Below are 46,217 nucleotides of genomic sequence, written 5' to 3'. Positions count from 1 at the left end.
CCCACCAGAGGTACGTCGCCTCGAGATACGCCCGCTGGATCGCGTCGTCGCGCCAGCCCCGCGAGAAATGCGGCGTGAAGCTCTCGGACGACTTCGGGTCGAAGAAGACGTTCGGCTGGTTCGTGCCCCGGTCGATGGCCGGGCAGCCCAACTCGGTGAACCAGATCGGCTTCGACTGCGGCGCCCACGCCGTCGGCGTGCCGCTCTCCATCCCACCGGGGCGGTCGTAATGCGGGTTCGACCACCAGGCGCGCAGATCCTTGTAGCGGAAGACCCATGGCTTAGCCGCCGCACCGTCCGTGATCGGCGTGCGGACCTGCGCGGTTCGGTCGGCGGCGCTGGCGTAGAACCAGTCGTAGCCCTCACCGCCCGCGATGTTCCCCTGCAGGTAGGCGCGGTCGTAGATCGCGGGCCAGCCCTCGGCCGTGTCCGCATGCTCGAACCCGTCGCGCCAATCCGACAGCGGCATGTAGTTGTCGATCCCGACGAAATCGATCTCCGGATCGGCCCAGAGCGGATCGAGGTGGAAGAACACGTCGCCCGAGCCATCGCCCGGCTGGTGCCCGAAATACTCCGACCAGTCGGCCGCATAGCCGATCCTGGTGCCGGACCCGAGGATAGAGCGCACATCCGCGAGCAGTTCCCGATAGGCCTGCACCGCCGGATAGATGCTGGTGCCGGAGCGGATGGTCGTCAGCCCCGGCATCTCGGTGCCGATCAGGAACGCATCGACCCCGCCCGCCGCCGCGCAGAGATGGGCGTAGTGCAGCACCATGCGGCGCAGGCCCCAGTCGCCGGGCGCGCCGGTCCAGCTGACGCTCTGACCCGAGACGCTGAAGTTGGCCGGCATGGCCGTGCCAAACAGTGCCGCGACCTGGCTTGCGGCCGTGGCGGTCTTGTCCACCGTCCCCGCGAACCCTGCCGCAGGAGAACAGGTGATCCTCCCCCGCCAGGGAAAGGCGGGCTGGCCCGTCTCGGCGGCGTTGTCGGAATACGGGTTCGGTAGGGTGTTGCCGGGCGGCACGTCCATCAGAATGAACGGGTAGAAGGTGACGCGCAGCCCGCGGGCCTTCATCTCCTGGATCGCCTGCACGACGGCGAAATCAGACGGCGTGCCGCCATAGACGGGCCGATCCTGATCGTCGCGGCTGACGAGGAAGGCATTGGCGCGGCTCACGCCATTCACCGACCAGCTGGCGGGTGTGGTGGATTTGGCCGACACCTCGACGCCCGGCCGCACCTTGCACGATCCCGCGCGCAGGTCGTCGCCGAACCAGGCGACCACCAGCGATACGCTCTCGACCGCCGGCGCCATCGCCTGCAGACGGTCAAGTGCGACCACCATGTCCGCCTCGTCGGGCAGCGCGTTCAGGTTTTCCGCCTGCGTCGCGCCGCCTGCGGATTTGCGGATCGCCTGCGTGGCATAGGTGAACTCACCCGAGGCCGGGATCATGGTGACGGCCTTCACCAGCCCCTCGGCCGTGTCAGGGTCGGCAAGCGGGCGGAATACCTCGAAGGAAAGCTGCGGCAAGCGGTTGCCATAGCTGAAAAGCGGCAAGTCCTCGAACACGACATAGGCGGTGACGCGATACGCAGGCGTGTTGGCCGCACCCATCTTCGCCGCGATGAACGGATCGGGGCCTTGAGCCTCGTCGCCCGGATACCAGCGCCAGGTCACGCCGGAGAGGTCCATCGGCTTGCCGTCGGCCCAGATGCGGCCGATGCCGGTGATCTCACCCTCGCACAAGGCTACGGCAAACGATGCGTAATAGAGGTACTCCGTGGTCTTGATCTTGCCGCCCCCGCCACCCTTGCCGCCACCCTGCGTGGTGGTCTTCGTCTCCTCGCGGAAATCCGTCGCCCAGATGATGTTGCCGCCCATGCGCATGCGCCCGTAGAGCCGCGGGATCACCGCGCCCTCGGTGGCCGAGGTGATGCGCAGCGTGTCAAGCCGCGCGCCCTCGATGCGCTGGGTCGGCGCCAGCGACGAGACGATCCAGCTGTCGACCACCGAACCCACGGTCGAGCCGATGAAGCCGCCGATGGTGGCGGCGCTGACACCGAGGATCGCGCCGCCGATGGAACCGCCGATGGCGGCGCCGGCAACGCCGAGAACGAGGGTAGCCATTGCGAAATCTCAGCGGTTGGGGAACAGGAAGGCAAAGGCGACGCGCCGCCGCCAGGCTTGGGTCAGCGGCTCCTCGATCACGCCGAGTCGCTCGTAGGCATGGAGGAAGGTGTCGGGGCCAATCAGGATCCCGACATGCTTTGCGATGGCGCGCGACCTCATCCGAAAGAGAACCAGCGAACCGGGACCGGCATCGGCCGGGGCGATCTCCGGCATCATGCGCCGCGCGCCTTCGGCCAGCACCTCGCGCGGACCGGTCTCGCCCCAGTCCCGACTGTAGGGCGGGATCGGGAATGGCTCGGGGCCCACGACTTCGCGCCAGACACCCCGGGCGAGACCAAGGCAGTCGCAGCCGACGCCCTTGAGGCTCGCCTGGTCGTGATACGGCGTGCCGAGCCACGACCGTGCCGCCGCGATGACCTTGTCGGGATCGGCGGCTTTCACAGCACACCTCCGTCGTGACCACCGTCCTTGGTGGCATAGCGCAGCACGGCATCCTGGCCGGGGATGTGCGGGAAGCCGCGGAAGTTGGCGCTGTTCGCGAACTTCGCGCCGCAGGTCTCGATCCGCTTGTCGCAGCCCGCGCGGATGGTGAAACCGTCGTCCTCGCTGATGGCCCGCACCGGGGCCTCCAGCAGGGTCAGCACGGCGATGCCATCCGTAAGGTCATGGCCCAACACCTCGGTGCGCCGCCCGGCGTTTGCGCCGGAGGTCCAGTCCAGCGTCCCGAATGTGAACCAGCCCGCCTCGAAGCCGCCGAGACCGGAGGCGGTGAACGCGCGATCCCGCAGCAGATCGACCGCAGCACCCGCTCCCTTGAAGGCCGGGTCCTCCAGATCGACGCCACAGCGCGCATCGCCGAGCGCCGCGTCGCAACTCGCCTGGAATGTCCGCCCGACCGTCTGGCCCAGCACGTGCGCAAGCGAGCGCACCTCCGCCACGAAGGCGAGCCGCCCCCGCCGGATCTGGCCGATGGCCCCGCGCCGCATCAGCACGCGCTGCGCGGTGTCGGCCCAGTTCACCCGCCAGACCTCGACCGCCGCGTTGTCCCAACGGCCATCGAGGATGTCGGTCTCGGTGATGCGGTCCGAAGTCAGCACGCCTTCGGCGTCCTGCGCATCGACCGACAGGTCGGAACCCGAGCGCACCTCGGAGGCCGTCAGCCCGCTCTCGGGTTCGAAATCGGTGCCGTCGAAGCTGAGCGTCTGGTCGTGATCGGTGAAGCCGAAGGTGACACCATCTGCCCGCGTGATCCGCCAGCACCAGGCGAGCGTGGTCGTGCCCTCGTCGAGATGGGCCTGCAGAGCGGGCGAGAGGGATTTCACTTCCGTCCCCAGCCGCGAAGCAACGCCAGAGAGGCCAGTGCGGACGAGACGACACCGCCGCCAGCGCCGGTCAGGGCGTAAAGGTTGAAGGGCCTCAGGTCGAAGGTGCCGGTTGCCAGATCGAAATCAGCCAGCCCGGCCATCGCCAGACCAGAGGCTGCCAGACAGGCAAGGTAGATCAGCCCACGCGCGAGGTTCCAGTTCATGATGTTGCCTTTCCTTTGAAATGGTCCAACAGCCTCCGCCACCAAGACGGAGCGAAAATGGTTTGCGTCGGCACTGGCGCGCTTGCGGGGCGCAGCAGCGCCAGCGCTTCGTCCTCGGTCAGGCGCCGGATCGGTTGCGAGAAGTCGACCCGGCCGTTGCGGTCGACCGACCAGACGGGGATCGTTCCGGCGGGATAGCGGCCCGTGGCGAAGAGATCGCGCTCGGCCTCACGGCGCGGGCGGATCGCGGCGGGCTTGAGCCAGCCCATGAAGGCTGCTGCGGCGGCCGCCCGGTCGTCCGCGTTCAGGTGCCGGGTGAGCGCCGCCTTGGCGATTCCGCCTGTGTTGTAGTGAAACGAGACCAGCGCATCGAATTCGTGCGGCTCGAGGGGCACCTTCACGGCGCGCAGGACGGCGGCCTCATAGCGCGCGAGGTCGAACCGGAAGACTCGGAAGGCTTCGCGGAGCCCGGCATCGAGATCGGCGGGCATGCCGCGCGACATCGTGGCGGGATCGGGTGCCCCGGCTGCGGCCGTGTGGCCGATGCCGAAGGTCCAGACCTGTTGCACATCACGGTAGGGTCCGGGCACGATGCCTTCGTGCCGGACAAGGGCCAGAAGGCCCCGGTCAGTCAAGTGCATGGAAGTCACCCCAGAAGCGAGAGGATCAGGATCAGCGCGGCGATGGCGATGCCGACGCCCAGGCGGTGGCGGAAGGCCTGGCCGGGATCGGATGGGTCGCAGCGCAGGGAGCGCGCGAGGCGGAGAAGGTCATGCATAGCCATCGCCTTTCCCGGCATGGCGCAGTCGGGCGAGCAGCACCTCGATGAAGGCGGGGCCGAAAACGCCGACCAGATAGGCGGCCGATCCGGCCGCGCCCCCGGCCGGGATTGCCTCGGGCGGCAGGCCGAGCCAGCGGGTGATGATCGCCATCGACAGGCTACCCATCCCGGCCGCGATCAGACCGCCAAGCAGGATGTGGCGCAGCGCGTCGCGCAGCCGCATCTTCGTGGTCAGCGCGTTGGTCGCGCCCCCGAGCGCGCCCCAGGCGGCAAGGATCACCGCCGTGGAGGCGAGTAGTTCCTTCAGCGCCGCCGCCAGAAATCCGGTTTCGTCGTTCATCGTCGGATCTCCAGAAGCGGGATGGAGGTGATCGAGCCCAGCCGCTCGAGGTCGAGCGTCACGTCGAGTGCGTCGGTGTCGAAGCGGACCGGGACATCGAACTCGAAGCCCGCAGTAATCGTGACGCCAGCGCCCGGCGCGGTGGCGAAGGTGATGACGCCGGTGGTGGTATCGACGGACCAGCCGGAGGCCTGGGGTGTGCCATTCAGGGCGACGGCGACCGAGCCCGCGACCGGCTTGGTGATGGTCCGCACCCATGTCTGGCTGCCTGAGGCGTAGCGCTTCACCAGCTGGAATGCGGTTGTCGTGCCGTCGCCGGTGCCGGTTGCCTGGTTGGTGGGCGACGGCGTGCCCGACGGCAGACAGGACTTGTAATCGCCCCAATCCTTGAACCGGAAGCCATGGAGGCGGCCGTTGCGCGCCTCGAAGAAGGCGACGACTGCCGCGAGATCGTCGGCACGGCGGATGCCATAGGCCACGTCGTAGCGGCGGCGACTGTTCGCCCAGCTGGCATTGCGCTCCTCATCGCCTGAGGCCAGCTCGACGATCTGGGTGCGCCGCTCGGGTCCGCCGCGCGCACCACGGCTGATGTCGTCCGGAAACCGGACCTCGTGAAAAGCCATCGCTGTTCTCTGTCTGGTTCAGGGTTGTGCCGGCCGGGGCTCACATGCCGCGCCGCCCGAGCGAGACAGCGCGGGCGATATCGGCCGCGATCTGCGTTCGGGATTGGCGGAAGCTTTCGGCGTCCCGAGCGTTGATGTTCACCGTGACATTGCCGCCCGCGCCGTAACCTGCGGCTTCCCTGCGCGAGAGCACCCGCTCACCGCGCTGCAGGATCGCGGGCACCTCGTCGGGCCTGAGCCCCGCCCAGCCGCCGGAATGCATGCGCGGCGCCCCGGCGAAGGCCAGTGCCGGCACCATGCGGCCCGGACCCGGAGACCCGACCATGCCGCCGGCATGCAGGATGTTGGCGAAGATCCCGCCACCGAGATTGCCCAACACGCCGGAAAGCACGCCTGCCAGCGGGCCAAGGACGAAACGCCGCGCGGCGAGTTTCGCCAGATCGGCGATCAGCGAGGTGACCAGATCGCCGAACTTCAACTTGCCGGTCTTCACGAATTCGCCGATGGCATTCTCGGCCGAGGTGAAGGCGCCCACCAGCGCATTGCCGATATCGCCGCCGATCTCGCGCGCCTTGGCGGCGTAATCGGCCAACGTGGCGCTGACGGCGGCCCAGCCGGTGACGGCCGTTTCCGCCCCCGTAGCCGCATCCGCCCCGGCCTGGCGGGCGGCGGAGCCGGCGCGGCCTGCCGCACCAGTGGCGCCGTCCAGCGCATCGCCGAGGCCCAATGCGCCGCCTGTCGAATCGTCAAGCGCACCTCCGGCCTCATCGCCGGTGCCGGTCACCGCATCCTTCAATGCCTGCCAGCTGGCCATCGGCCGCGATGCGGCGTCAGAGAGCATGCCGGCCGCTTCCGCGAAGCCTTCGGCGCGTCGGCGCGCGACCTCGGCCATGGCGCCGAGGCCGGTATCGGGGGCGGTGACATAGGTCTTGCCCATGGCGGCGGCGAAGGCATCGGCTGCGGCGGTGCCGGCCGCCGTCGCCGCGCCCTCGAACGGATTGCCGATCCGCCCCAATGCCACCGGATCGAGCGTGCCGATGCGCACACCGCCTTCGCCCGTCGCCCATTCCGGCAGCAGCGCCAGTGCCGCGTTCAGAGCCTCGATGAAGCCGTTGATGCGGGTGACGACGCCGTTCAGCATCGCCTCGACCCCCGAGATCAGCCCGTTCGCCGCCTGGAAGGCGAAATCGCCGATGGCGCCCGGCAGGCTGCCCCAGATCGCCACTGCGCCGTCATAAGCGCCCTGAAACACCGCGACGGTTCGGTCGCCGAAACTGACGATCCCGGTCACGGTGTCGCCGAGCAGGGTGAAGATCGTCGCCTTCAGCCCCTCCCAGGCGGCGCCGATGCGGGCCATCACCGCATCGAGCCGCAACCCCATGCGATCCCACGCTTCCGCCGCGAAATCGGCGACGAGGCGGAAAGCTTCACCCAGCCCGCCCACCTTCTGCACGACATTCATCAGCTGATAGATCAGCTCGCCCGCCAGCACGATCAGGGCGCCGATGCCGGTGCGCACGATGGCGCCGCGCAGCACCGTCAGCGCGCCGGAAAGCGTCAGCGTGGCGACACGGGCGGCGAGGAAGGCGGCGACCCAGCGCCCGGCCATGAAGCCGGCGAAGGCAATGCCGATGGCCGCAAGCCGCTCCATGTTGTCGGCCACCGCGATCAGCGCGGTGGCTACCATGGAGGATGCCCCGAACACCTGATCCCAGCTCCCGACCAGCTGCAGCGCGGCATTGCCGATCAGCGTGAAGGCATCAGTGATGGTCGCGGGCATGCCGTCGGCTTCCTCGCGCAGGCGTTCCAGATTGCCGATCAGCGCGGTCTGGATCACCGCGCCGGTGATGCGGCCCTCGGCGCCGGCCTGACGCAACCCGGTGACGGTGGTGCCAAGCTCGGCCGCCAGAAGTTGCGCGACACGCCCGCCCTGCGCGATCACGGTATTGAGGTTGTCGCCGGAGAGTTTCCCCAGCGCCATGGCGCGGGCCAGCGCCGTCTGCACCGAGACGGCGCGCTCGCCCTTGGCGCCGGAAACCACCATGGCGTTGTTCAGGGCTTCGGTGAAATCGAGGCTTTCGCGGGTCGAAAGGCCAAGTTCCCTGAGCGCGGTCGCGTTGGCGAGCCAGGATTCGGTGGTCTGCTCGATCCCCGAATAGGTTCGCCGCGCCATGGCGGCGAGGCGCTCCATCACCGCCGCGCCGCGCGCCTGGCTGCCGGTCGCCAGATCGACGCGCGAGCGCAGGTCGGTCCAGGCATCGGCATATTGAACGACCTGCCGGACGCTTAGCGCCCCGGCGACGATCCCGGCAAGGCGGCGCAGCACCGCGCCGGTGACATCGGCCTGCCGTTCGATGCGCTTGAAGCTCGCTTCGCCGGCATCGCCCACGCCCTGAAACTCGGCCCGCACCTGCCGCCCGCCCTCGGCGACGAGCCGGACAGAGACTTTCTTCTGTGCCATGGATCATTGTTCCTGACGCGCGGGATGACGCTTGCGGAGCGGATTCAGCGCTCCGGCCCCAGTGACGACCGGTCACCGGACGCCATCTGTTCGTTGAGCTTGCGCACCATCACCGCCTCGATCTCGGGCAGGCATTCGGCGGCGATCAGTGGATCGACCCCGAGCGCACTCGCCATGGCCATCGCCGCCGTCATGTCCCAGCCGATGACGGCACCGCCGCCCATTCCGGTCGCGAGGCGCAGCTGCCCGGTCAGGCGCTGCACCAGATCCCAGACCTGCCAACCTTCCGGAGTTTCCGGACGTCTCACGCGCGCCGGGCAGTCCGGGCACGGGCCTTCGCAGGCTTTGCAGTAGGCGTCGCCCCCGCCGAAGTGCCAGTCGGCGAGGGCGATGAGACGTTTTTTTCCTGCTCCAGCATCAGATGCGGCGCGAGGATGCGGGTCTGGAAGGCCTCGAAGATGGGCCAGATGTCCAGAAGCGCGTCGATGCCTTCCGGGGTGACGGGAACAGGATTGCCGCTCGCATCGCCGACGCCCTCCCAGCCGGTGAGCACGCGGCGGGCGACCGCCTTGGCCATCACCAGCGCCTGCTCCTCCTTGCTGGCCGTATCAGACAGTGCTTCCACTGCCGGGTCGTTGCGGGCGGCAACCATGATCGCGGTGGTGACGGGCAGGACCTGCAGACGCAGGCCAGAGCCGAGATCGAGCCATTTCGGCGCGGCGGACAGATCGAGACGGATCATGGTCAGTAATTCTCCACATTATTGACGAGAACGGCGGTGCACATCCGCCCCAGCGTTGCGTCGCGGGCCGCTTGCCAGTCGAAGCTGGCCTGGATGCCCTGCGGTCCGCCGATCTCGATGCGCGGGCGCGGCAGATAGACAGCATGGACGGTGACGGTCAGGCTTTCGCCCGAGATGAGCATGTAGGAAAACTCCAGCTCGCAAGGTGTGCCGTTGATCGCCTGACTCACCAGCGTGCTGTCGGCAAAGCGCACCTCGGTGCGGCCGGTCAGCGCGGCAATCGAGGGATCGGCGCCGTCGATCATGCCGTCGGCACGGATGGTCTCGATCCGGTCGAGATTGTTGGCGTAGGTGATCTCGGTCGAGACCACGTTGCCGAGCGCGGTGCCGTTCCGTTTGATCGCGCCGTTGAAATGGCCGAAGCGGATCAGGTCGAGTTCCGCCGGCGTCCCCGCGCCGCTGGTCGTGGCCACCGTCTCGCCCTGCGCCACCAGCCGTGCGGTGGCGGTCAGGAGGCCCGAGCGCTGCATCTGCCAGCTGAGCTGGTCCAGCACCACGCCGGAATACATGGCATAGCGCGGCACCTCGGGCATCGCGGTCTCGATCGCCATGCTGGGCAGCGTCCAGGACCCGGACTGGAAGGTATGGGTCCAGGGGCCGGGCGAGCTTCCGGTGGTGGTCGGCGCTCCGAAACCCGCCTTCAGCCAGAATCCGAAGGCCTCGGCATCGATCGGCACCACCACCTCGCCATCCGCGGTCACCGCATCCTTGACCGGCGCCAGAGGGTCGCGGCCATAGCCCAGCAGCTCGGAGTTCAGCAGCGGCTGCTCCGCCCCCAGCGAGGTGCTGGCGAAGGGCATCCGAGTATAACCGCTGCCGGGCGGCGTGCCATAGGTCGTCTCGAACGCGAGCGCCATCCGCGCCCGCGCCCCTTGCGCGCGTGCCATGTCGGTCTCCTTGTCGAAGAGGTTCAGCCGAGCGGGTCGGCCGTGGAGTGAGGCGGATCAGGTGACAGTCCGGTGGACTGTCACCTCACCGAACGCAGCACCCGCATCAGCCAAGCGGGTCCGAAGCGGAGTAGTGTAGAATGACAGGAATGACAGCCGCCTTCAGGCTGGCCGCGCCGTCCACCGGCAGATCGACCGGCTGCGGCGCTTCCGCCTCGACCCAGTCGCAGAGACCGCCGAGCGTGCGGTCGGCGACGAGCGCCGTGCCGATGCTGGCGCAGAGCGTGTCGAAGGCGGCGTCACGGGCCGCGCCCTGCACGACCGCCTCGATCTCGGCCCGATGCTGGTAGTGATAGGTGAGCGGCGACAGCGTGACCTCGGGCTCCCCCGGCTCGCCGTCGCGCAGGATCAGCAACCCGGCTGCCGGAACACGTTCCGGCAGCACCTCGCCGCGCAAGGCGGTGGCGGTCAGCGCCGAGAGCCGCATGTGCAGCGCGGTCAGGATGGTTTCGCGAAGGGTGGGCATGGTGATGCTGGGCCCCAGGTAGGTGGATGCGTCGAAGCGTGACACGAACGACGAAAGGGAAGCTGCCGCGGGACCGCGGGCCTCCCTTTTAGACAGATGGTCGGGTGACGCTGATCAGAGTCGGATTGTTTCGCCGTCGCCAGGCACTGTGCCGGCGCGCTGAAGCCGTCGGCGAAAGTGGCCTCTTCCGTCAGCCCGCGATCCAGCGGTCGGTATCGGTGATGGTGGCATAGGCAAAGCCGAGCGCCGACATCATCGCGGCATGGACGGAGGCAGCCGGCACCGTCACACCGCCGAATTCCAGATCGCGCGTCGCGCAGGCGTCCTGCACCACCGTGGTCTTGTAGCCGAAATCGCTCGCGGCGCGGGTGGTCGCGTCGATGCACATGTGGCTCATCGCGCCGACCACCACGACCTCCTCGATCCCGTCCGCGTCGAGGATCGCTTTCAGATCGGTCTTGAGGAACGAGTTGGGGTAGTTCTTGACGACAACGGTTTCATTCGCGCGCGGCGCAACCACCGGGCTGATCTCGCTGCCTTCGGAATCGGGCGTGAAGAACGGCGCGTCCTGGCTGGGGAAGATATGCTGGATATGGATGACGCGATCGCCCTTGCCGCGGGCGGCCTCGATCACCCGGGCGGCATTGGCAGCGGCCTGTTCGACCCCGACAAGTTCAAACTTGCCGGACGGGAAGTAGTCCTTCTGGATATCGACGACGACGATGGCACGCTTGCTCATGGCTTGACCTTTCTGTTGCTGCCCACGGTTTCGATGACTGGAGAATAGCCACCGCCAGGGCTTGCGCCGATTGGCGGTATCGACATAATTGAAGGCGATACCGACAAAGGTGCGATATGGGCAGGACCGTGGACATCGGCCTGGTGCGCTATCCGGGCGCGCAGCTTTCGGCGGTGCTGGGATTGTCGGACCTGTTCGGCATCGCGGCCGGGGTGGCGGCGAAGGCGCCGCAGGAGTTGCCGAAGCTCCGCGTCACCGAATGCAGCGGCGATCCCGACGTCAAACCTGCCCGGCCGGACGTCGGGCATGACGCGCTGATCCTGCCGCCCGCCCTTGGCACGCCGATCACGCCCGAAGCTGCCCAACCCATCGCGCGATGGCTCCGCGATGCCCATGGCGCGGGCTCGGTGCTGGCCTCGGTCTGTGCGGGCGCGTTCCTGCTGGCCGAGACCGGGCTTCTGGACGGTCGCCGCGCCACGACCCATTGGCTTTATGCCGAGACCTTTGCCGCGCGTTTCCCCAAGGTGGCGCTCGATCCCGACCGGCTGATCATCGACGAGGGCGATCTCCTGACCGCCGGCGGGCTGATGTCCTGGACCGACCTGGGGCTGAAGTTGGTCGACCGCTTCCTCGGTCCATCGGTCATGCTGGAGACGTCGCAGGTTCTGCTGCTCGACCCGCCCGGCCGCGAGCAGCGGATCTACAGCACCTTCGCCCCGCGCCTGAACCATGGCGACGCCGCGATCCTGAAGGTGCAGCACTGGATGCAGGCCGCCGGCGGGAAAGAGGCGGCGCTGCCAGTGCTCGCCGCCTGCGCAGGGTTGGAGGAGCGAACGTTCCTGCGCCGGTTCCAGAAGGCGACCGGCCTCACCTCCACCGACTATGCGCAGCGGCTGCGGGTGAACCGCGCGCGCGAGCTGCTGCAGTTCGGCCAGCAACCGGTCGACGCCATCGCCTGGGAGGTCGGCTACCGCGATCCGGCCGCCTTCCGAAAGGTCTTTCACCGCGTCGTCGGTCTGACGCCGGGCGAATACCGGCAGCGGTTCCACGCCTGACGACCGGGGCGACAGGCGGTGCGTGTCCGTCAGGAACGTCTCCCCTCCACCCAGTTCGCCACGATCAGCCCCGGCACCGCGTCGCGCGCCCGTTCGGCATCCCGTGCCAGATCCAGCCGCTTCGGCAGCCTGACCTGCGGCACCAGCAGGAAGATGGGCACGGTGGTGAGCCCGCGGCCGGTCTTCGAGCGGGACGCCACCGCGCGGCCTTTCGTGTTCAGCCGCCCCTCGGCCACGAGCAGGCTCGGTCCGGTGCGCCGATAGACGAAGCGCAGCCGTAGCCCGGTGCGGCGTTCCCACTCAAGGGGGGTGATCCGGCCGCCGCGGATGGATTTGCCCGCCGCCGCCGTCGGGATCGTCAGCCAGAACCCGTTCTTCGAGCGGATCAACGGCCCGGTGTCATGCGCGCCGATGATCACCGGCGCCTTCGACCAGACCAGCGCAGCCGCATTGAGGCTTGGCCTACCCTTGGGCCAGGCGTCCGACCGGATGGTGCGCGCGAGCCGCGCCCCGAGACCGGCGTCGGTGATCTGCGCGCGCCAGGCCGATTTCAGGCCGGTTCCGGCGTCACGCATCGCCGTGGTGACGGCCTTCTCGCCGGCCTTCACCTCCGCGTCCATGATCCGGGCGATATCGCCGACGATGTTGACGCCAAGCTTCACGTGGGCCTCAGGTCGACGGTCCAGACCAGCCGTTCTCGATCCCGGACCGGCTCGCCCTGAATGAGAAAGGCGTCACCCTCGATCTCGATCAGGTCGCCGGGACGGGGCTCGGCGACCTCGCTCACGCGCAGGTCGATGCGGGTGGTTTCCGACCAGAGGCGCGCATCGCCGAAATCGCTGATCGCATCGGCACGCCGGGCAACGACGCGCACCAGAACGGGCGCGCCGCCGTCGGCGACATAGACCGCATCCCGGCCGATGTTCGGATCGGCGAAGAGCGCGCCAACGGCGGCGGCGAAGGCCGACATCAGAACGCGGCGTTCAGGCGCACGCGGCCGATGGTGTCGTCCGCGCCGCTCGCCACGGCCTCGACGGCTGCGCCGATCAGGGCGTTGTCGGTCGCGACCGTGGTGCAGCGCTTGTTGGTGTTGTCCCAATAGACCTTGGCGCCGACGGTCCACGCCTGAGAGCCGATCTTGGTGATGTCGAAGACACCGGTGAGCGTGGCCTCGACAGGCTCGCCGAGGGCGGCGCTGCCTGCGGCCACGCCGAAGATCGAGCCAACGAGCAGGCCATCGCCGGAAGCGACGGCATAGGGCGCGATCAGGGTGATGGTGTTTCCGGGCTGCACGAAGTTTTGCATGGGGAATGTCCTTTCTGAAAGACGAAGGGCGGCCCAAAAGGACCGACCGTGTGCTCGGGTTCATGGGTGAAGCGCCGGGCTGTTATGCCCCGGCATTCTTGTAAAGGCCGCGCCAGTCGATCGCCTTGGCACCGAAGTCGAGGCGGCACTTGATCTCGACGCCATCCACATCGAAGCCGTTGCGCGTCTCGATGTAGGCGCCCTGCTGACCCTCGAGATAGGCGTATTCGATGGTGTCGATCTGGTTCGGGCTGGCCGCCAGATACCAGGCGGTGGCGCTGGCGGCATCGAGGCGCGGCTCGCTGATCGGCGAGAGGGTGCGGATCGATTGCGGCACCACGCTGGAGGTCGCGGCGGGCACGAGGTTCTGGGCAACCAGCTGTTCGGCCTTCAGCTCCAGCGCGGCGGGCACGATCAGGAAGGCGGGGCGGATGTTCAGCACCGTCTTCTTGTCGAGCCCGGTCTGCAGCGCCATCGCGGCACGCGCCGCGCCCACCGCATCGACGGCCAGCGCCGCGCCGGTCCCCGCGAGGTTCTTGTGGTTGGCGTGGAACAGCGCCGTGCCGTCGGCCATGGCCGGGTTCGCGGTGATGATCCCCCAGACGACATCGCTTTCCAGCTGGGCGATGGAGTTACCGTACATCGCCGGGATGCGCGTGAAGGCGTCGAGATCGTCGTTGATCAGCACCTGGCGGGTGATGGCGACCACCCGGCCATAGGTCTTGACCTTGTAGCTCTCCTTGCTCTCCCCGAGGGTGCCGCGCTTGAACTCGCCGCTTTCGCCCACTTCCAGAAGTTGCGGGGCCTCGCCTAGCTGGACCCGGTGCATGGATTTGAAGTCGGTCGCCAGCACCTGGCGGCAGAAGAGCGAGAAGGTGCGCGGATAGGCGTCGTAGGCCTGGCGCAGGGTCTTGTTGGTGACGGCTGAGAGGATCTCGGGGAAGTCCGATGTGGAATGCAACGCACGCGTGGCCACCTCGTCGCGCGACAGGCCGCGGGTGTTCACGCCCGCATTGCCGAGGCTTTCGCGGGCCAGCTCCAGCAGGGTCATGCCGCGATACTGGCGCGCGGCGTCTTCCAGCGGGAACAGCGTGGGGCTGTAGCGGTGCAAGAGCGCGTTCGCCACCGCGTCGCGGCGGGTGATGCGCTCGTCCCGTCCGCCGAGGGGGACGGAGACATGCGGGAAGGTCCGGGTCTCGTCGGATTTCGCCGCGACCTGGTCGAGGATCAGGCGGCGGGCCTCGTCGACGCTGACGCCGCGCTTGACCAGATCCTCGGCGAAGCTGCGCTCGAGGTTCAGCCGCCCGGCCAAATCGTAGATGGTCGAGACGCGGTCGCGCTCGGCTTCGCGGGCGCGGGTCGCGATGGCTTCGGTATCGGGGGCCTCGGGCTTGGGGGCCTTGGGCTGGCCGCGCGTCTCAGCCGCGCGCGTCGGCGCCTCAGTCGCGCCGGTCTTGTCGTCGGGCATGGTGATCTCCTCGGTCGCTGCCGTGTCGGGGGTGTCGTCGGCCGGGGCGGCCGGGGTCGTCTTGTCGGTCATCGGGGATGCTCCTTCGCTGGTTTGGGCGTCCCGGCGATGGAGGACGCAGTCGTGTTGTTCGCCCTTGGCGCGGAAGCCCGCGGCGGGATCGGCGCCGACCGGCACGGCCGAAATCTCGAACGGGGTCCAGTCGACCGCGCTCCAAAGCTCGCGCCCGCCATCGGGTTTCGAGATGTCGAAGCGGTGGACCTGGTAGCCGATCGAGACCGCCCGGATGTGCCCGGCCTGGATGTCGCGCCAGATCGGCTCGACGTCGGCACGCTCGCTGATCCGCACCTGCGCGATGCCGCGACCGTTCTCGATCCGGGCCGAACCGGGCACGACCGAGCCGATGACGGCGTCGAGCGTGTCGATCTCATGGACCTTCAGGAAGGGCGCGCCCGCGTTCAGCCGGTCGAGGCGGACATGCGCGGGGTCGAGGCTCAGTTCCTCGTCATAGGGCTCGCCGAAGAAGGTGGCGCGGCGGACGCGCGCGCCTGCCGACCAGACCACCTCGACGGTGCGGCTGTCGGCATCGGCCGTGTTCGGCGCAAGCTCCGCCGACCGGCGCATGGCCGGCAGTTCGATCATCGTGTCCATGAAGGTCAGTCCTGTTGGTCGGCCTGCGCCGGGTCGGTTTCATCCGCTTCGCCGGAGGGGTCGCCGACGGCGGTATCGTTCGCCGGATCGCTGCTCTGTGCGCTGCCGGTCTTGGTGACGCGGCGCGGGTCGCTGTCGAGCACCAGCCCGAGGTCGTCGAGCTTCGCGTTGGTCGCGGCGATTTCCGCCAGCACGGCGTCGGGGTTGCGGCCCTGCCGGGCGATGGCCTGTGCCAGCGTCATGGTGCCCGAACGGATCGCCAGAAGGTCCGCCATCGCATCCTTCTGCGGATCGACAGCCTCGAACTTCGGCGGCTGCCATTCGACCGGGACATCGGGTGTCGGGATTTGGCCCGCCGCCCAAGCGGCTTCCGTGAACCAGCGCCAGACCGGCGCGCAGAACATCGGGATGAAGAGCTGCCACTGCAAGGCGTCGATCTGGCGGCGGAACTCCACGAGCCCCGCCCGGATCGAGGAATAGTTCACCTGGGAGAGGTCCCCGGTCAGCAGCTCGTAGGGCACCCTAAACCCGGCGGAGATCGTGTGCAGGCTCGCGCGCTTGTATTCGCCATAGCCTCCGGTGGCGGATGGCTGGTTGAACCGGATGTCCTTGCCGCCGCGGGCATAGGCGATCAGCCCCGGCTCGAACTGCTCGACCCGGTTGCCGTCGGCGTCGACCACCGAAGGCGCGATGCCCTGCTGCGCCTCGTCATCGCCGAAGACGATGGCGGTGACGCAGGCCTCGGTCTTCTTGCGGACCAGTTCGGCCACCTCGTAGTCGTCGAGATCGCGCAAGGACCGGATCACCGGCGCGCCCCAGGGAACGCCGCGCGCTTGCGTGCGCTGCTTCTCGTAGACATGGGCGATCTCGGTCGCGGGGACCGGGCGGCTCTGCAGACCGTTCTGCAGCGCCCCGTAGGCGTCGCCCGGATGTTCGGCATGCAGCCAGTAGGCCCGGCGCTTGCCGACCGGGTCGAACTCGATCCCCTGCACGAGGCGGCCTGCGCCGAGGACGCCGGATTTGGTGGCGTCGAGGAAATCGGCCTCCACCACCTGCAATTGCAGCGGCACCGGCAGGCCATCTGACGCCCGCCGCAGACGGCGGCGCACCAGCACTTCGCCAGCCTCGACCATCTCGCGGCAGATCAGCGTCTGCAGGCCATAGAAGTCGAGCTGGCCATCGGCGTCGCACTCCGCCGTCCATCTTTCGAAGAGCGCATCGACCTTGCGGTCCAGCGTGTCGTCGCCGCTGGCGGCGCGCGGCATGATGCCCGCGCCGATGATGTTGTTGACCAGCACCGCCACGGCCTTGGCCGCATGCGGGTTGTTGCGCACCAGATCGCGCATCCGGTCGCGCAAGAGCGCCCCGGCGACGCCGATTTCGGTGTCGGCGGAGGATCCCGGCGCCCGCCAGCCCTCCGTTCGCCGCCCGCGTGCGGCGCCATCGTAGCCGCGCGTCAGGGTCTCGAAGGCCTGCCGGCCCATAACGCGACGTGCGGCCATGCGCGGGGCCACCGTGGCGATGGCATGATCGAACCAGGTCGCAGACATCAGCGGTCCCCGCGCGAGAAGCCCGCGAGCCCGGCCACAGGCAGCGGCCGTGTCGTTCCCGCGATGGCGCGCTCGATGGTGCGGATGCGCGCCAGCAGGTCCTCGGCCGAGCCGTAATCCACCGACTTGCCGTCATAGCTCACCCGCGTCGTGCCGCTGGCATAGGCCCGGCGCAGCGCCGAGAGCTCGGTTTCCGTCCAATCCGTCATTGCTGCTTTCCTTGCCGGGCCTCGCGGCCGTCACGCCACTGGCCTAAAACCACCCTCCACGCCGCCCGAGCCAGTCGGAGCGGCGCTTGCCCTGTGGGGCCTGTCCCGGTCGGTTGATCTGCCCCGCCGGATCACTGTCCATGGTCGGCGCCGCCCCGAGCTGATCCTCGAGGTCACGCCAGGTCGACTCCGGCCAGCGGTCCGCGCCGGCGATCCAGGCGGCGGCGCGGGCATAGACCCGGCAATCCAGCGCCTCGTTGCGCTCGCGCAGCTTCTGCCATTCCAGTCGGGCGAAGCCGCGTTTCGTGCGCACCGTCACCAGCTGTTCGGCCACGAACTGCTTCAGCCATTCGCTCTCGACCCATGTCGGCAGGTGGATCGTGCCCGGCGGAAAAGCCGCGCCCTCGGCGCGTTCCTCTGTCGTCGGCCGCTCCAGGCGCAGGTAGCGGTAGGTCTCGGCCTTGAAACTCGACACGGCCACCGTCCAGAGCCGGGCCCCGCGCCGCAGGCGGCGGCCAGCCTCGGTCGCATCGACGAAGGTCGGGCCCGACACCGGGCTCGAACGGTTGAACCCCTCGACGCCCTTGACCGGCGACACCTGCGCGAAGCCTTGCGCCCGCGACCAGGAATAGACCGCCGGAGCCTCGTAGCCCGTGTCGATAGCCAGCCGCGCAATCCGCAGATGCGCGCCGCGCTCATGCGGCCAGCTTCGGTCCAGCAGCGCGGTCAGGTCAGACCATGCGTCATGCCGATCCGGCCCGCCTTCGATCACGACATGATCGACGAGCCAGGACTCCAACCCACGACCCCAGGCCCAGACATCAACCTCGATCCGGTCCTTCTGCACGTCGGCGCCGGCGGTCAGGAACAGTCCACCCGCAGGCACCGTGCCGGATGTCCAGCGCTCGCGCCGGTCGTAGAGCCGCTGCCAGTCCGGCGCTTCCCCGGTCTCGACCCATGTCTCGCCAAGGATCGTGTTGCGGAAGGCCTTGATTGCCTCGTCCGACCCCTGTGCCGCGTCCCATGCCCGCACGATCCGCTCCCAGCTCAGCCAGCCGATCGGCGAGTAGAGCGCCGAGAGGTGATACCCCACCGTCGTCGGATCGGCGGCAATGGCGGTCGCGCGCCATTCGCCGCCCTCCAGCATCGCCGTCTTGTGGTGTTCCGCGATGGGCTGCTCGCAGCCCTCGCAGTGATATTCTGCCGTCTCCGGGCGGCCCTTCTGCCAGCGCAGCCGGTCGAACTTCAGCCACTGCATCGCGCTGCAGTGCGGGCACGGCACGAAGAACCGGCGCTGGTCGCTCGCCTCGTATTCCCGCTCGATGCGCGACAGCCCCCGGATCGTGGGGGTCGAGACCAGGAAGACCTTGCGCCGGTGGGCGAAGGTCAGCGACCGCGCTTCCGCCAGCGTGACCGGATCGCCTTCCTCGTCGGCCGAGGCGGGATAGGCATCGACCTCGTCAAGGAAAATGTAGCGCGCCGGGGTCGAGCGCAGCCCGACCGCCGAGTTTGCGCCGGTCATGATCAGGATGCCGCCCCCGAACTCTTTCGACAGCATCGTGTTGCCCGCGTCGCGGGACCGCGCCGGTTTGACCCGTTCCCGCAGGTCGGGGCTTTCGTCGATCAGCGGATCGATCCGCTGGCGCGAGTTGCGTTTCGCCAGTTCCACCGTGGGCTGGACCGCCAGCATCGGGCCCGGCGCCTGGTGGATGGCAAAGCCGATCCAGTTGTTGCCAGCCTCGGTCGCCCCGACCTGTGCCGCTTTCATGAACACGATGCGCTGCGTGGGATCGCCGGGCGACAGCCGGTCCATGATCTCGCGCATGTAGGGCGTGCGCACCGTGCGATACCGGCCCGGTTCGGCCGAGGCGCGGCCCGAGAGCATCCGGTGCCGGTCCGCCCATTCCGAGACGGTCAGGTCCGGGTCGGGCCGCAGCCCGCTGCCCCAGGCGCGCAGGATCTCGCCCGCGCCGTCGAAGTCCGTCAGTGCGTCATCATCACCGGAAGTCGGGCCGGACCTCGGCGAGTTCGTCGAGGTGGGCGCGTACATGTTTCTCCAGGACCTTCTGCATCGCGGCTGGCTCCACGGTGATCTGCTGGCCCGTCGCTTCGCTGCATGAGGCCGAGAGCTCGGCCGCCATCAGCGCCGCCGCGCGCGCAGGCCAGTTCACCCACGTGTCCCGTTCTTCCCGCGCCAGCCGGAACACCAGCGCCAGCGCGCGGGCCCGCTCGATCAACTCCCCCTTCAGCTTCTGAAGCCGGATGCGCCGCTCCTGCGCCTTCAGCACCTCGTTCGCGGTCTTCGCCTGCAGGAAGGTCGTGCCGCCGCCGACGGGCGGGACCGCCAGACCCTGTTCGCGCAAGGTGTCGCCGACGGCGGCGACCGCTGCCTCGGGGACAGGCTTCAGCTTCGGTGCGGGCGGCTTTCTCGTCTTCGACGGGTCCGTCGTCTCGGCACGCCGGGCGTCGCTGGCGGCCGCGTTGATGCTGCCGTCGGGATAGAGGACCAGGCGCTCGGCGGTCTTCGCCTTCTGGATCGCGCCCCGCGACAGCCCGACATGCGCGGCGTACTGGCGCTCGCTCATGCCCTGCATCGATAGCTCCAATTAACATTCAGAATCATGTGCTTATCGAGTTGATAAGCAGCGCGGAGAGAGCGAACGTTACTCCCACGCAACGATGCAACTCACCAAGGAGCCACCACGATGACCAGCCGCCTGAACCCGATCACCACCCCGCGCCACGAACTCCGCGCCGAGAAGGCGCGCCGGAACAAGGAAGCCGCGCTCGCAGCCTTCATCGGCAAGAAAGCAGAGATCGACGAGATGCTCTCCCGTCTGCAGGCGCTTAGCGACGACCATTTCAACTGCGCCCCCGACGAGGCGGGCTGGGCCATGGTCGGTACCCTCGAACACTACGCCAGCCTCCTGAAGCGCATCACCGACAGCGCCTTCGGCGAGGGCGAACACGCCCGCTGATCTCCGGCGCTGCCGGAACTCCCGCCGCGCGCCCCGCGCGGCTCGCGGTCGTAGAAGGCGCCGCATGACGCGGGCCCGAATACGGAGACGACCCCATGACCAAGCTTTCCGACACCCAAGCCATCATCCTCAGCGCCGCCGCACAGCGCGAGGACCGCATCGCCCTGCCGCTGCCCGAGAGCCTGCGCGGTGGCGGCGCCGCCAAGGTGGTCGGCGCGATGCTCGCCAAGGGCTTCTTGCAGGAGGTCGACGCCGACACGCGCAAGGGCGAGCTTATGTGGCGCGAGACCGGAGACGGCCACGGCGTCACGCTGGTCGCCACCGACGCGGGCCTTGCCGCCATCGGGATCGAGACCGAGGACGCGAACCCCGCGCCTGCGGGCGCGACGGACGCGCCGACCGAGGAGCCCGCGCCGGACACCCCCACTGAACCGAACGCCGCGCGCAAGACGAGCACGCCGCGCGAGGGCACGAAGCAGGCCACGCTGATCGCCATGCTGCGCGCTCCGGACGGCACGACCATCGAGGAGATCATGGCCGCGACGGGCTGGCAGTCGCACACGGTGCGCGGCGCGATGGCCGGGGCACTGAAGAAGAAGCTCGGGCTCGAGGTGACCTCGGAGAAGGTCGAGGGGCGCGGAAGGGCTTACAAGATCGCCGACGACTGACGCCGTCTGCTGCGAAGAGGACGATGTCGCCGCTTGTATGCGCGGCGGCATCGAAGAACATCTTGCACAATGAATCTCATAGGGTGGGAGCAAGTGCGTGAGGTCCGTCGATGAACCACCGAACGGGTAACGTGCTGCCAAAAAAACGTAGTCCGCCCGAAGTTACACTGCTATCAGGACAATGACTGTATGTGAGTCGACTATGTTAGGAGGGAGCCGCGTGGCTCATCAATGCCCAACCTGCGGCGCTAGCGTCGTCTTCGGCGGCGAGTGTCCGAACTGTCAGCGGTTCTTGAACAGAAAGACTGAAATCAAGATAGAGGGCTCAGACTACAAACAGGTCGAGTATGTGCTGAACTCAGCGCTACGCGCAGCAAGACAGTCTCGAAACTACGCCATTTTCGCGGTATTGATTTCTGGAATTGCCGGTACGATTGCAATTTTGGCTAACCTGTCCGCAATCGCGACATTCTTAGGTTTCAGCGTCGGCTCTCCGTAGCTCGTATTGCGATAGCCTATACCATGTTTGCTGCACTGCTCGCCGCTCACCAAAAAACAATCAGGCGTAGCACCCGAAGCCTCGGCTATTTAGTTCCAGCTGCTTCAAACAACCGCCGCAGGGCGAAGGAACGCGCGATAGTGACCGCGGTGAACACCGTGTCACTTTTGAGGTTCTGCGCCAGCGTCGTGTGTAGTGTGTCGCCCGAAGACCGGGAAGATCAGGATCTGCGTGACGACGGCAACGCCGTAGCCCACGACCACGTTGGCGATGGACTCGACCAGAGACATGCGGCGCGACTGCTTCATGCGGAAGGCTTGCGCTTGTGTGCGGATTCGGGTTCGGCATCCGTGTCCGGGGCATCTGCGGGGGCTTCGCCATTGTCGCCCAGCCGCTCGGTTCTCAACTGCGTGAAGGTCCGTCCGTCGCCATCGAGGATCGCGTCTCGGCCGGTCTCGGCCTGCCAGCGCTCCACGGCGACGTCGACATAGGCCGGGCTGATCTCCATCGCGAACACACGACGGCCATTGGCCTCGCCTGCGATGATCTGAGAGCCGGAGCCCGAGAACGGCTCGTAGCAGAGGCCGCCCCGCGTCACATGCTGGCGCATCGGGATGCCGAAGGCGTCGAGCGGTTTCGGCGTCGGGTGGTCGGGCCGGTTGTCCTTCGCGAAACTCGGCAGCGCCCATGTCGATGGCAGCGTTTCCTCGGCCACCTTCGGCGGGCGGTTCGGACGGCGCCAACCCATGAAACAGGGCTCGTGTTTCCAGAGGTAATGGGAGCGGGTCAGAACCCCGCGGTCCTTCACCCAGATGATCTGCTGATGCACGAAGGCACCGGCTTTCTCCCAGCAGGCTTCCAGCATCGCCTGGCGGCGGGAGGCGTGCCAGCAGTACCAAGCGGCGTCCTCGGCGATGGCCTCCGCCACGGCGGCCGCGATGAAGCCGTCGTAGAGTTCCGCGCCCTGCGAACTGTCGTCCCAGGTCGTGCCGTAGGACGCCGACCAATCCTTGTTGCGGGTCGGATGGTTCGAGCCGTCGTAGTCCACCAGATACGGCGGATCGGTCGCGAACAGGATCGCCCGCTCGCCATTCATCAGGCGGCGCACATCGGCGGCGCTGGTGCTGTCACCACACAGCAATCGATGATCCCCGAGGATCCACAGATCGCCGGTACGCGACGCCGGATTGCGCGGCGGTTCCGGGATGGTCACCGGCGGCACGGAGCCCCCGGGGCCACCGTCTTCACCATCCCCCTCCGGCACGAAGGCCAGCAGCTTGTCCAACTCGCCGTCCGAGAAGCCCACCAGCGAAAGGTCGAAATCCTCGGCCAGCAGGTCGTTCAGTTCCGCCGACAGCAGCGCCTCGTCCCAGCTGCCGAGTTCGGTCAGCTTGTTGTCCGCGATCCGGTATGCTCGGCGCTGCGCCTCGGTCAGGTGGCCCAGCACGATCACCGGCGCCTCGGTCAGCCCGAGCTGCGTGGCGGCCAGGACGCGGCCATGCCCGGCGATCAGCTCGCCGTCCTCGGCGACGAGGCATGGCACGGTCCAGCCGAACTCGGCCATGCTGGCGGCGATCTTGGCGACCTGGTCCGCGCCGTGCGCCTTCGCGTTCTTCGCGTAGGGCTGGAGGCGCGACAGCGGCCAAGTCTCGATCGCGTCCGGGGCGAAGCTCAGCGTCATGGTGGGCAAGGGTCCTCAGGCGGGTGGATGCTGGTGGCTTCCGGACTCCGGATGCCGGGCAGGACTCCACACGGGGTCCAGCGGCCACCAGCAGTGTCCGGTCGAAAGGTCAGCGTTCATTGGTGTTTGCGCGGGGCGTGAGTGGGTCCGGCTTCCGGGTGGCTTCCCAAAAATCCGGCCCTGTCGCTAGCGATGTGCCGCGCTTCGCCCGCCAGCATACGAATATCGCGAGGAAGGAACCAAGAACTCAATGGGTTAGCCCATTGGACCCCGGCTGGACCCTTCGCTGGACCCCGGAAGCCAGCGGCGCGGCCTCTGCCTGCGCGCTCCTCTCCCGAGCATATTCGTTTTCTAACGGCCTCGTCGAAATGTGTAAGGGCCTGCGATGTACACCCGAAAATTTCCTCAGAGGACGATTTTTCTTGACAGCCGATTGGCGTTTTCGATGACGAACTGCTGTGACCGCCGGAGCGACGGGACGCGACCGTTCAGCCGCCAGGTGATCACTGCAAGGCCGTACTGCCAGCGCTTGGTAGCGGCCGTGCGCGACAGACCGAACTGCCAGCAGATCGGCTTCCACGCCATGCCGTCTGCGCGGGCCCAGACCAAGCGCCCATCCTCTGGCTCGAGCCAGCGCAGCCAAAGCATCGCTTCCTCCGCCTGTGTGATCTGTCGCGGGCTGGGCCTCGGGCGACGCATCTGCGGCTCCTGACCGACCTTGTCGGCGAAGCTGTGGAAGTATTCGGGCCAGGCGTTGAAGTAGCCCTGCGGCATCACGCCAGGCAGCTGCCGCATGACGTCCGCCGCAAGCTCCAGCCGGTCCTGCACCTGCGCTGTGGTCCACTCACCCATGACGCGCCTCCCGTTCCCGCTTGCCGTAGAGCCGCTCGCCGAGCTGGCGCACCAGCTCCCGCTCGGGCCAGGTCAGGCGATCATCGTCGACAGCCACCGCCAGCAACCCCTGTTCCTTCCAGCCGTCGCGCTTGACCTCGTCGGGGTTGCGGCGGTGACCGCCGTAGCCCTTGGGCGTGAACCGCATGCCAGTCATTGCACACCTCCGCGCGTTTCCAGCGCCCAGAGCAGGATCGCGATGGCGTCGGCCTCGTTGTCGTCGGCGGGGCTGAAGCCGCGCGCCCGGGCGGCCGCCATCATGGCGTCCTTGTTCGCGTTGCCCTTGCCTGTGGCGTGGCGCTTGATGGTGCCGACCGGCACGCCCTGATAGGCGACGCCCGCGGTCTCCACCCACGACGTCAGCGTGGCCAGCAGCCCGCCATAGACATGCGCCGCGTCGGTGCCGACGTGCCTGCGAACCTCCTCGAAGTGGATGGCGGTGATGGTTCCGGCGTCGTGGGCCAGCTGCTCGAGCCAGCCCCGGAACCGTAGGTAGCGCATGCCCCCGCCGTCATAGCGGCTGGGCCGGAAAGACACGGTGCCGCTGGTGATCAGACCGTCCGCCGCCTGCAGCGCCCACCCGGTCGTGGTGCCGAGGTCGAGGGCGAGGACGACCGGCACGCCGGGACACGGGGCGCTCACGGGGGTCGGGGTCAGAGATGCTTGGGCCATGATCGGCTCCTTTCCGGTTTGCTGCTCGATGGGGTGACGGGCGGGACATGCGGGGCTCATGGATCGAGCTCCCGCAGCCAATCGGGGACGGGTGAACCTCGGGAACCTGCCGCGGGAGGTTCACACGGAGGTTCACACCGACAAGGCTCTGAATTCACGGGGTTTTGTGAACCTCGCGAACCTTGTGAACCTTTTCCGGCATCATCCTTCGCATGTGCGTGCGCGCGCGCGTGCGTAAGGGTTGGGAGAGGTTCACAAGGTTCACAAGGTTCACATTTGCCATTCTGATCAACGGCTTGATCGTGTGAACCTCGGTCTTGGAGGTTCACACTCGCGCCCCGAGGTTCACACGCATCAGACCCTCGTGCGCCGGATTGCGGACGCGATGGCTGCTCGGAGACCTTCAGCTGCCATTTGACCGCCCGCCGAAACGTGCCCGCCTGCACCAGCCTGAGGGTCAGATCGCCCACCTTGAACACGCGGTCCCGCATCTTCTTGATGGCGATCCCGAAGCTGGTCTTCTGCGCGCGGTCCGTGTGGCCGGTGATCGGGGGCGCAGGATCGCAGAACAGGGCCACGTCGAAGAGGTCGGCCGCGCCCACCTCGGCGGTCCCGAAACGATCCCACCAGGCGGCGATGAAGGCGCTCCAGCCCGCGCCTTCGCAGTCGGACGCCTCCATCATCTCGTCGAGATTGCCGAGGAAGCCGGGAATGTCCGCAACCTCGAGCACCCCGCCGACGACATGCGCCCAATTTTCGAAGGAACCGATGGTGCGCGCCCCGCGCGGCTTTCCGGCGGCGATCCATGCCTGGCAGAGCGTGAGACAGGCGGCGACCAGCCGGGGGCGGTTCGCGCGTACCCATGTCATCAGATCGGGATGGCGGAAGCCGGTGCGCTGCCAGGGGCGCTCCTCGTGAGGATCGAGCCGGATGCGCAGGAGGCGCCGCGCCATCTCGTTGGAGAACTCGGGGTTGTTGCCGGTGGCGATCCAGAGGCAGCGGATCGGCAGCCGCGCCATTTCCGATGCGCCGAGGATCCGGTCCTCCCAGAACGGCGCCGTCAGCGCGGCCGCGACGGCGGAGCTGTCGAGCTTGGCGCGCAGGTTGTCGATCAGCACGATGGCGGGGATCTGGCGCAGCTTCGCGGTGACGCGCTTGCGCCATTCGTCGTCGTCGCGCCCTTCGGTCATGACGCTCGCGCCCGAGCCGGTGAGGATGGTGGCGACGGCATCGACCATCAGCGTGGCGCCGGAGCCGGGGCTGGGCTTCTCGATCAGGTGCAGCGGCGTCGGCCCGTCGATCATCCCGCGCAGGAAGCCGAGCAGCAGCAGCGCGATCACATGCGCCATTTCGGCGGGACCGACGAAGGGGAAGTCGCCGAGCAGATCCTCGCACAAGAGATCGCGAGCAGCGGCGATCTCGGTGGCTGTCGGTCTGGTGGGGATGCTCGGCACCGCGAACCCGGGCGTCGGGGCATAGAGGAGCCGGGCATCGGGGTGATAGCCCGGCGTGGTCAGCAGCGTGCCGCCGCGACCGAAGACTGGCGTGTTGACGATGCCCACCAGCACGGGCAGTGCCGGATCGGGCGTGGCCAGCACGGATTTGACCACGGCGATCGGCGGCGGGGCCGCGACCAGCTCGCCCTTGCCATTCAGCTTCTTCCAGTGCGCCAGCCGCGCCAGCATGTGACGCAGCCGTTCCTCGGTGATCGCGGTGGCGACCGGACGGCCCTCATCATCGGGCACCACCCATGTCGGCTGTCCGGCGAAGCGGAACACCCATGGCGTACGGTTCGAGGCCATCAGCAGGCTCCAGACCCGCTCGACCGAGCGGGCCAGATCGCCCTCGTCGGCGCGCAAGGTGGGGATGGCCTCGCCGCTGCCCTGATAGTTGACCGGCCGGTGCTGCCCGATCAGCAGTGTGGGTTCGGCCTCGGTGATGGCCTCCGCATCTGCGATCAGGGCGGCGACAGCCTCGGGCCCTTCGCGCAGCAGCAGGTCGTTGAAATCCTCGCCTTCCTCGGGCGGCAGGACGACGGCCACGTCGCGCCCTTGCGCGCGCAGGCGCCGGGCGGCGGCCTCGGCGGCCCGCAGACCGGCCCCGGAGGTGTCGTTGTCGGCCAGGATCAGCACGCGCCGGACGCCAGGCGGCAGAGCGACCTGTTCGAGGCCCGATGTCGACAACGTCGCCCAGACCGGCAGATCGGGGCATGCGGTCATCACCGCGAGGCCGGTCTCGATCCCTTCGGAAAGCGCCAGCCGATCGCCGTCGCCGAGATCGGCGAGACGCACCGCGCCACCAGCGACTCGGCCCAGCATCTTCTTCGCCTTGTCGAGCGGCGCCTTTGTGACTGCCTCGTCCTCGATAGCGAGGTAGCTGCGGTGCAGACCGATGACCGCGCCATCGCGGTCGCGGACCTGTCCAAGCATGGCCGGATAGCCGGTCTTCGTCTCCCAATGGGTCAGGTCAGGGTGAAACAGCAGATCGGCGGCCGGGGGCACGGTCAGGCCGCGCCCCGTCAGATACTGCGCGACCGGAGAGCCCGTGATCGTCTCCGCACCCGTCAGGATGTGCGCGATCTCGAGCGCGGGATCGCGCTTCGATGGGGGTGGCGTCGGCGGCGCGCGACGTTCCGGTGCGCCTGGCGCGATGCCCGCGAGTTCTGCTGCCTCGACGATCAGCGCCCGGCCGTCGAGCCCGGTCGCTTCCTCGATGGCGCTGATAGGGCCGCCGCCCTGATTGCCGTCGAAGTCGATCCAGTCGCCGGCATGCGCGCCGCGCAGGGTGATGACACAGGAGCCGGTGTTGCGCGGCGCGTCGCCCCGGATGTTGGCGAGCCGCCATTCGTCGCCCGACCTGCGCCCGCGCGGAAACAGGCGTGGCACCCAGACTTCCGCAGTCTCGCGAAGGCGCGCCACCACCAGGTCGAGATCGTAGCGCAGAGGCTCACCGCCGAGCGGTTTGGCATCGTTGAGGTCAAGCAAGGATCACCAGACCTTTCTCGGCCCGCGTGATCGCGGTGTAGAGCCAGCGGTTGCGGTCGGCGGCGCTGCGCCCGAAGCCGTCGTCGAACACGACGACGTTCTCCCATTGCGAGCCCTGCGACTTGTGGCAGGTGATGGCGTAGCCCCAGCTGGACTCGATCAGCCCGCGCCGGATCTGCCATTCTCGCCGCCCGCGTTCGGGATCGTAGGCGACATGATCGGCGTATTCGCCGCGCCAGAAACTCTGTCGCCCGCCGAGGCTCACCCCGTCCTCGGTCTCGACCATGGCGCTGAAGGCGAAGGCGTCGTCCGGATCCTGCCGCACCTCGGTGAGGGTCAGGAACATGCCGTTGATCAGCCCGAGTTCGTGGCGGTTCTTGAGACAGATGATCTTCTCGCCGCCGCCTGTCGGATAATCGGCGCCGAACCCCGCCGCGCGCTTCATGGCGGTGTTCAGCCAGCGGCGCGTCGCGTTGGTGCCGCAGATCACCTGGCCACCCTGGAGCATCTGCGCGGGACCGACCTCGTGGCGGGACATCTTCCAGACATGGTCATCATGCGCGCCGGGTGGGATCGGCAGTCCCTCGCGGGCCAGCGTCGCGAGCCGCAGGATGGCGCTGTCGCCTACCTGGCGGTGCACCTCGGTCAGCATCACGTCCGGGGCGGTCTCGGTGAAATAGCCCGTGTCTTTCACGGGCGGCAGCTGCCCCGGGTCGCCCAGCACGAGGATCGGCTTGCCAAAGGCCATGAGATCGTGGGCCATCTCCTTGCCCACCATCGACACCTCGTCGAGCACCAGGAGGTCCGCGTCGCGCAGGATCGACTGCTCGTTGATCAGGAACTTCGGCTGGTGGATGTCCTCGAGGCGCAGCTCGAGCTGGGCGATGCGCGTCATCGCGAAACCGCGCTCGGCCGGACCCATGCGCGGCAGGTCGCGCCGCAGCGCCGCCAGATCCTCGGTCGCGCGCGCGATCTCCTCCGGCGTCGCTTCGGAAACCCTGTAGATCAGGCTGTGGATCGTCTGCGCGGACGTGCCCTTGCGCGTCATGACGAGCGCCGCCTTGCCGGTGAAGGCGGCGAAGAGCACGCCGCCAAGCCCGCCCGGGGTCATCGGCTCAAGCCCCAGCGCCTCGATCGCCATGGCGGTGATCGTGGTCTTGCCGGTCCCGGCATAGCCGAAGAGGCGGAAGATCTGCTGGTCGTGCCGCCGAGTCTCGTACCAGTCGCGGATGGCGGCGATGGCGCGGCCCTGGGTATCAGAAAGGGTGACGGTCATGCGCGGTCCTCCCAGCATCGGGTTGCGAACGGGCAGAACCGGCAGAGGAAGAAGTCCGGGCTCGTCGCGATGCGGGGCAGAAGATCGCCCGCGTCCGCGGCGCGCAGCACGTCGACCGCCTTGTCCGACAGCGCCTGCGCCGCGGCCGGATCGAACGACACATGCTCGTGGTAGAGCTCGCAGGTGTCCTTGTTCAGCGCGGTGAAAAGCGCGGACCCGAGCCCCATGTAGGCCATGTAGATCTGCATCTGACCGAAGTAGACGGGCTTCGAGAGCTGCACGCCTTTCTTCGCCGTGTCCGACCAGGACGAGGCTTTCAGCGCCTTGTGTTCCCAGAGAACGGGCCATTCGAGGCCGATCTCCGGGCCATCGACGATCACGCCGTCCACATGGCCGCGAATGCGCCCGCCCGCCGTCTCGAAACCGAACTGGCCGCCAGCTTGCGTCTGCGTGCGCAGATCGAACCCGGCCTGCCGGAGCCAGCGGATCGCCAGATCCTCGAAGACATGCCCTGCCGCGAAGATGCGAAGAACGCGCCCCTCGAAATCCTTGCCGGGATCGGGCGGCGTGTGGGTGACCTCGTAGACCAGCCGCCGCGCGCAGGGTTCGCCGATGCGGCTGGCGCCGAGATAGTCGCGCGGGCGCTGGCCCTCGCGTTCGGCCTCCAGCGCAGCGTCGATGCGGCGGTTGATCCTCGCGCCGAGCGGTTGGGCTTCAGAGGCGTCGCGGCCATAGACAAAGCCGGATCCGTGATTGAAATCGACCAGCATCCGCACCCCCTCAGAACGGCACATCGCCGTTGTCGGACTGGCGCTGCATCGAGGCCTGAAAGCCTTCGACGCAGGCCTCGATCACGCGGTCGATGTCCGCGGCCGGGCGGTCGAAGAAGGGCTCCATCAGGCCCATCTCCGTCAGCGCCTCGGCGAGCATCCTTCGGGCCTCCACGATGGCGCGCGTCTCCATGTCGGTCTTGTCGATCATGCCGTGGTTCCTTTTGGCGTTGGCCGAGCCCGCCATCAGGCAAGCCATCGAGCAGAAGCGGTAATGAGGGTGACGGTCCCAGCGCAGGCCGTGGCAGTAGCCGAAGCCCCGGGCCTCGCGACCGCAGTGAGCGCAGGGCACGCGCCGGGCGAGATTGGCGCGCGAAGGAGGGCTCCGCCCGTTCGCGGCTGAAACGCTCCCCCGGAGCCTTTCCGAGACGCCGCTCACCCCATGAGCAGCAGGTCCAGCGCGTCGCGCTCCTCCTTGTCCGGGGCGGCGGTCCGGCGCTCGGAGGACAGCACGATGAACCGGCTGATGGCGTTCGAAGCCATGCATTCCAGATCGCGCCGAGTCAGGCTGGCGATGGGGCGGTCGAGACGCCCGCGCGCCTCGAGCCAGCGTCCCATCGCCAGTGCCGCCTCCGTGGTGACATGCGCCTGCCATTCGTCCGGGCTCACGGGTTCAGCCAGGCCGGGCCGTTGCCGGGTTTGGCGGTGGGCGGCGTCTGGTTGGCGGGTTGGGTGGGAGCCGACGGCGCACCCCAGGCAGGCGCCGCCGGCGCGGAGGCCGCCTGCGGCTGGCCCCAGGCCGGGGTCGCGGGCTGCGCGGCTGCGGCGGCGGGCCGGGGCTTGTTCGAGGGCTGGGAGGGCACGGGCTCGCCCGCCATCACCTTCTGCCATTCGGGCGCGGTGGCCAGCACGACATGGTCGAGCTTGTTGGCGTCCTTGTAGGCGGGGTTGCGGCTCGGCTCGATCTGGATCTTGGCCACGAAGCTGATCCCGTCGAGATCGGCGAGCCCGCGCAGCACCCGCTTGGCCTTAGCGGCGTCGCTCATGTCCTCGGGGTTCAGACCCAGCGCGCTGTCGATCATCGCGCGGAAGGTCGATTTCGAGATCTTCCAGCCGATCGACTGGCCCAGCTCGTCGAGCTTGCCGCCCTGCACGGTAAAGTTCTGCCAGAACTTGCGCCGGGCATGCGGGCCCTCGACGACGGTGAACTCGGCGTCGAGCATTAGCACATCGCTGCCGGGCTGGTTCGAGGCCTTGAGCAGCCCGCGATCCGCGTCGCTCGATCCGTCGGTGCCGCCCTTGCGCAGCGTCATCACCAGCTTGGCGAAGGTGCCGTCCGGGATCAGGTCGCCCGACTGCTGCGGCTCCACGTCGTTCATGTCGAAGGTCATGTCGTCATCCTTTCCGGGGTTGGTTGATCTTGGTGAGGAGCGCGCCGAGATCGGGCGGCTCGGTCATGTCGAGACGGCCAGAGCGGTCCTTGGCCGGCAGGCCGAACGGATTGCCGGATTGGCAGACGAGGCGGCGCGCGTTGCCCTTGTCGGGATCGTGACGCCAGCTCGGGGGCGCATCGGGGCCCGCGCCGGGATCCTGCGAGAAGAGGCTCATGGTCAGCACCTGATCGACGATGCCGGGGAGCTCGCGGGCGACCTTTCCGCCGTCCATCTGCGGCTGCCAGGTCACCCGGTTCATGTCGTCGACGACCTTCTCGAGGATGCCGACGAAGACGACGGTGCGGCCGGGCGCATGCTGAAGATGCTTGAGGAGACCGATGACCTCGCGCGCCAGCAGGCCGTAGGCGCCGCGCGTGTCGGGTTTGCCGGTGCGTTCCGACAGCGCCTCGGGCCGGGTCTTGGCCCATGCCATGGCCTGACGCGTCAGGTCGGTGATGCTGTCGACAAAGATGATGCGCTTGGTATCGATCTTCTCGGCCAGCTCGGGATGCTGCGCGCGCAAATGCGCGTGGTGGGCCTCCGAGAAATGCTCCTCGGGTTGGGCGGCCGGGTTCGCGCCGCCGATCAGGCAGGCGATGTCGACCGCATCGGCAAAGCGGCGGATCGGGATGCTGTCGCCCGACCAGTCCTGGACGGACTTGAGACCCGCCTCCAGATCGATGCAGAGCGTCTCGGCGGGTGGCAGGGTTTTCAGCAGCGTGGTCTTGCCTGCGCCGCTCGGCCCGAACAGCGCCATGGTGGTCTTGCCCTGCGCCTCGCGCAGCCGGTCGTCAGCGGAGATGATGCGCAGGCTCATTGATCGCCTCCCTGCGGGACGATCTCGATCTTCAGCGTCCCGGGCCGGACAGTGCGCGCGGGCTCGAAACCGGCACGGATGGCATCGGGCCAGGCGGCGTATTTGCGCTCGGGCACCTTGAACGCGATGTCGACATACTGCGCGGGATCGTCGCCGGCGGCGCGGATGCGCTCGACCATGGCGGCGAGGCGATCCTGATCCCAGTCGACCCGTTTCGGCAGGTCGGCGACCACGGTGAAGTCGCCTTCATCGAACCGGATCGTGCCGGTGTCCTTGCCTGCGGCCTGCCGCTCCTCGGTGGCGCGGGTGGCGTAGCGGACCGTCAGTGCGCCATCGAGGCGGGCCTTCGCGGCCTTGTCACGCTTGATGCGCTCGTCGACGTCGCGTTGCAGGATGGCCAGCAACTCGACGGGCAGCTGGGCGATGTCCTGCAAGCCGAGGCCCGGCAGGTCGTCGACGGTGGGGGTTTTCGCGGGGAACGGCATGTAAGGGTCTCCATGATCGGCAAAGAGGGATTGGAAGGCGGTCATCACGCGGCAGCCCGACCACTCGAACCGGTGGCGTGGTCGGGCTGCCCCTGCTCGGCGAGCAGGAGCGCGGACAGCGACACGGCTGCGGCCTTCGGCTTGGGGCGGGCGGCGGCGATGTAGGCGAACTGGTCGGGACCCAAGCGCTCTTGCACCAGGTGCACGAGGCCCTGTTCGGCGGCCCAGAACGCGCGGGCGCCTAGCCAGGTCAGCCTTGTGCGTTCTTCGGTCGTGAAGCGGGACAATCCCTGACAACGATCGAGCGTCAGAAAGCCGCGATGGTATTCCAGCCGGTCACCCGGCACGGCCTGCGCCACCCAGGCGCAGAACTCGATCTCGGTGAGCGGTCGGCGGGCGCGGACCGTGATGAAGGGGGTGGTGCCCATGAACATGATCTCCTCCTTTCGCCTCTACTCAGGCCGCCGCGAGATCGTCCCACGCGGGACCGAGACCGTGGGCGGTGAGGACGTGACGGAGATCGGCGAGGCGGCGGTAGAGCGCGGACCGGCTCCCGAAACCCTCGGCCGCGAGCGCGGCGATGGGGCGATGCGCCAGCGCCGCGCAGAACCGGCGATCCTCGGCCGGCAGCCGCGCGAGGGCGGCCTGCAGGGCGTGTTGAAGTTCGGTGACAGCGGCGGCGCAGCAGGTCTGGCCGTGCCAGGCGGCAAGGCCGTCGTCCTCGGTCAGCGTGTCGCCGACCGGCTCGCGGGTACCGGCCAGTGGAACCTCGAGCGAGAGCAGAGACCCACCCTGCGCGCGGCGCTTGCGGTGATGGCGCATCGCGATCCGCGAGGACTGGTTGCGCAGGACGATGTTGGCGAAGGCGCCGATGCTGCCGCGCGAGGGATCGTAGGCGGGCAAGCGGCGCAGCAGATCGACCAGGAGGTCCTGACCCAGATCCTCGCGCTCGCAGACCGGCATGCTCAGCTTGCGCCGTAGCCGTTGCGCCGCCGCATCGGCTTCGCGGATGATGGTTTCAATGTCGTCGGTGGTGAGTTCGATCTGCATCGCCGTGCGCCTCGGTCATCGTTTCTGATGAGCCCAAGGTGCCGGATGCGGTCGGCGCGCAGGTGGGAACGGGGTGGGAATAAGGTGGGGGTTTGGTGGGTCGCGCCATTTCCGGTCGCCGGGTTAGAATAGAAGGGCCGGCGCGGACCGCATAGCGGCCACTAAAAACCATAAAGCGCCAAACCACGCATGGATAACGCGCTCATTATATCTGCTGTCGATGGCGGATCACCGCGGTGAATACTGTACTTCGACCGCGTGAAGCTGATGATTGCGCGACTTGAGAGTGCCGGGATAAGTTCCATGAACATTTATAGCGACGGAGGCGTGCCCGACGATGGCAGACCTAATTTTTGACCGGAAGCACGCCATGGAAGCGATCCGCTTGGCAAAAACCAACGGGCAGGAATGGCTCTATGAAAGCTATCCCAAGCCAAACGGACAGAAGCGCCGGTCGAGCACGGGTTTTCTGATGCACGAAGGCGCGGCCTACCCGGTAAAACCGCTGGGACGTCTGGCAAACGAGATTGCCGGCAACCCTATGACCGCTAATCCCATCACGAATGTTTTCAGGAAATACTTCGAGAAGTTGGGGTTCCAGTTGATCGACAGCCCCGAGGACGAGGCGGAAACTGCGACTGAGCGACAGCGCCGCCTCGCCGAAGTTTGGGAGCGCCCGGGCCAAGCTCGGTTTCGCCGCGCCGTCTTTGAGATGTTCGGCGCGCGCTGTGTTGTGACAGGATGCGAGACGCTGATGGCGTTGGAAGCCGCACACGTTCTGCCTGTGTCCAGCGGCGGCGGCGATGAAGGATGGAATGGCATTCCTCTTCGCGCCGACTTGCACAGGCTCTTCGACGCTGGCGCCATCATGATCGATCCTACCTCGTGGAAACTCTCGGTGGTTGATGCCGTGCGTGAGGAATACGGCCAGTATCACGGTCTGGACCTCGAGCCGGTCATCGCCGAGATCGACGGAGCAGCGGAGCTGGCGGAGGCATTGCGGGAGCGAATGGCAATGATCGGCTAAATGCGAGCTGGACCGACCCGGCTCCAGCTGACGAAAGCGGACCCAAGGAAGGAAGCGCGCGAGACGCTGCTGGTTACCTTTTCAACCGTCGACCACGATGTCTGATGCATGGACGCCGAGCCGGTAGCCCCGGTTGCGCACCGTTTCGATCAGGGCCTTGCTCTCGCCATCGGTGAACCCGGCAGCCTTGAAGGCATCCCGCAGCTCCCGGATCAGATCCTTGGCTTCGCGCGCCGTGGTGCCTTCGACATGAGACCCGGAGGCGACCTGATCGCGCGACAGCGCCTTCTCGAGCAGGCGTTCGAACACGGGGAAAATCTGACGCGACAGGATGACGGAACGACCTACCCAATGAACCTCGGCCGCCGCCCTCCGAACACGAAGCACGGGCGCCAGCGGGATCGGTGCCAGAGCCGCGATGTCGATTGTGCCGCCGAGGCCATTTGTGGCGGGCGTCAGCACCTCGAGGATTTCGACGAGATGAAAGCCCGCATCCTCGTGTCGCCGGGCAATCTCCGCTGGCAACTGCGGCGCGAGGATCGTGACGTCCGGGCCCTGCGCCGCTTGGCGCAACGATGGGGCAATGCCGTCGCCGGTCAGGGCTGCAGGCTCCAGCGCAAGAAACACTGCGCGCCCCGATGGCGTATCGCCGAGCCGCCAGATCTTCTCTGCCGCCAGCTTCGGGGCCGCGCCAAATCCCGCAGCCGCGCCGACCACGGATGCCAGCGCGTCAGCGCCGATGCGAAACACGCGCAAATCGTCCTTGGTGAGATCGATGTCCTGCCGACGGTTGAGCGGGCACTCAGCTTGAAATGCATCTCCGGCTTTCCGGATCGGCCGACAGGGGAGCCCGCACTCGCAGGCATCGCAGACGTCCCAATCGGCAAGCGGCGCCTGTTCGACGACGACACGTTTCGCCAACAGCCGGTCGAATACCGGACCGAAGAACGGCGCGGCAAGCTCGCCGGGCAGGATTGCGTCGTCGCCAGCCTCACTCAGCCGCGTCAACAACCTCAAAATCGTCTCGGTCATTCATCAGCCCGTTCCGTTCGATCAGTTTCATCACCCGCGCCTCATGCTGGGTGCGGCGGAACTGCACGACACCCGGTGGCCGCAGCTTGACCGTGACCTGCGGTTGGCGCTTGCCGTCGCCCTTGAACAGGATCCGGAACACGAGCTCGCCCAGCCGCCAGGCGCCGCCGAACGACACCGGTGTGCTGCCGAAATGCTGGAGCGCATCACCGCCGAGGTCCCGCGAGCGCAGCGTGCGCACCACCCGGGGATACCCCTTCTTGCCGGGTGCCATCAGGTCGGCCGCCGCCTCGATGATCAGCACCTTGTTGATCAGCGGATCGTAGGCGGCATCGAAGGCGAAGCTCGGTCCGGCCAGTTCGACCGGGCGCAGGGTATAGAGGTCCTGCGCATCGTCGCCGTCGAAGAAGCCGGGCCTGTCTAGGATGATCGAGGCGAAGAGTTCCGCGATCTCGGGCTGATGCGCCTTCCGGATGCGGGCCAGCCGCAACATGCCGGTGTTCTCGGAGTATCGCAGCACGGCGTGAGAAATCTGGCGCACGCTGATGACCCGTTCGACCTGGCCCTCGACGACCGGCATGGTCGAAACCATGGAGCCGTGGCTGACCACGAGGTTGATCTCGTCATCGTCGTCGTAGTCGCCGACCCGGCAGTAGTCCCCGAGAAAGGCGTCACGGAAGAGCGCGGCAACGGCCGTCCGGAATGCCTCGACCTTCTCCTCCGTCAGGTCGATCGCAACGCCACGTTCCCGCCCGGCATATTCATGCAGGCGGTCGGCGGTGAGCATCGCCATGTGGTCGGCGGCCGCATCGAACAGGTCGGGATGCTCCAGAAACACCCGGACGGCGATGTGCTTGGGATCATGCGCCTTGTTCGGCGTGTCCTCGTCGCCGGTCTTCATGTCGGGGAACAGATCGACGCCCTGACGGGCGGCTTGCGCCTGGATGATCTCGAGGCCGCGGGCATCGCCCAGTTCCGCGATGCGGTGCAGATCGCCGCGCAGCCCCTCGGGATAGCTGTCCTCGGCGCCGGTCAGCAGTTTCTCCAGCGCCTCGCGGGCGGCATCCTCCTCCTGGTCCAGCAGGTCGACGGAGAAGCCCTTGTACTTGCCCTCGTGCCGCGCCAGCAGCGGCTTCATCAGGGCGAGATCAATGGTCTTGATGAACCGGGGGTTCACGAACTTTTTCAAATTGCCGGCCACGACGAATCCCCTTTCCTGCAAAACCAGTGTTCTTGATACGTTCTTTCGCGTGATTCATCAACCTGCGCGGGATCGGCTGGGACGCTTTCTGGCATCGACGAGTAGAGGCCAGAGGAGACGACTGCTCCGAGGCCCGCATGAAACGCCCCAATCCCCTGCCTGCCGACCAGATGACCACAGCCGAGCGCCGAGCCGAACTGTGCGGCCTGCTGGCTCTCGGGCTTGTTCGGTTGCAGATGCGGGATGGTGCCGAAGTATCTGACGAAACTGGAGATAGTTGCCTACACTATCCGCCCGACCAATGCCGTCATGCAACTCCAACGCACCGGAGAAATGCATGAACAAGCCCGATCCCATCCCCGCGCGCCTGGCCGCGCTCAAGACCACGCCGACGCCTGACCTGAAACAGCAGTGGCGCGATCTGTTCGACTGCGAACCGCCACCCTTCAATCGCCGCTACCTCGAAAGCCGGCTGGCCTATCGCATCCAAGAACTCGCCTATGGCGGGCTGAAGCCGGAGACGATCCGGCGCCTTGAGCGTCTGGGCGAGGAACTGGACGGCGGCGACCGGAAGAAGCGCGGCATCCGCGCCGACCGCGACCGCCCGATCACCGGCACGCGGCTGCTGCGCGAATGGCAGGGCGTCGAGCAGATCGTCACCGTCACCGCCGACGGCTTCGAGTGGCAGGGACGGCCCTACAAGTCGCTCTCGGCCATCGCCCGCGCCATCACCGGCACGCGCTGGAACGGCTGGGTCTTCTTCGGCCTCAAGAACCACAGGGGGCGAACATGACGAAGGCGCCGGAAAAATCAAAGGTCGTCTGCAAGCTGCGCTGCGCGGTCTACACCCGCAAATCCTCCGAGGAAGGGCTGGAACAGGAGTTCAACAGCCTCCACGCGCAGCGAGAGGCCTGTGAGGCGTACATCGCCAGCCAGCGGTCCGAGGGCTGGGTGCTGGTTCGCGATCAGTATGACGACGGCGGCATTTCGGGCGGCACGCTGGAACGCCCCGGACTGAAGCGGCTGCTCGAGGATATCGAGGACGGGCTGGTCGACGTGGTCGTGGTCTACAAGATCGACCGCCTCAGCCGCTCGTTGGCCGACTTCGCCAAGCTTGTCGAGGTGTTCGACCGGAACGGCGTGACGTTCGTCTCGGTGACGCAGTCGTTCAATACGACAACCTCGATGGGGCGGTTGACGCTGAACATCCTGCTCTCGTTCGCCCAGTTCGAGCGGGAGGTCACCGCCGAGCGCATCCGCGACAAGGTCGCTGCCAGCCGCAAGAAGGGAATGTGGATGGGCGGTGTGCCGCCCTTCGGCTACCGCGTCGAGAACAGGAAGCTGCTGGTCGACGAGGACACCGCCGAGCATGTCCGCTGGATCTTCGCCCGGTTCCTCGAGATCGGATCCTGCACGGAACTGGCGCGAGAAGTCGGCGCACGCGGCATCCAAACCCCGCGCGGGAACAGGATCGACAAGAAGTACATCTATCGGATGCTCAGCAATCGCGCCTACATTGGCGAGGCGGTCCACAAGGGCGACAGCTATCCCGGTGAGCATGACGCGATCATCGAGCGCGAGATGTGGGACAAGGTTCACGCCATCCTGCAGGAGAGCCCGCGCAAGCGCGCCGCGCGCACCCGCGCCGACACGCCCGCGCTGCTGAAGGGGCTGCTGTTCGGGCCCGATGGCGCGGCGTTCTCGCCGACGCACACGCGCAAGGGCGACAGGCTTTACCGCTACTATGTCAGCCAGACCGTGCTGAAGCATGGCGCCGGGTCGTGCCCCGTCGGCCGCGTGCCCGCAGGCGAGATCGAAGCGGCCGTCATCGACCAACTGCGCGCCGTGTTCCGCCAGCCCGAGATCGTTGCAGGGACGTGTAGGGCAGCGCGCGCCCATGCCGACGATATCACCGAATCCGACGCCCGCGCGGCCCTGCAGCAGCTCGATCCACTGTGGGACGAACTATTCCCCGCCGAGCAGGCGCGCATCGTGGCGCTGCTGGTTGAGCGCGTGGACATCGGCACGGACGGGCTCAACGTGCGCCTCCGTGTGGATGGGCTCGGCGGCCTCGCACGCGAGATGCTGGCCGGAAACATGGGAGCGGCCGCATGATCCGAGGGGCTCCGATCCCCGAGACGGTGACGCTCCATGTCCCGTTCATTATCGTGAAGCGCGGCGGGCGTAAGGAGATGCAGATGCCGGACGGTGCCGTACAACCGCGCCGGACAGACGGCACGCTCGTCAAGGCGCTGGCGCGCGCCTTCCGCTGGAAGCGCATGCTGGAGTCGGGCGAGTTCACGTCGATTTCCGAACTGGCCGAGCGTGAGGGGATCACAGTTTCCTATCTCACCCGCTTGCTCAGGATGACGCTGCTTGCACCCGACCTTGTCGGGGCGATCCTCGATGGGCGGCAGGGGCTGGAGGTGACGCTCGCCCGGCTGATGGAACCGTTCCCGGCAGAGTGGGCAGATCAGCCTCTGGCATTTGCAAGGACATAGCGCCATCCGGCTTGCGTCAGGTGAAGTTCGCGGCTTAGTCTGCCGCAGTAAAAGGCGGCAATGTCAGCTCGATATCGGGGCGCTCGGCAAGGTCGCCGCCGTCCGATAGTAGAGAGCGACAATGGAAGCGGCCGAGCGCACGATCAGCCAGATTTTGACCGAACAGATTCGTTACGAAATCCCCGCGTACCAACGCCCATATTCATGGGAGAAGGGTAACGTAGAGCAATTGCTCGACGATATCTGGGAAGCCTACGAAGCCAACGATGAAGAGTATTTCATTGGGTCGCTCATCACCATCGAGCGCGAAAAGGGCCGCCTCTACGACGTTGTCGACGGTCAGCAGCGACTGACCACGCTGAACCTCATTTTTTCCCGACTCCGGGACGCGGTCGATGAACCCGCAAAATCCGAACTTGGACGTCGTGTCTTGCCACGCAATGCCCTGACGGGGGAGGAGGAAACTCCGCGGCTGACGTTGCGCCAACGCGACCAGAGCTTCTTCCGGCGTCATGTTCTTGCCGGCCAGGCCATCCCGGATGCGATCCGCAAGGAGATCGTCAAGGATCAGGATGCGCCAAAGCAGCGGATTGTCGAAAACCTCGAAGCCATCGACGCCTTCATCGGTCAGCACGACCAGAAGACGCTGAAGCTCTTTGCCAATTTCCTGCTCAGCAAGGTCTATGTGGTCTTCGTGACCACGGCATCCTGGCAATCCGCGTATCGTCTCTTTAACGTGTTGAACGCACGCGGCATGGCGTTGTCGAACGCCGACCTGATCAAGAACATGCTTTTCGCCCGCCTCGGCGGCAATTCGACACGAAGCGGCGAGCTGGACGAGGCGTGGCTTGAGCTGGAAGAGCAGATCGGGATCGAGCGCCTGGATCAGTTCATGGCGCATCACCGCAGTTCCATCGTCGCCACCAAGGCCCGCAAGGCGCTCCACGAGGAGTTCGAGCCGCTGGTCGAAGCCGCAGCGAGCCCGTTCTCGCTTCTGGGGGAGCTGAACACCTCTGCCCGGAACTACCTGCGCATCCTGCGAAATGATTTCGAGACACCCGCCGCACGCCGCGCCGTCAGGTCATTGCAGCGCGTGGCATTCGAGGAATGGATTCCGCCGCTGCTTGCCTTTCTCAACCGGCCGGAGCCTGCGCTGATCGCGAACGAGAACCCGGCGCCTGCCTTGACCGAGGACGAGTTCATCGACCTGCTCGAGCGGATCACCTATCAGAACTGGATCAGGCGCCTTGCGTTCACAGCACGCCTTACTGTGTATTTCCAGCTGATAACGGCAATCCGGGCCGGCAAGTCGGCCGACGACATCCGGGCAATTTTCCTCAGCAACGCGAACGATGACGAGTTCCGCTCGCTGATTGACGGGGAGGTCTATGGTCGGCCTTTCGCTCAGGCGGTTCTGCTGCGCCTCGAGGAGGCGGACCAGGATGAATCGGTCACCAAGGATTTCGGCGGCAAGATCACCATCGAGCACGTCCTGCCGCAGGCGCTGAAGGATGATTACTGGCGCGAACGTTTCACCGATGACGATCATCGCCTTTGGCTGCATCGCCTTGGCAATTTGGCGCTGCTGGCCGGGATCAAGAATTACAAGGCAAAGTTCTATTCGTTCGATCGCAAGAAGGAAGTCTTCTCCAGGAAGAACGACAAGGTCTCGTTCGACACCACCAAGCCAATCCTGGCGGCAGACGAATGGACGAAGGATCAGCTGGCCTCGCGCCAGATCGACCTTGTCGGCCGCGCCGTAAGAGTCTGGTCGTTGGCCTCTCCGGCCGCCTCCGCCACCACTGGCCAGCCCCTTGTGGCTGAATCGGCATAGGTGGGTTTCGGGGTGCACCGGTGAACGAGGCCGATACCTGCCGCAAACTTGTCGTCCCGAAGCTGCAGGAAGCAGGCTGGGACGACCGGCCGCATGCCATCAATGAGCAGCGGACGTTCACGGATGGCCGGATCGTCTTCGTCGGCGGCCGGGCCCGCAGGGGCAAGCAGAAGCGCGCGGACTATGTTCTGCGCTACAACCCCGACTTCCCGATTGCCGTGGTAGAGGCCAAGGCCAGATACCGCCATGCCGCAGATGGCTTGCAGCAGGCCAAGGATTATGCCGAGATTCTTGGGCTCAAATTTGCCTACGCCACCAATGGCGCCGAGATTGTGGAATTCGACTACACGACCGGTATCGAGCGTATGCTGGACGCGTTCCCGAGCCCGGATGAGCTGTGGGCGCGCCAGCGCGCGGCAGAGGGACTAAACGACCCGCTCACAGCCGAGCGGTTGCTGACCCCGAGCTTTCCGGATCGCGCGAAGCCGTTGCGGTACTATCAGGAAATCGCGGTCAATCGTGCCGTCCAGGCAGTGCTGCAGGGGCGGAAACGGATCCTGCTCACGCTCTGCACCGGGGCAGGCAAGACTGCCGTCGCCTTCCAGATCAGCTGGAAGCTGTGGTCGGCGCGCTGGAACGGCAAGGGCGTGAACCGCACACCAAAAGTTCTGTTCCTGGCCGACCGCAATGTCCTCGTCGACGATCCGATGGCCAAGGATTTCAGCCCCTTCGGCGACGCGCGCCACAAGATCGCCGGTGGCATCGCGGTTAAGAGCCGCGACATGTATTTCGCGATCTACCAGTCGATTGCGCGCGACGAGAACCGGCCCGGACTGTATCGGGAATATCCTCGCGACTTCTTCGACCTGATCATCGTGGATGAATGCCACCGCGGCAGCGCGCGCGACGACAGCAATTGGCGCGAGATCCTCGAATGGTTCGAGCCGGCCACCCAGATCGGCATGACCGCGACGCCCCGGCGCGAGGAGAATGTCGATACCTACACCTATTTCGGCGATCCCCTCTACGAATACAGCCTGGCGCAGGGGATCGCGGATGGCTTCCTTGCGCCTTACCGCGTGCATCGGGTGATCACGGACTATGACGCCGCAGGCTGGCGGCCAAGCCGGGGCGAGTTGGACCGATACGGCCGAGAAGTCCCCGACAATGAATACCAGACCCGTGACTTCGAGCGCGTCGTCGCCTTGCGCGCCCGGACCCGCGCCATCGCCCGCCATCTCGCCGACTTCATGGCCGAGACCGACCGTATGGCCAAGACCATCGTATTCTGCGTGGATCAGGAGCACGCGCTGGAGATGCGTCAGGCGCTGGCGGAACTGAATGCCGACCTCGTGCGCGACAACCCGGACTATGTCTGCCGCGTCACCGCCGACGAAGGCGACATCGGCCGGGGTCACCTCTCCAAGTTCCAGGATGTGGAGACCGACACCCCGGTCATCCTGACCACATCGCAGCTGCTGACAACCGGCGTCGATGCGCCTACCTGCAAGAATGTGGTTCTGGCGCGCACCGTGGGCTCGATGCCCGAGTTCAAGCAGATCATCGGCCGCGGCACCCGGCTGCGCCCGGACTACGGCAAGCTTGCCTTCAACATCATCGACTATACTGGCACGGCGACGCGCATGTTCGCCGACCCCGCCTTCGATGGCGAGCCGGTCCGCGAGGCCGAATCCGTCATCAACGAAGACGGCGAAACCATCGAGGAACACGAGGCTGAGGATGTGGCGCCCGAGCCGGGCGACATCCCCGAGGGACCAGAGCCGCCTCTGGGCGACCCCGAGCCGGAACCGGAACCGGGGCCGCGGAAGTTTTATGTCGATGGCGGCGAGGTCTCTGTCGTCCGTCATCTCGTCTATGAACTCGATGCCGAGGGCAAGAAGCTCGCCTGCCGCCAGCTGACCGACTACACCGGCGACAAGGTCCGCACCCTCTATCCCAATGCTTCCGAGCTGCGCTCCGACTGGCTCGACCCTGAGCGCCGTGCCGAAATCGTCGAGCAACTCGAGGAAAAGGGCATCGACCTCGACACCCTGGCCGAGGCCGTGGGCAAGCCCGAGGCCGATCCTTTCGACCTCCTGTGTCATCTGGCCTACAACACCCCTCTGCGCACAAGACGCGAGCGAGCCGACCGCCTGCTGCGCGAACAGGACGCCTTCCTAGCCCGTTTCGGCCCGGATGCCCGCAAGGTTCTCGACGCTGTTCTTGAAAAATACGCCGAACATGGCAGCGCGCAGTTCAAGCTGCCCGATATTCTCGAAGTCCCGCCTTTCAATGAATGGGGCAACGTCATAGAAATCGCCAGACGCTTCGGCGGGGGAAAGGAGCTTCGCAGCGCCGTCACCGAGCTACAGCGACTGCTCTATATCGCCTGACCTGAAGGAATGCCCAAATGGCCAAACCCGCCCGCAAGAAGGCTGCGCCCAAGCAACTGACGACCGCCCAGCGTCTCGACAGCATCATCAAATCCGCCCGCAAGATCATGCGCAAGGACAAGGGGCTGAACGGCGATCTTGATCGCCTGCCGATGCTGACCTGGATCATGTTCCTGAAGTTTCTCGACGACATGGAGCGGATCGAGGAGGAACGCGCCGAACTGGCCGGCAAGGATTACCGCCCGATCATCGAAGCCCCGTATCGCTGGCGCGACTGGGCAGCCGAGGTGGACGGTATCACCGGCCCGGAGCTGCTGTCCTTCCTGACCGCAGAGAAGGCCGAGCGCCCTGATGGAACCAAAGGCGTCGGCCTTTTTGCCTATCTGCGGGCTTTGCGCGGTGACAATGGCCGGCGCGAACGCCGCGACGTCATCGCCACCGTCTTTCAGGGTTTCACCAACCGCATGGAAAGCGGCTATCTGCTGCGCGACGTGGTGAACCTGATCGACGGCATCCATTTCGATTCCTCCGAGGAGGTTCACACCCTCGGCCGCCTCTACGAAACGCTTTTGCGCGAGATGCGCGACGCCGCCGGCGACTCGGGCGAGTTCTACACCCCGCGCCCGGTCGTGCGCTTCATGGTCGAGGTCACCGACCCGCAGCTTGGCGAAACCATCCTCGATCCGGCCTGCGGCACCGCCGGTTTCCTGACCGAATCCTTCCTGCACTTAGAAAAGCAGGCCGACACCGTCGAGAAACGCCGCATCCTGCAAGAGGCCAGCATTCTCGGCGGCGAGGCCAAATCGCTGCCCTTCCTGCTGGCGCAGCTGAACCTGCTGCTGCACGGGTTGCACGCGCCCCGGATCGACGCCGGAAACGCGCTGCGCTTTCGCCTGAACGAGATCGGCGAGGCCGAGCGGGTGAACATCATCCTCACCAACCCGCCCTTCGGCGGCGAGGAAGAGGCGGGGATCCTGAACAACTTCCCCGAGGACCGGCGCACGGCCGAAACCGCGCTGCTGTTCCTGCAACTGATCATGCGGCGCTTGAAGCGCGCCGGGCGCGGGCGGGCGGCGGTCGTCGTCCCGCACGGCACGCTGTTCGGCGATGGCATCTCGGCCCGGATCAAGGCCGACCTGCTGGAAAAGTTCAACCTGCACACGGTGGTTCGCCTGCGCGAAGGCGTATTCGCGCCCTACACCGACATCCCGGCAAACCTGATCTTCTTCGACACCAGCGGACCGACGAAGGACATCTGGTATTATGAGATGCCGCTGCCCGAGGGTCGCAAGAAATATTCCAAGACCGCGCCCATGGCCTATGAGGAGTTCGCGGACTGCCTCGCATGGTGGAAGAATCGCGAGGAAAATGAGCGCGCCTGGAAGGTTTCCGCCGCTGGCCTGATCCAGCGCGACGCCGACCGCCGGGTCATCGCCTGCAATCTCGATTTGAAGAACCCTCATGCGCTTGAGGCCGAGGATCACCGCAAGCCGGATGAAATCGTCGAGGCCATCACCGCCCGCGAGCGCGAGATCATGGCGATCATGGACGAGATTCGCGCGGAACTCGCGGGGGGCACGTGATGGGCTGGCCCTTGGTGCGGCTGGGGGAGGTCGCCGCGCAATATTCCGAATACGTCACCGAGCTAGAGCCACGTCCCTACAAGAAGTTGTCGGTCAAGCTTTATGGTCGCGGAGTCGTGCCAGACAAGCCCGCAGACGGTGCAGAAGTCCGCATGACGCGGCATCAGATCGCTAAAGCTGGTCAGGTGATCGTTTCAGAGATCTGGGCTAAGAAAGGGGCGCTCGGTGTCGTCCCGTCCGAAGGTGACGGGGCGCTTTGCACCAGCCATTTTTTTCTGTTCGACCTCGACCCGTCACAGATTTCTGTCGAGTGGTTCCGTTATCTGTCGATTGCGAACTATTTCGAACCGGAGCTCGGTGCCGCCGCTCGCGGAACCACGGGATACGCATCGGTCCGGCCGAAACGCTTCCTTGATGTCCAGATCCCCCTCCCACCTCTCGCCGAACAGCAACGCATCGTAGCGCGGCTGGATCGGGTGGCGGGGCTGGTCGCGGCGCGGGAGCGCGCCACAGCCGCGATGGAGGCCGACATGCAGGCGATGCTGGCCAAGGCCTTCGCCCGCTGCATCGAGGATGCCCCCCGCCGCCCCATGGCCGAGGTCGCCCCCCTGATCCGCCGCCCGGTTGAGATCGAACCGGATACGGACTATACCGAGATCGGCGTGCGCAGCTTCTACAACGGTATTTTCCATCGCCGCACGATGCCCGGCTCCGAGTTCAGTTGGCAGGATCTTTTCTGGATCAAGGAAGGCGATCTGGTGTTCAGCAATCTCATGGCGTGGGAAAAAGCCATCGCGGTTGCCGAAGCCCATGATGAGGGCACGGTCGGCAATCACAGGATGCTGACATGCGAAGCGAATCCGGAATTGGCCACGCCGGGCTTTCTGCTCGCCTATTTCCGCACACCCGAAGGGTTTTCCAGCGTGGTTGGCAACTCTCCCGGCACGATTGCCCGCAACAAGACGCTGTCCTCGAAGAAACTGCCCGCCATCGAGGTCCCCGTGCCGCCGCTGGAAACCCAACGCCGGTTCGACCGCCTTCAGGCCAAGGCCCGCCGCATCCGCACCATCCGCGCCGCCTCGGCCTTGGACGCCGACGCCCTGATCCCCGCGCTTCTGCATCAGGTCTTCGGCGCCGGGGACAGGGCCGCATGACCGGCGGCGGTGACCAGCCCGATCTGCTGTCTGACCTGACCGATCTGGACTTCGCCCGCCTGCTGCTGGCCGAGATGCACGACGACCTGCACGGCAAGGTCGCGCGTGTTGAACGGCTTGCAATAAGGACCCCGCTTCTGGGGTGATCGGCGTCCAAAAGGGACCCCACCGACCGGGGGTTGGGTCCATTGTGCCTTCGATGATTATCGGAGGCCGAGCACGGGATGCTGAT

The 46,217-nt window shown here is 66.9% G+C and carries 52 protein-coding genes; 12 read left to right on the top strand and 40 right to left on the bottom strand.

Annotated features, from left to right (window positions below):
* The 14 genes from GL279_RS16055 to GL279_RS15995 form a co-directional block, all read right to left on the bottom strand.
* Positions 1–2,128, bottom strand: a 2,128-nt coding sequence (locus GL279_RS16055) for a baseplate multidomain protein megatron (protein WP_211371342.1), incomplete at its 3' end; no start/stop codon positions are given.
* A gap of 9 nt (positions 2,129–2,137) precedes the next feature.
* Positions 2,138–2,572 (bottom strand): NlpC/P60 family protein, encoded by a 435-nt coding sequence (locus tag GL279_RS16050; RefSeq protein WP_343039833.1) that lies wholly within the window; start codon positions 2,570–2,572, stop codon positions 2,138–2,140.
* Positions 2,569–3,453, bottom strand: coding sequence for a DUF2163 domain-containing protein (locus tag GL279_RS16045; RefSeq protein WP_343039832.1), 885 nt, complete (start codon positions 3,451–3,453; stop codon positions 2,569–2,571). The genes GL279_RS16050 and GL279_RS16045 overlap by 4 nt, the downstream gene beginning before the upstream one ends.
* Complete coding sequence (locus GL279_RS16040; protein WP_119896236.1) at positions 3,450–3,659, bottom strand: hypothetical protein; 210 nt, start codon at positions 3,657–3,659, stop codon at positions 3,450–3,452. The genes GL279_RS16045 and GL279_RS16040 overlap by 4 nt, the downstream gene beginning before the upstream one ends.
* Positions 3,656–4,300 (bottom strand): lysozyme, encoded by a 645-nt coding sequence (locus tag GL279_RS16035; RefSeq protein ID WP_155065620.1) that lies wholly within the window; start codon positions 4,298–4,300, stop codon positions 3,656–3,658. The genes GL279_RS16040 and GL279_RS16035 overlap by 4 nt, the downstream gene beginning before the upstream one ends.
* 5 nt (positions 4,301–4,305) lie before the next feature.
* Positions 4,306–4,437, bottom strand: coding sequence for a hypothetical protein (locus GL279_RS19620; RefSeq protein WP_269846609.1), 132 nt, complete (start codon positions 4,435–4,437; stop codon positions 4,306–4,308).
* Positions 4,430–4,780 carry a hypothetical protein gene (locus GL279_RS16030; RefSeq protein ID WP_155065619.1) on the bottom strand — a complete coding sequence of 117 codons (351 nt, stop codon included), beginning with the start codon at positions 4,778–4,780 and terminating at the stop codon, positions 4,430–4,432. The genes GL279_RS19620 and GL279_RS16030 overlap by 8 nt, the downstream gene beginning before the upstream one ends.
* A complete protein-coding gene (locus GL279_RS16025) occupies positions 4,777–5,403 on the bottom strand; it encodes a DUF2460 domain-containing protein (protein ID WP_155065618.1) in 627 nt (208 codons plus the stop codon). Before GL279_RS16025 ends, GL279_RS16030 begins: the two co-directional genes overlap by 4 nt.
* 40 nt (positions 5,404–5,443) lie before the next feature.
* Positions 5,444–7,864, bottom strand: coding sequence for a tape measure protein (locus GL279_RS16020; RefSeq protein WP_155065617.1), 2,421 nt, complete (start codon positions 7,862–7,864; stop codon positions 5,444–5,446).
* Between the two features lie 44 nt (positions 7,865–7,908).
* Positions 7,909–8,127, bottom strand: a complete 219-nt coding sequence (locus GL279_RS16015; RefSeq protein WP_246175352.1) for a DUF7697 family protein — start codon at positions 8,125–8,127, stop codon at positions 7,909–7,911.
* Between the two features lie 41 nt (positions 8,128–8,168).
* Entirely contained in the window at positions 8,169–8,606 is a 438-nt protein-coding gene (locus GL279_RS16010) for a hypothetical protein (RefSeq protein WP_155065616.1), read from the bottom strand.
* 2 nt (positions 8,607–8,608) lie between these two features.
* Positions 8,609–9,553 (bottom strand): phage tail tube protein, encoded by a 945-nt coding sequence (locus tag GL279_RS16005; protein ID WP_155065615.1) that lies wholly within the window; start codon positions 9,551–9,553, stop codon positions 8,609–8,611.
* 106 nt (positions 9,554–9,659) lie between these two features.
* Positions 9,660–10,079: an acyl-CoA transferase gene (locus tag GL279_RS16000; RefSeq protein ID WP_155065614.1), complete on the bottom strand. Its 420-nt coding sequence runs from the start codon at positions 10,077–10,079 to the stop codon at positions 9,660–9,662.
* 190 nt (positions 10,080–10,269) lie between these two features.
* Positions 10,270–10,818: a cysteine hydrolase family protein gene (locus GL279_RS15995; protein ID WP_155065613.1), complete on the bottom strand. Its 549-nt coding sequence runs from the start codon at positions 10,816–10,818 to the stop codon at positions 10,270–10,272.
* A gap of 116 nt (positions 10,819–10,934) precedes the next feature.
* Between GL279_RS15995 and GL279_RS15990 the strand changes: the two genes are divergently transcribed.
* Positions 10,935–11,873 carry a GlxA family transcriptional regulator gene (locus GL279_RS15990; protein ID WP_155065612.1) on the top strand — a complete coding sequence of 313 codons (939 nt, stop codon included), beginning with the start codon at positions 10,935–10,937 and terminating at the stop codon, positions 11,871–11,873.
* A gap of 29 nt (positions 11,874–11,902) precedes the next feature.
* Here the strand turns inward: GL279_RS15990 and GL279_RS15985 are convergent, their stop codons facing one another.
* The 8 genes from GL279_RS15985 to GL279_RS15950 form a co-directional block, all read right to left on the bottom strand.
* Positions 11,903–12,493 carry a DUF6441 family protein gene (locus GL279_RS15985; RefSeq protein ID WP_155065627.1) on the bottom strand — a complete coding sequence of 197 codons (591 nt, stop codon included), beginning with the start codon at positions 12,491–12,493 and terminating at the stop codon, positions 11,903–11,905.
* Between the two features lie 38 nt (positions 12,494–12,531).
* A complete protein-coding gene (locus GL279_RS15980) occupies positions 12,532–12,843 on the bottom strand; it encodes a head-tail joining protein (RefSeq protein WP_155065611.1) in 312 nt (103 codons plus the stop codon).
* A complete protein-coding gene (locus GL279_RS15975; protein WP_155065610.1) occupies positions 12,843–13,178 on the bottom strand; it encodes a DUF2190 family protein in 336 nt (111 codons plus the stop codon). Before GL279_RS15975 ends, GL279_RS15980 begins: the two co-directional genes overlap by 1 nt.
* A gap of 82 nt (positions 13,179–13,260) precedes the next feature.
* Positions 13,261–15,297, bottom strand: a complete 2,037-nt coding sequence (locus tag GL279_RS15970; RefSeq protein WP_155065609.1) for a prohead protease/major capsid protein fusion protein — start codon at positions 15,295–15,297, stop codon at positions 13,261–13,263.
* Between the two features lie 5 nt (positions 15,298–15,302).
* Positions 15,303–16,799, bottom strand: coding sequence for a phage portal protein (locus GL279_RS15965; RefSeq protein WP_246175351.1), 1,497 nt, complete (start codon positions 16,797–16,799; stop codon positions 15,303–15,305).
* Positions 16,800–16,846: 47 nt separating this feature from the next.
* Positions 16,847–17,056 carry a phage head-tail joining protein gene (locus GL279_RS15960; RefSeq protein WP_028030714.1) on the bottom strand — a complete coding sequence of 70 codons (210 nt, stop codon included), beginning with the start codon at positions 17,054–17,056 and terminating at the stop codon, positions 16,847–16,849.
* A gap of 43 nt (positions 17,057–17,099) precedes the next feature.
* Positions 17,100–19,106, bottom strand: a complete 2,007-nt coding sequence (locus tag GL279_RS15955; protein WP_155065607.1) for a phage terminase large subunit family protein — start codon at positions 19,104–19,106, stop codon at positions 17,100–17,102.
* Complete coding sequence (locus GL279_RS15950) at positions 19,054–19,650, bottom strand: hypothetical protein (RefSeq protein WP_155065606.1); 597 nt, start codon at positions 19,648–19,650, stop codon at positions 19,054–19,056. Before GL279_RS15950 ends, GL279_RS15955 begins: the two co-directional genes overlap by 53 nt.
* A 111-nt stretch (positions 19,651–19,761) precedes the next feature.
* Between GL279_RS15950 and GL279_RS15945 the strand changes: the two genes are divergently transcribed.
* Positions 19,762–20,034, top strand: a complete 273-nt coding sequence (locus tag GL279_RS15945; protein ID WP_155065605.1) for a hypothetical protein — start codon at positions 19,762–19,764, stop codon at positions 20,032–20,034.
* A gap of 95 nt (positions 20,035–20,129) precedes the next feature.
* Positions 20,130–20,702, top strand: coding sequence for a DUF3489 domain-containing protein (locus tag GL279_RS15940; protein ID WP_155065604.1), 573 nt, complete (start codon positions 20,130–20,132; stop codon positions 20,700–20,702).
* A 584-nt stretch (positions 20,703–21,286) separates the two neighbouring features.
* Here the strand turns inward: GL279_RS15940 and GL279_RS19710 are convergent.
* The 16 genes from GL279_RS19710 to GL279_RS15865 form a co-directional block, all read right to left on the bottom strand.
* Positions 21,287–21,358, bottom strand: a complete 72-nt coding sequence (locus tag GL279_RS19710) for a hypothetical protein (RefSeq protein ID WP_425495611.1) — start codon at positions 21,356–21,358, stop codon at positions 21,287–21,289.
* 4 nt (positions 21,359–21,362) lie between these two features.
* The gene (locus tag GL279_RS19705) at positions 21,363–21,491 is read right to left on the bottom strand and encodes a DUF7220 family protein (RefSeq protein ID WP_425495610.1); all 129 of its coding nucleotides are present in this window, start codon (positions 21,489–21,491) and stop codon (positions 21,363–21,365) included.
* Between the two features lie 14 nt (positions 21,492–21,505).
* Positions 21,506–22,882, bottom strand: coding sequence for a site-specific DNA-methyltransferase (locus GL279_RS15930; RefSeq protein WP_155065603.1), 1,377 nt, complete (start codon positions 22,880–22,882; stop codon positions 21,506–21,508).
* 405 nt (positions 22,883–23,287) lie between these two features.
* Complete coding sequence (locus GL279_RS15925) at positions 23,288–23,734, bottom strand: DUF6362 family protein (RefSeq protein WP_155065602.1); 447 nt, start codon at positions 23,732–23,734, stop codon at positions 23,288–23,290.
* Entirely contained in the window at positions 23,727–23,921 is a 195-nt protein-coding gene (locus tag GL279_RS15920) for a hypothetical protein (RefSeq protein WP_167550348.1), read from the bottom strand. Before GL279_RS15920 ends, GL279_RS15925 begins: the two co-directional genes overlap by 8 nt.
* A gap of 5 nt (positions 23,922–23,926) precedes the next feature.
* Positions 23,927–24,445, bottom strand: coding sequence for a hypothetical protein (locus GL279_RS15915; protein ID WP_155065600.1), 519 nt, complete (start codon positions 24,443–24,445; stop codon positions 23,927–23,929).
* 56 nt (positions 24,446–24,501) lie between these two features.
* Complete coding sequence (locus GL279_RS15910) at positions 24,502–27,429, bottom strand: DUF7146 domain-containing protein (protein WP_155065599.1); 2,928 nt, start codon at positions 27,427–27,429, stop codon at positions 24,502–24,504.
* Positions 27,422–28,705, bottom strand: a complete 1,284-nt coding sequence (locus tag GL279_RS15905; protein WP_155065598.1) for an ATP-dependent DNA helicase — start codon at positions 28,703–28,705, stop codon at positions 27,422–27,424. The genes GL279_RS15910 and GL279_RS15905 overlap by 8 nt, the downstream gene beginning before the upstream one ends.
* Positions 28,702–29,475, bottom strand: coding sequence for a hypothetical protein (locus GL279_RS15900; protein WP_155065597.1), 774 nt, complete (start codon positions 29,473–29,475; stop codon positions 28,702–28,704). The genes GL279_RS15905 and GL279_RS15900 overlap by 4 nt, the downstream gene beginning before the upstream one ends.
* Positions 29,476–29,485: 10 nt before the next feature.
* A complete protein-coding gene (locus tag GL279_RS15895; RefSeq protein WP_246175350.1) occupies positions 29,486–29,686 on the bottom strand; it encodes a DUF6511 domain-containing protein in 201 nt (66 codons plus the stop codon).
* 224 nt (positions 29,687–29,910) lie between these two features.
* The gene (locus tag GL279_RS15890; protein WP_234184573.1) at positions 29,911–30,144 is read right to left on the bottom strand and encodes a hypothetical protein; all 234 of its coding nucleotides are present in this window, start codon (positions 30,142–30,144) and stop codon (positions 29,911–29,913) included.
* Positions 30,141–30,866: a hypothetical protein gene (locus GL279_RS15885; protein WP_155065596.1), complete on the bottom strand. Its 726-nt coding sequence runs from the start codon at positions 30,864–30,866 to the stop codon at positions 30,141–30,143. The genes GL279_RS15890 and GL279_RS15885 overlap by 4 nt, the downstream gene beginning before the upstream one ends.
* Before the next feature lie 4 nt (positions 30,867–30,870).
* Positions 30,871–31,725 (bottom strand): ATP-binding protein, encoded by an 855-nt coding sequence (locus tag GL279_RS15880; RefSeq protein ID WP_155065595.1) that lies wholly within the window; start codon positions 31,723–31,725, stop codon positions 30,871–30,873.
* A complete protein-coding gene (locus GL279_RS15875) occupies positions 31,722–32,210 on the bottom strand; it encodes a hypothetical protein (protein WP_155065594.1) in 489 nt (162 codons plus the stop codon). The genes GL279_RS15880 and GL279_RS15875 overlap by 4 nt, the downstream gene beginning before the upstream one ends.
* Before the next feature lie 44 nt (positions 32,211–32,254).
* Positions 32,255–32,644, bottom strand: coding sequence for a hypothetical protein (locus GL279_RS15870; protein WP_211371341.1), 390 nt, complete (start codon positions 32,642–32,644; stop codon positions 32,255–32,257).
* A 22-nt stretch (positions 32,645–32,666) separates the two neighbouring features.
* On the bottom strand, positions 32,667–33,260 hold the full coding sequence (locus GL279_RS15865) for a sigma factor (protein WP_155065593.1): 594 nt from the start codon (positions 33,258–33,260) through the stop codon (positions 32,667–32,669).
* Positions 33,261–33,630: 370 nt separating this feature from the next.
* Between GL279_RS15865 and GL279_RS15860 the strand changes: the two genes are divergently transcribed.
* On the top strand, positions 33,631–34,287 hold the full coding sequence (locus GL279_RS15860; protein WP_170294005.1) for an HNH endonuclease: 657 nt from the start codon (positions 33,631–33,633) through the stop codon (positions 34,285–34,287).
* Positions 34,288–34,368: 81 nt separating this feature from the next.
* On the opposite strand, the gene GL279_RS15855 is transcribed toward GL279_RS15860, so the two are convergent.
* A complete protein-coding gene (locus GL279_RS15855; protein WP_155065591.1) occupies positions 34,369–35,319 on the bottom strand; it encodes a helix-turn-helix domain-containing protein in 951 nt (316 codons plus the stop codon).
* Positions 35,279–36,520, bottom strand: coding sequence for a hypothetical protein (locus tag GL279_RS15850; RefSeq protein ID WP_155065590.1), 1,242 nt, complete (start codon positions 36,518–36,520; stop codon positions 35,279–35,281). Before GL279_RS15850 ends, GL279_RS15855 begins: the two co-directional genes overlap by 41 nt.
* A 337-nt stretch (positions 36,521–36,857) precedes the next feature.
* Between GL279_RS15850 and GL279_RS15840 the strand changes: the two genes are divergently transcribed.
* From GL279_RS15840 to GL279_RS15805, 8 genes are all read left to right on the top strand, one after another.
* Complete coding sequence (locus tag GL279_RS15840; RefSeq protein WP_155065588.1) at positions 36,858–37,313, top strand: DUF2924 domain-containing protein; 456 nt, start codon at positions 36,858–36,860, stop codon at positions 37,311–37,313.
* The gene (locus GL279_RS15835; RefSeq protein WP_155065587.1) at positions 37,310–38,635 is read left to right on the top strand and encodes a recombinase family protein; all 1,326 of its coding nucleotides are present in this window, start codon (positions 37,310–37,312) and stop codon (positions 38,633–38,635) included. The genes GL279_RS15840 and GL279_RS15835 overlap by 4 nt, the downstream gene beginning before the upstream one ends.
* On the top strand, positions 38,632–39,021 hold the full coding sequence (locus tag GL279_RS15830; protein ID WP_155065586.1) for a hypothetical protein: 390 nt from the start codon (positions 38,632–38,634) through the stop codon (positions 39,019–39,021). The genes GL279_RS15835 and GL279_RS15830 overlap by 4 nt, the downstream gene beginning before the upstream one ends.
* Positions 39,022–39,142: 121 nt before the next feature.
* Positions 39,143–40,855: a DUF262 domain-containing protein gene (locus GL279_RS15825; protein WP_155065585.1), complete on the top strand. Its 1,713-nt coding sequence runs from the start codon at positions 39,143–39,145 to the stop codon at positions 40,853–40,855.
* Between the two features lie 20 nt (positions 40,856–40,875).
* The gene (hsdR, locus tag GL279_RS15820) at positions 40,876–43,248 is read left to right on the top strand and encodes an EcoAI/FtnUII family type I restriction enzme subunit R (protein WP_211371340.1); all 2,373 of its coding nucleotides are present in this window, start codon (positions 40,876–40,878) and stop codon (positions 43,246–43,248) included.
* 17 nt (positions 43,249–43,265) lie between these two features.
* Positions 43,266–44,831, top strand: a complete 1,566-nt coding sequence (locus GL279_RS15815) for a class I SAM-dependent DNA methyltransferase (protein ID WP_211371339.1) — start codon at positions 43,266–43,268, stop codon at positions 44,829–44,831.
* Complete coding sequence (locus GL279_RS15810; RefSeq protein ID WP_155065584.1) at positions 44,831–45,985, top strand: restriction endonuclease subunit S; 1,155 nt, start codon at positions 44,831–44,833, stop codon at positions 45,983–45,985. Before GL279_RS15815 ends, GL279_RS15810 begins: the two co-directional genes overlap by 1 nt.
* Positions 45,982–46,131 (top strand): hypothetical protein, encoded by a 150-nt coding sequence (locus GL279_RS15805; protein ID WP_155065583.1) that lies wholly within the window; start codon positions 45,982–45,984, stop codon positions 46,129–46,131. The genes GL279_RS15810 and GL279_RS15805 overlap by 4 nt, the downstream gene beginning before the upstream one ends.
* Positions 46,132–46,217 lie beyond the last annotated feature (86 nt).

It is taken from the genome of Paracoccus limosus, assembly GCF_009711185.1.
Lineage (GTDB): Bacteria > Pseudomonadota > Alphaproteobacteria > Rhodobacterales > Rhodobacteraceae > Paracoccus > Paracoccus limosus.
Note: the sequence above shows the minus strand (reverse complement) of the source record. Positions and strands in the feature narration are given on the sequence as shown.

Coding starts and splice junctions, on each gene's coding strand:
- GL279_RS16040 (WP_119896236.1), bottom strand. CDS start 3,659: ATGAACTGGAACCTCGCGCGTGGGCTGATCTACCTTGCCTGTCTGGCA.
- GL279_RS16035 (WP_155065620.1), bottom strand. CDS start 4,300: ATGCACTTGACTGACCGGGGCCTTCTGGCCCTTGTCCGGCACGAAGGC.
- GL279_RS19620 (WP_269846609.1), bottom strand. CDS start 4,437: ATGCATGACCTTCTCCGCCTCGCGCGCTCCCTGCGCTGCGACCCATCC.
- GL279_RS16030 (WP_155065619.1), bottom strand. CDS start 4,780: ATGAACGACGAAACCGGATTTCTGGCGGCGGCGCTGAAGGAACTACTC.
- GL279_RS16025 (WP_155065618.1), bottom strand. CDS start 5,403: ATGGCTTTTCACGAGGTCCGGTTTCCGGACGACATCAGCCGTGGTGCG.
- GL279_RS16020 (WP_155065617.1), bottom strand. CDS start 7,864: ATGGCACAGAAGAAAGTCTCTGTCCGGCTCGTCGCCGAGGGCGGGCGG.
- GL279_RS16010 (WP_155065616.1), bottom strand. CDS start 8,606: ATGATCCGTCTCGATCTGTCCGCCGCGCCGAAATGGCTCGATCTCGGC.
- GL279_RS16005 (WP_155065615.1), bottom strand. CDS start 9,553: ATGGCACGCGCGCAAGGGGCGCGGGCGCGGATGGCGCTCGCGTTCGAG.
- GL279_RS16000 (WP_155065614.1), bottom strand. CDS start 10,079: ATGCCCACCCTTCGCGAAACCATCCTGACCGCGCTGCACATGCGGCTC.
- GL279_RS15995 (WP_155065613.1), bottom strand. CDS start 10,818: ATGAGCAAGCGTGCCATCGTCGTCGTCGATATCCAGAAGGACTACTTC.
- GL279_RS15990 (WP_155065612.1), top strand. CDS start 10,935: ATGGGCAGGACCGTGGACATCGGCCTGGTGCGCTATCCGGGCGCGCAG.
- GL279_RS15985 (WP_155065627.1), bottom strand. CDS start 12,493: ATGGACGCGGAGGTGAAGGCCGGCGAGAAGGCCGTCACCACGGCGATG.
- GL279_RS15980 (WP_155065611.1), bottom strand. CDS start 12,843: ATGTCGGCCTTCGCCGCCGCCGTTGGCGCGCTCTTCGCCGATCCGAAC.
- GL279_RS15975 (WP_155065610.1), bottom strand. CDS start 13,178: ATGCAAAACTTCGTGCAGCCCGGAAACACCATCACCCTGATCGCGCCC.
- GL279_RS15970 (WP_155065609.1), bottom strand. CDS start 15,297: ATGGACACGATGATCGAACTGCCGGCCATGCGCCGGTCGGCGGAGCTT.
- GL279_RS15965 (WP_246175351.1), bottom strand. CDS start 16,799: ATGGCCGCACGTCGCGTTATGGGCCGGCAGGCCTTCGAGACCCTGACG.
- GL279_RS15960 (WP_028030714.1), bottom strand. CDS start 17,056: ATGACGGATTGGACGGAAACCGAGCTCTCGGCGCTGCGCCGGGCCTAT.
- GL279_RS15955 (WP_155065607.1), bottom strand. CDS start 19,106: ATGTACGCGCCCACCTCGACGAACTCGCCGAGGTCCGGCCCGACTTCC.
- GL279_RS15950 (WP_155065606.1), bottom strand. CDS start 19,650: ATGCAGGGCATGAGCGAGCGCCAGTACGCCGCGCATGTCGGGCTGTCG.
- GL279_RS15945 (WP_155065605.1), top strand. CDS start 19,762: ATGACCAGCCGCCTGAACCCGATCACCACCCCGCGCCACGAACTCCGC.
- GL279_RS15940 (WP_155065604.1), top strand. CDS start 20,130: ATGACCAAGCTTTCCGACACCCAAGCCATCATCCTCAGCGCCGCCGCA.
- GL279_RS19705 (WP_425495610.1), bottom strand. CDS start 21,491: ATGTCTCTGGTCGAGTCCATCGCCAACGTGGTCGTGGGCTACGGCGTT.
- GL279_RS15930 (WP_155065603.1), bottom strand. CDS start 22,882: ATGACGCTGAGCTTCGCCCCGGACGCGATCGAGACTTGGCCGCTGTCG.
- GL279_RS15925 (WP_155065602.1), bottom strand. CDS start 23,734: ATGGGTGAGTGGACCACAGCGCAGGTGCAGGACCGGCTGGAGCTTGCG.
- GL279_RS15920 (WP_167550348.1), bottom strand. CDS start 23,921: ATGCGGTTCACGCCCAAGGGCTACGGCGGTCACCGCCGCAACCCCGAC.
- GL279_RS15915 (WP_155065600.1), bottom strand. CDS start 24,445: ATGGCCCAAGCATCTCTGACCCCGACCCCCGTGAGCGCCCCGTGTCCC.
- GL279_RS15905 (WP_155065598.1), bottom strand. CDS start 28,705: ATGACCGTCACCCTTTCTGATACCCAGGGCCGCGCCATCGCCGCCATC.
- GL279_RS15900 (WP_155065597.1), bottom strand. CDS start 29,475: ATGCTGGTCGATTTCAATCACGGATCCGGCTTTGTCTATGGCCGCGAC.
- GL279_RS15895 (WP_246175350.1), bottom strand. CDS start 29,686: ATGATCGACAAGACCGACATGGAGACGCGCGCCATCGTGGAGGCCCGA.
- GL279_RS15885 (WP_155065596.1), bottom strand. CDS start 30,866: ATGACCTTCGACATGAACGACGTGGAGCCGCAGCAGTCGGGCGACCTG.
- GL279_RS15880 (WP_155065595.1), bottom strand. CDS start 31,725: ATGAGCCTGCGCATCATCTCCGCTGACGACCGGCTGCGCGAGGCGCAG.
- GL279_RS15875 (WP_155065594.1), bottom strand. CDS start 32,210: ATGCCGTTCCCCGCGAAAACCCCCACCGTCGACGACCTGCCGGGCCTC.
- GL279_RS15870 (WP_211371341.1), bottom strand. CDS start 32,644: ATGTTCATGGGCACCACCCCCTTCATCACGGTCCGCGCCCGCCGACCG.
- GL279_RS15865 (WP_155065593.1), bottom strand. CDS start 33,260: ATGCAGATCGAACTCACCACCGACGACATTGAAACCATCATCCGCGAA.
- GL279_RS15860 (WP_170294005.1), top strand. CDS start 33,631: ATGGAAGCGATCCGCTTGGCAAAAACCAACGGGCAGGAATGGCTCTAT.
- GL279_RS15855 (WP_155065591.1), bottom strand. CDS start 35,319: ATGACCGAGACGATTTTGAGGTTGTTGACGCGGCTGAGTGAGGCTGGC.
- GL279_RS15840 (WP_155065588.1), top strand. CDS start 36,858: ATGAACAAGCCCGATCCCATCCCCGCGCGCCTGGCCGCGCTCAAGACC.
- GL279_RS15835 (WP_155065587.1), top strand. CDS start 37,310: ATGACGAAGGCGCCGGAAAAATCAAAGGTCGTCTGCAAGCTGCGCTGC.
- GL279_RS15830 (WP_155065586.1), top strand. CDS start 38,632: ATGATCCGAGGGGCTCCGATCCCCGAGACGGTGACGCTCCATGTCCCG.
- GL279_RS15825 (WP_155065585.1), top strand. CDS start 39,143: ATGGAAGCGGCCGAGCGCACGATCAGCCAGATTTTGACCGAACAGATT.
- GL279_RS15815 (WP_211371339.1), top strand. CDS start 43,266: ATGGCCAAACCCGCCCGCAAGAAGGCTGCGCCCAAGCAACTGACGACC.
- GL279_RS15810 (WP_155065584.1), top strand. CDS start 44,831: ATGGGCTGGCCCTTGGTGCGGCTGGGGGAGGTCGCCGCGCAATATTCC.
- GL279_RS15805 (WP_155065583.1), top strand. CDS start 45,982: ATGACCGGCGGCGGTGACCAGCCCGATCTGCTGTCTGACCTGACCGAT.